We start from the raw sequence: 42222 nt of genomic DNA on the forward strand, positions 1-42222 counted from the left end.
ATTTCGGTTTATTACAAAGACGGTTTAGATAAAATCGTACAGTTGCTTCACGAACACGATGTTCAAATTTTTTCGACTGGTGGAACACAAAAATTCGTTGAAGATTTGGGCATTCCAGTAACGGCCGTTGAAGACCTTACAAGCTACCCTTCAATTTTTGGTGGACGTGTAAAAACGCTTCATCCGAAAGTATTTGGTGGAATTCTTTACCGCCGTGACAACGAAGGTGACGTACAAACTGCCGCTCAATTTGAGATTCCGTCAATCGACTTGGTGATTGTTGATTTGTATCCTTTTACAGAAACGGTTGCTTCGGGAGCAGACGAAGAAGATATTATTGAAAAAATCGACATCGGTGGTATTTCGTTGATTCGCGGGGCGGCCAAAAACTTCAATGATGTATTGATAGTTTCGTCACGTGACCAGTACGACGATGTTTTTGAGATTTTGAAAGAAAAAGGCTGTGCAACTGACCTTGCCGACCGTCGTCGTTATGCCAAAGAAGGCTTTCAGATGAGTTCGAGCTACGATACGGCTATTCATAATTACTTTGCCGACGATGTTTATAAATCAACACAAAGTTTTGATTTATTGCCGAAGAAAGTTCTTCGTTACGGCGAAAACCCGCACCAAGCCGCTACTTTCTACGGTGATTTAGATGCAATGTTTGAGCAAATTCACGGTAAAGAATTATCCTATAACAACCTCATGGACGTAGAATCGTGCGTGCGTTTGATGGATGAATTTACTGAAACATCATTCGTAATCGTGAAGCATAATAACGCTTGTGGCGTAGCAACTGCCCCAACGGCTAAAGAAGCCTACGTAAACGCTTTGGCATGCGACCCAGTTTCCGCTTTTGGCGGTGTAATCATCACAAATACAAATGTTGATTTGGCAACTGCCGAAGAACTACACAAACTTTTCTTTGAAATCCTCATCGCTCCGAGTTTTGATGCCAATGCTTTAGAAATTTTAACGAAGAAAAAAGACCGCCGATTACTTATCAGAAAGCCAGTTGAAGTTAGCAAAAAACAATTCAAAACGCTTTTGAATGGAGTTTTGGAACAAGATAAAGATAATTCGATTGAAACTGCGAAAGACTTTACGGTAGCAACTGAAAAAGCCCCAAGCGAAAGCGAAGTTAAGGCTTTAGAATTTGCTTTGAAAATTTGTAAGCACTTGAAATCTAATAATGTGGTGTTAGCAAAAGATGGCCAGATGTTGGCTTGTGGGGTTGGACAAACGTCACGTGTAGATGCCTTGAAACAAGCGATTGATAAAGCAAAAACCTTTGGTTTTGACCTCAACGGAGCAGCAATGGCTTCGGAAGCGTTCTTCCCATTTGCTGACTGTGTAGAGATTGCTCACCAAGCGGGTATCACAACGGTTGTGCAACCTGGCGGTTCAATTCGTGATAAAGATTCGATTGATTATTGCAACGCCAATGGTCTTTCGATGGTTATGACTGGCGTAAGACACTTCTTGCATTAAGAGATATTTTTTATTCACCACGGAGACACGGATTACACGAATTAACACAGAGATTAACTCAGTGAAAATCTATGAAATCTGTGCCTCCGTGGTGAATACAAAACTTCATTAGTCTAAATCAAAAAAGCGAGCTATTCCTCAGAATAACTCGCTTTTCTATATAAATATATCTCCAAAACTATCAAATAGTAACCCAAGCTTGCTTGCGGTGACTTTCGATGATTCTTTCGCAAATCAATAATTCACGCAAACCATCGGCAAAAGTTGGATACGTTGGATTTTCTGGTTGTTTTCCTGCCGCAACTGCCGCATAAACTTCCTTGAATAATTGCTTCGATGTATCTGGGAAACCTTCGTTGTGTCCACCAGGGAAACTAACAAGGCTTTGTGCTTCACGATAGAATAACGATGGGTCTTTCATCAATTGTTGGTTTGCACCATCACGTTTGCCAATCCACATTTCGTTTGGTTTTTCCGAACACCACTCAAAATTCGCTACCGAACCTGAAATCTCTAAGTTCAAACGGTTTTTACGTCCAGCCGAAACTTGGCTTACTGTTACGCTTCCTTTAGCACCGTTATCGAATCTTAGAAGTACACTTGCGTGGTCTTCGGTATTGATTGGTACTTCGGCGTAGTCTGATGGCTCAAGCATTTTGCCCGAATAAGTTTCGATGGCTTTCAATGGCTTCAAGCGAGTTTTGTGTACAGTATTGAAATCGGCCATTACTTCCGTAATTTTCATTCCTGTAATATACTCTGTTACATCCAAAAGGTGCGAACCAATATCAGCAATCGCTCTCGAATCGCCAGACTTGTCTGGTTCTAAACGCCAGTTGTAATCTGTTTGGTAGAAAAGCCAATCTTGCAAATAGCTACCCATGATTGAGTAAATTTCGCCCAAATCGCCTTTTTCACGCATGGTTTTCATCTGACGAACCAACGGATAATATCTCAAATTGAAGTGAACGGCATTTACTAAACCTGTTTCAGCGGCTAATTTTACCAATTCTTCTGCTTCTTCGATTTTGGTGGCCAATGGTTTTTCGCACACAACGTGTTTCCCTGCCAACAAAAGAGCCTTTGATTGCGAATAGTGCAAAAAGTTTGGCGTACAAACGTGTACACACTCAATTTCTGAATCTTTCAATAAATCTTCAAAGATATACGCACGTTCGATACCCAAAGAAGCAGCTTTGTCTTTCGCTAAATCAATATTTGCTTCACAAAGTCCTAAAACTTCAATATTTGGTAAACGACGGAGGGCTTCAATATGAGCTGGCCCGATAAAACCTGTGCCAACAACGGCAACTTTGATTTTTTTCATAGATTAATACCACCCCCCCGCCCCTAAAGGGGAGCTATTTTTTTGATTGAATATAAAGGCCCCCCTTTAGGAGCGGGGGGGTTATTAGTTAAAGCTGCTTATGGCAAACTTTTCTGTGTTGCAATATATGGAACTATAAAGAAAAAAACCATCAATCGAAGTTTTGTATTTTCTTAATAGATGCAAAACTGGTGATTTTGATTTAATTTTCAATAAACTGGCTGTTTCTTTATCTGCCGCTATAGCACGCACTTCTTGAGTCATGCTTTGCACATCAATTTGGTATCTGATGAGCAAAGTTCGGAAAAGAGAACCTTCAAGCAATGGTTCTTTGATAAAATTTGGTAAATTTTCGTTCGGAATATATGTTTGTTCAAACATCACTGGCGAATCTTCGACCAAACGCAATCGCTTGAAAAATATAAATTCTTCGTGTTTTTCCTCATCAATTAATGGTTTAAAGGCAGTATCTTCTAATTTCTTTAATACTGGGCCTTCTAAAACCAATGTTTTCCCGTGCCTATCGCTTGCTACTACCACTTCGGTCCAACCTTTCAGTGAAAGTAAACCTAACGATTTTCTACTTGCCGAAACTGTACTTCCTTTTCCGTGTTGGCGAGTAATGTAGCCTTCACGCACAAGTTCGTTGAGAGCTTGTCGAACGGTCATACGAGTTGCATTAAACTCAGTACAAAGGTCATTTTCGGAAGGCAATAGTCCACCTTCTTCATAAACTCCCGAAGTAATTTTTTCTTTTAAACTCGCTTGAATTTGTCGATAAAGGGGTATTTTCATAGAGTAGTCTCAGCAGGTGGCAATATCAAACACTATTTAGAAATTCTGAAAGCAAATTAATCTAATAAACTCATAAAAGGCACTAAATTTTAATAGAATATTTTCAGAGGTTTATTTATGAAAAAAGGCATTTAGGAATCCCAAATGCCTTTCCAAGACGAAAATACTTTAACCTATGATGAATAAACCCGATAAATCGGGGTACTCAAACTCTTTATGATTTCAATGAAATCGAATATATTTTTGATACAACTTGTATAGACAACAGAATATTTACTTACAAAAGAAACTAAAAATCAGTATTTAGACAAATATTTTAAATGTTTTTTTTACAATTATTAATTTTTATACAATTTTTAGTCAAAAAAGTATTACTTCTTTCAATAAAAGTGTAGTTATGACACGATTTGAAAGATTTTTTAGAACGGGTCGTTGTTGCGATACAGGAATATTGCTTTGGTTTTTCATTCTTAATATCCAATCGTCGAGGCTGTTACATTTTCTGAAGCTAAACCCAAACGTTTTTTTGCGTCTTCAATGATTGTGGCGGTGGCAGTTGCTCCGAGGCGAGTTACGCCCAACTCCATTACTTTCAATAAACCGTCGAGTGTTCGTACACCTCCTGCTGCTTTTATCTGAACTTTTTCTGACGAATTTTTTCTCATCAAAAGCAAATCATGTTCTGTTGCTCCTTTGTAATTATAGTCTCCGTTGGCTTGTTTTACGTAACCGTATCCAGTAGATGTTTTCACAAATTCTACGCCTACAATGCTACAAATCTTGCAGAGTTTTATTTTGAGTTTATCTCTTGGAAGAAAATCATTTTCAAAAATTACCTTCAAAATGGCTCCGTGTTTGTGGCTTTCTTTCAAAATAGCATTGATTTCCTTCTTCACGTATCGCCAATCTTCAGACAAAACTTTGCCGACGTTTACCACCATATCAATTTCGGTTGCTCCATCTTTGCAAGCTTGACGAGTTTCGGCCACTTTTTGCTGAATCGTACTACTTCCATGCGGAAAACCTACGACCGTACAAACTTTTACATCAGAATCTTTGAGCAACTCAGCCGCTTGCTTGACGAAGTATGGTTTTATACAGACCGTTGCGACATCATAATGTTTGGCCAGTTCACAGCCCGCTATCAAGTCTGCATCGGTCATTGTTGGATGGAGCAAAGAATGGTCAATCATTTTTGCGATTTGATGGATAGAATAATTCATTTTTTAGATTTTATGATTGCTTGATGCAAATATAAACGACACAACTTGTATAGACAAGTCAAATTTTAAAAAGTATAATTTTTCTTAAAATAAAAGCATTTCAAACAAAAGTAGGTCTTCATTCAATAAATAATTACTCAACAAAACACCATTCTTGCCATTTTTTTAATAGTTTTGGAAAGTAATCAGCAATACTAAACCTAAACTTATTAAAACACATTATGAGTAATTCACTTTTTCGGAGAAAGGATGTAAAGCAGGCAATAAAAGAAACTGAAGACCGTGAAGACGGAAATTCACTGGCTAAAGTATTGGGAGTCAGAGATTTAACCTTACTTGGTATTGCTGCAATTATCGGAGCAGGTATTTTCAGTACAATTGGCTTGGCGAGTTTCAATGGTGGGCCTGCGGTTTCTCTTCTTTTTGTATTTGTGGCAATTGCCTGTGTATTTACTGCTTTGAGTTATGCCCAATTTGCTTCAATGGTTCCTGTCAGTGGTAGTGCCTACACATACGCTTATGTATCTTTTGGCGAAATGCTCGCCTGGATTATTGGCTGGGCATTGATTCTTGAATATGCAGTGTCAAACATGGTAGTAGCGATTTCTTGGTCGAGTTATTTTACTTCGATGCTCGAAGGTTTTGGCATTCACTTCCCGACTTGGCTGGCCGTAGATTATACAACTGCCAAAGAAGCATTTGAAAGCGTGCAAGCGGGCGGAACAGAAATTAACGATGGCACTAAACGTTTGGCTCAGGCTTTTCAAGATGCACCAAGTTTGGGTTTCCTGAAAGTAATTTTTAATCTTCCTGCGGGAATGATTACGGTCTTGATTACAACACTTTGTTATATAGGAATCAAAGAATCTCGTAATGCGAGTAATTTTTTGGTTGGTTTGAAGCTTTTGGTGATACTTTTAGTAATAGTAGCAGGAGTTTTTTATGTAAAACCTGCCAATTGGTCGCCTTTTGCACCGAATGGTGTGGAAGGAGTTTTGAGTGGAGTTGCGGCTGTTTTCTTTGCGTTTATTGGTTTTGATTCAATTTCGACAACTGCCGAAGAAGCCAAAAATCCTCAACGAGATTTGCCTCGTGCGATGATTTTATGCTTGATAATTTGTACAGTTCTATACGTTTTGATTTCGTTGGTACTTACGGGAATGGTAAACTATACCGAATTGAATGTAGCCGACCCATTAGCGTATGTATTCACAAATGTAGGTTTTGATGCTGTGGCAGGAATTATTTCGGTGAGTGCCGTTATTGCCATTACGAGTGCTTTATTGGCTTATCAAATCGGGCAGCCACGTATTTGGATGACCATGAGTCGTGATGGACTTTTGGGCAAGAAATTTGGCGAGATTCACCCAAAATTCAAAACTCCAGGTTTTGCAACAATCGTCACGGGTATTTTGGTAGCAGTCCCTTCGTTATTTTTCAAAATGAGTTTCTTCGTTGACCTCACGAGTGTGGGTACATTTTTTGCTTTTATTTTGGTTTGTGCAGGGGTTTTATATCTCGATACAAAAGGCATGAGCAAAGATGCTAAATTTAAGATTCCTTATATCAATGCTAAATATTTGTGCGGAATCTTGATGCTTGGTGCGTTATATTTTACGTATTCACAAGGAGATGTGATGCAACATTTAGAAGAAAAACCATTACTTTTTGTGTTTTGGGCAGTTTGGTTGGCATTGTCGATAATGAGTTTTAAATATAACTTCTCTCTCCTACCAATCTTTGGAATTTTAACAAACCTCTATCTAATGACCGAACTCGGCTGGACCAACTGGCGAATGTTTATCATCTGGATGGCCATTGGCTTGGTCATCTATTTTGCTTATGGCTATAAAAATAGCAAACTGGCGAAGAAGTAGAAAAATAACAAATTGATTATGAATGCAATAGCGACACATTCGAGATATAAACTTGGAGCAAAAAAGGTTGAGAAGAAAATTCCTCAACCCAAACTGCTTACGTATGATGATTACGTAAAACTAACTCCGCCCGATAACGGGAACTTTGAATTGCTCAATGGTCAAATCTATTTTATGGCATCTCCTAAACCTTCGCATCAAGAAATAAGTAGCTTACTGAATACTTACTTAGGAATTTTCATCATCACTCATAAGCTTGGAAAACTCTTCGCTGCTCCCATGGACGTAGTTTTTACCGAACACGATACCTTTCAGCCAGACTTGCTTTTTATCACAAAAGAAAAACTCAATATTATAGGAGAGAATAAAATCGAAGGTTCGCCTGATTTAGTAGTAGAGATTCTTTCTCCATCGAATGATAATAGCGAGATGTCGTACAAAAAACATATCTACGAAATAACAGGAGTAAAAGAATACTGGTTAGTAAATGTAGAAAAACAAACGCTGACGCTTTATAAACAAGTAGATAATGAACTTCGTTGGCAAAGAGATGTCCAGAAAAACGAAGTTTTAACCTCAGAGATTATCAACGGTTTTGAGTTAGAATTAAACAAAATATTCGAGTAATTTATTTCCATTAACAAACCCTAACCTTCTTACTATTTTGGCAAATTTTAAAAAAGAAATCAAACTTTACGATGCCGTAATGCTCGTATCAGGGTCGATGATTGGCTCTGGTATTTTTATTGTCAGTGCCGATGTTGCTCGTCAAGTTGGCTCAACTGGCTGGCTTTTGGCATCTTGGCTTTTGGCAGGTGTACTGACAATGCTCGGTGCACTATGCTATGGTGAACTCACCGCCATGTTTCCACAAGCGGGTGGGCAGTACGTTTTTCTACAAAAGGCCTACGGAAAACTCACTGGTTTTCTTTATGGCTGGTCTTTTTTTGCAGTAATTCAGACAGGAACTATTGCGGCCGTTGCGGTGGCTTTTGCTAAGTATTCTGGTGTACTTTTTCCTGAAATTATCAGTGATAAGCACGAGATTTTTGCACTTGGCGATACTTCATTTAAGCTTACTTCTCAGCGTTTGCTGGCTATTTTGAGTATCGTTGTGCTTACTTATGCCAATACTCGTGGCGTGAAAGAAGGTAAAATCATTCAGAATATATTCAGCACAACCAAACTTGGAGCTATTGCGATGCTCATTATTTTGGGCTTTATACTTGGAGCAAATGGCGATGTAATTGCCCAAAATTTTTCAAATATTTTTGATGCGTCAAGCACTGCCAAAGTTAATGGCGAATGGATTGTAACTGGCATCACAGGCTTTGGAATTATCTTAGCAATTGGCGTAACACAAGTAGGAACTTTGTTCTCGAGCGATGCTTGGAATGGGCTTACTTTTGCGGGTGATGAAGTCGTAAATGCCGAAAAAACAATTCCAAGAGGCTTGATGATCGGAACCTTCTTAGTTACTGCTTTATACCTATTGATGAACTTTGCGTATCTCTGCATTTTGCCTCTAAAAGGCGACCCAAATGGAGCTGACGTAATGAGCCGAGGTATCCAATTTGCTTCGGAAGATAGAGTTGCTGCAGCCGCCGCACAAGTAATTGGTGGACAAGGCTTCTCGGTGATTGTGGCAATTTTGATTATGATTTCGACTTTTGGCTGTAATAATGGTTTGATTTTATCAGGTTCGAGGGTTTATTACACAATGGCTAAAGATGGTTTGTTCTTCAAGAATTTTGGCAAATTGAGCGAAGCGGGTGTTCCGCAAAATGCTCTTTGGTGGCAATGTGCTTGGGCATCTTTCCTTTGTCTAACAGGCAAATACGGTGATTTACTTGATTATCTGATGGGTGTTGTAATTCTGTTCTATGCTTTCACCATCTACGGAATCTTTATTTTACGTAAAAAAATGCCTGATGCTGAGCGTCCAATCAAAGCACCCGGTTATCCGATTTTGCCGATGCTTTATGTAATTGTGGCTTCAATTATCGTTTTGATTTTAGTAAAAGAAAAACCACAATTCACTTACCCAGGTCTTGGAATTGTGGCTCTTGGAATTCCTGTTTTTTATTGGTTTAATAGTAAGAAATAATAGATTTTGAAGAATTAGTCACCACTGAGGCACGGAAGACACGGAGTTTCACAGAGAATATGCTCTGTGTTTCTTCGTGTCCTCCGTGCCTCAGTGGTAAAAATTAAAAGATAAAAATGCGAAAAATCCTCTTTTTCGATACCGAAACTACTGGATTACCACAGTTCTATAATGCACCAATCACGCAAGTCAATAATTGGCCACGTTTGGTGCAATTAGCTTTTATTGAATATTATGAAGATGGTTCACTTGCTGCCAGACACAATTATATCATCAAGCCTGAAGGTTTCATGATTCCACGAGATGCTACGCTCATCCACCGAATATCAAACGAACAAGCTCAAACCGAAGGAAAAGATTTAATCCAAGTATTGGATATTTTTGCCGATGCCATCAATGAATCAGCGATACTGATTGCCCATAATTTTGATTTTGATAGAAATATCGTTGGGGCAGAATTTGTCAGAAAGGAATTTGATACAAACCCGCTGCTAACCAAGCGAAGTTTTTGTACGATGAAAAATAAAGATGTGGTAAATTTCTGTCGAATACCCAACAAAACTGGCTATAAATGGCCAAAACTCGAAGAACTTCACTTTAAACTATTCAATCAAAGATTTATCGACGCTCATGATGCAAGCATTGATATTGAAGCCACTGCCAAATGTTTTTGGGAATTATTGAGGCGTGGGGTGATTAGGGCATAATGAACAATTTAAAAATCGGGTTGCTGAAGCGATTATTCTACAAATATTTTTTTTTCAAAAAACAAATTTCTACTTTTGTCACACAAAATTATAAAAGCCCATGTTCCTGCTTGATATTGTTTGCTAATTGCAAACGCATTTCTACATTCTTATTTCCTTTTTGAGCTTATTTTCATAAGCCATATCTAATTACTTTATAAAACTATTACTGGTTGTTCAGCATTCACCTGAACGATAAAACTTATTGTTTTTAACAAAAATCTGACTGTACAAAGTATTGATTTTCAATCTCATATAATGTTGTTATCAAACATTGGCGGTGGATTATTATACTCTTTTTTACAATGCGAAAAATTATACAATTATTCATGCAAGCCATTCGTGGCGAAGACCAAAACTATACTGATATTAGCATCAATCGTGCGATTTTTCTGCTTTCAGTACCAATGATTTTGGAAATGATTGGCGAGTCACTTTTTGCGGTTGTTGATGCTTTTTTTGTAGCTCGATATGTAGGCACAGAGGGCGTAGCAACCGTAGGTTTGACCGAATCCGTACTAACACTAATTTACTCAGTAGCCATTGGTTTGAGTGCCGCCGCTACGGCAATCGTTGCTCGTCGAGTAGGTGAAGGCAACAAAATTGGTGGAGGTTTAGCCGTTGCTCAAGTCATCATGATTTCGTTGGTTTTAGGGGTTTCGGTTGGTATTATCGGCTTTGTTTTTGCCGAAGATATTCTCCGTTTAATGGGCGGTAGCGAACACCTGATTGAAAAAGGCTCAAGTTTTACTCGTATTATTTTTGCGAGTAGTCCTTCAATTGTTTTGCTTTATACGCTCAGTGGTGCGTTGCGTGGTGCGGGCGATGCCTCAACAGCCATGCGTTCGATTTTGCTCGCCAATTTCGTCAATATAGTCATGGATTTTATTCTGATTCCTATCATGGGTTTTGGAGTTGAAGGAGCGGCAATTGCCACAACTGTTGGCCGAACAATTGGCGTTTTGTATCAATTATATGCACTTTATGGAGGAAACGGCAATATTCAAATTCTTGCCAAACAGTTTGTGCCTGACAAAGAAGTCATCAAAAATATGCTAAGTGTGGCTGCTGGCGGAACTGGACAATTTTTAATTCAGTCAGCCAGTTGGATTTTCTTGACTCGTATTCTCTCTACTTTCGGAAGTGAAGTTGTGGCTGGTTACACGATTGCGATTCGTATCATTATTTTTACGATTTTGCCATCGTGGGGAATGTCGAATGCTGCTGCAACGTTGGTCGGACAGAATCTGGGTGCTGGCAAACCCGAACGTGCCGAAACTTCGGTTTGGCGAACGGCTTTTTATAACATGATTTTCTTACTTTTAGTCGGAATCATATTTGCATTCTTTGCCGAAAACTTCGTTGGGATTTTTACTGATGAACCAAAAGTCATCGAAATTGGTGTTTTATGCCTACAAATCATTTGTTTAGGTTATATTTTCTTTGGCTACGGTATGGTCATCGGGCAATCGTTAAACGGTGCAGGAGATACGCTTTCGCCTACAATTATGAATTTTGTTTGTTTCTGGTTAATCGAAATTCCGCTGGCTTATTTCTTGGCTAAAAGTCTTGATTGGGGGCCAAATGGCGTATTTTGGTCGATTGCCATTAGCGAATCAATTTTGGCGATTGTGGCAATTTTTGTATTCCGAAGAGGGCGTTGGAAACGAATGAAAGTTTAAATGTGTTAGAAAAAAACCTGTAAGGTTTGAAAAAAACCTTGCAGGTTTTATCCGTATTTTAACGAACTTTGCACCCCAACATTTTCTGATTTAATCAATTGAAAAATTACTTTCGATTACTTTCTTACGCCAAGCCACTTAGTGGTTTTATTGTGCCATTTGTCATTACTTCTATCTTGGCAAGTTTATTTGGTGTACTCAATTTTACACTTTTGATGCCCCTTTTAGATGTTTTATTCGATAAAATCGCATTCGAGGCAATAGAAAAACCTGACTCAATTTTTGACCTAAAAAATCAGTTTAACTACTATTTCGGTTTATTCTTGACTCAACACGGCAAATTCGGAGCATTGCAGTTTGTCTGTGGAGTGATTGCCGTTTCGGTTTTGTTGGCTAATATCTTCAAATATGTGAGCATTAGGCTTTTAGAAAAATTTAAATCCAATATGGTGGCAAATCTTCGACAAGCGGTTTTCGATAATTCCATCAATCTTCACCTCGGTTTTTTCAGTAATGAACGCAAAGGGAATCTAATTTCTCGCATCGTAACCGATGTACAAGAAGTCGAAAACTCGATTGCGAATACGTTTTCGGCTGCTACCAAAGAGGTTTTTCTGTTTATATTTTACATTGCTTCGCTTTTCTATATTTCTTGGAATCTGACTTTTTTTGCTTTGTTGGTAATTCCTGTTTCGGGAATTTTTATTTCTACGCTCGTGAAACGTATGCGACGTGATGCAGGAGAAGGGCAACAACGCCTAAGTAATCTGATTAGCCTCATGGACGAAGCCTTTGGCGGAATGCGTGTTGTAAAAGGATTTGTGGCAGAAAAATTTATTACCGAAAAATTTCGTACCGAAAACCAAGGTTACAGAAATGCCATTTTTGGATTGGCTTCTCGCCGAGAAATGTCTTCGCCTTTTTCCGAAATCATGGGTGTTTTTGTCGTAATCGGCATTTTACTTTATGGGGGCTCGTTGATTTTTGATGGAAAATCTGAATTGACCGCATCTGAATTTATTAGCTACATTGTTATTTTTTCGCAAGTGATGCGTCCAGCCAAAGATATTTCTAATGCCTTCAGTTCGGCACAAAGAGGTTTAGCTTCGGGTGAAAGAATTCTCGAATTAATTGATAATCAATCTCTTATAAAAGACAAGTCTAATGCGATCCAGATAAAAGATTTCGGACACAGCATCGAAGCACAAAACGTTGGTTTTGCTTATGAAGGTGATGTTGAGGTTTTGAAAAATATCAATTTTACCCTCCAAAAAGGAAAAACAATTGCCTTGGTTGGTTCGTCAGGCGGTGGAAAATCAACTATTGCCGACTTGATTCCGAGATTTTATGACCCTACTGTTGGCCAAATCACGATTGATGGTGTTGATATGAAAGATGTTTCGCAACACTCGCTTCGCAAACTCATGGGAATCGTTACGCAAGAAGCTGTACTTTTCAATGATACGATTTTCAATAATATTGCTTTTGGCGAAAACGTAAGTTTAGAAGATGTGATGGCTGCCGCTAAAATTGCAAATGCTCATGATTTTATCATGCAGCAACCATCTGATTATCAGACAGTTATTGGTGATAGAGGAACAAAACTTTCGGGCGGGCAACGCCAACGATTGTCGATTGCACGAGCTATTTTGCAAAACCCACCAATCTTGATTCTCGACGAAGCAACTTCGGCACTTGATACAGAATCCGAAAAGTTGGTACAAGAAGCCCTTACAAATTTGATGAAAAATCGCACAACACTCGTAATTGCCCACCGTCTAAGTACGATTCAGAGTGCCGACCAAATTTTGGTTATTCATCAAGGACAAATCATTGAGCGTGGTACTCACGACGAACTTTTGAAAATAGAAGATGGTTTCTACAAAAAACTAAGCTCGATGCAGACGCTTTCTTAATTAAAAATTGAAAATGGAGAATTGAAAATTATTTTTTTATTAAATAATAGTTTTCAATTCTCCATTTTCAATTCTCCATTTTTAATTATTTATGATAACTCGCCGAGACATACTCGTAAAAGCTGCTAATTTCTGTGCGTATCAAGAGCGAACGCACGCAGAAGTGCGTGAGCGTTTGCAAAAATGGGAAGTTTGGGGCGATGAAGCCGAAGAAATAATTGCCTATCTGATTGAGGATAATTTCTTGAATGAAGAGCGTTTTGCCAAGATTTTTGCGGGAAGTAAATTCAGAGTAAAACAATGGGGGCGACAAAAAATAAAATACGAACTTAAAGCCCGAAAACTCTCAGAATATTGCATAAAAGTAGGCATGGCCGAAATCGACGACGATGATTATATCAATACTTTACAAGAAATTCTCGAAAAGAAAAAGCACGAACTTCGCACCGAAAAACAGCCTTTGATTTTGAAACAAAAACTCGCCAGGTATGCCCTTGGCAAAGGTTTTGAAACCGATTTAGTTTGGGAAATGATTGGGAAGATTTGTAAAAAGTGAATTTATGTAAATCAAAAAATGTTATGTTTGTACAAAAAAACGTAAAACTATGAATAGACCAAATTTTCATGTAGATTTTGATTTAGCGGCCAAAATTTTTTATGATAGTCAAAATGAAAGAAATCAAAAGATAATTGATAATGCTTTAGAAAAGTTAGCGTTTTTTAAAAACCCTAACTATATTGAAGATTTTACTCCGTTAACAATTGATAACGAGAAATACTACCTGATAAAAGAAGGGAAAGTTAACATTATCTTTCAAAGTAAAAAAGATGAGTTTTTAATTAATGACATTATTAGTGGCAGTTTCTTGAATGTATGAAAGAATTAGAAGAGATAAAGCTGAATTTGGGAGCAATTGAGCGGCATCTAATAGAATTTGAAAATCTTTTAAAATCAAGCACTGAAATTGAAGAGAACATTCTATTAAAGTTCTTTCAGTCTCGCCCCCAACTCGTTTCTTTCATAGGTATTTTAACTGATTTTGGTTATTCAAATAGATATGCGTATGAATTTCCAATCGTAGGAGAATTTAAAACTGATTTTATAGTTGGTAGTGCAGAAGAACACTCTTATCTACTTATTGAGTTTGAAAGTGCTAAAAATGATAGCATTTTTAAGAAAAAGAGTCGCAGCTTAAAAGAATGGAGTCCAAGATTTGAACATGGATATAGTCAAATTGTTGATTGGTTTTGGCAAATTCAAGACATTGCTCGAACAGATATCTTAAAACGAACATTTGGTGTTGAACATATTAAGTATAATGGATTATTAGTAATCGGGCGTAATAAAGGACTTTCAGAAGCGGATTCAAGTCGTCTTATGTGGCGTCGGGATAATGTTTTAGTCAATAATCGAAAAATCAATTGTCTTACTTATGACCAGTTATTTGAACTTCTCGAACAAAAAATAAAACACTTAAAGAGTTTGCGTTCTTAAAAATATTTGCAAAAAAATAACCCATTGCAGAAGCAATGAGCTATGAGTTACATCAGCTATTTACAATTATTGTTTTTGTAAAATAATTCTGGTAGTTGTCATTGAGGCAGTTCCACTTCCATCCACAATTGTCCATGTCATTGTGCTGCCACTAAAAGAAAGCCCAAAAGTATTGGTATTTTTCCCCGTTATTACCAGCTTATCCTCATTTATTTCGTATTCAGAAACTTCACTTGAACCAGAAAAGTTATTAGCAATTGACTGGCACTCCATTGGTGTACTATATGTAACTTTGCCCTTCTTCCGAAAATTAAAAACTATTTCTTTTGCACAAGGTAAGGCATTCACTAAAGCGGGTAGTTGGTCAGCATCTGCGGCAGTGCCTTGCTTCACAAAAATATTTGTAATCTTCCAATTACCAATAATCTGTGCTGATAGAGTATCTTTAGAACAATCCGTTAGTATCACCAATAATAAAGGTAAAACCAATATTTTAATTCGATTTGAAATAAGCTTCACAAGTTTAATGAATTTAATTTTTGAATATTAAATGTACAACAACACTATCTAATAAAACGAATTTTATGCTACAAAATTGAATACTGATTTACTTAACGGTAAAATTTATTCCTGCCTCGGTGTTTTTTTCTTCCGCTTCGTTCAAAATTTCTTGATGCTTCTATAAATTAGATTCACCTTTGGGTAATATTATTAAGAATGACATTTTTCGTACGTCAGAAAGCACAAAAATCAAATGAAAAATAGTTACCTAATCATTTTAGCCTTTGTTGGCACATTTGTTTCCTGCAAAAAATCAGAAAACACCAACACTTCGCCCCAATATAAATCACTCACCGAAGCGGTGTATGCTTCGGGGAATATTTATCCAAAAAATGAATATAAACTCACAGCTAATGCGGATGGTTTTTTGATAAAACAAACCGCTTTTGAAGGCGATGCTGTGGGGAAAAATCAATTACTTTTTCAGCTTGAAAGTGCTTCACAAGAAGCTCGTTTGGAGGCGTCGAGTAATATTTTGCGTCAGTCGGAAGCTAATTTTGGCGATAATTCGCCAATTCTTGATGAACTCGAAGCTCAACTCCGAAATGCCCGCACAAAACTGGCCAATGACTCTGTAAATTTCAAACGCTATAAAGAACTTTACGACCGCAACGCCACTACTCGCATCGAATACGAGCGAGCTGAATTGGCTTTCCAAACGTCAAAAAATGATGTTTCGGCTCGCAGAAAAGCATGGTTACGTACAAAAAATCAACTTTATGTAGATTTACAAAACTCAAAGTCGAACTTCAAAGTCAATGCTCGTGAAGAAGATAACTATCGAATAAAGAGCTTTGAAGCAGGGAAACTCTATGAAATTTATAAAAAACAAGGCGAACTCGTGCGACGTGGCGAAGCAATAGCATTAGTAGGCGATGCCAACGAGGTTTACGCTCAATTGGCCATTGACGAATCTGATTTTGTGAAAGTGCAAATTGGACAAACCGTTTTGGTTAAAATTGATGTTTACAAAGACAAAATTTTCAAAGCAAAAGTGACTAAACTTTACCCAAAACTCAATAAAGCTGACCAGACATTTAGAGTCGATGCCGAATTTGTGGAGGAAAAGCCCAATGCCTACTACGGCATGACGATTGAAGCCAATATTGTGGTTTCCGAAAATCCAAGAGTGCTGACGATTCCGAAAAACTATTTAGTAGGCAGCGATTCGGTTTGGATTGAAGAAAACGGCGATAAAAAGAAAATCAAAATCACGAAAGGCGTTGAAAACCTTGATATGGTTGAGGTAAAAGCTGGCCTAACCGAGAAATCGGTTTTGGTGCTCGGAAATTGATTTATGTTATATCCTATGTACAACACCCGTAGAGACAAGGCAATGCCTTGTCTCTACCACGCCAACAAAAAACAAAAAATCAATCATGAACCTCAATATCTCACTCCAAATAGCCAAAACACACTTACTGACAAAAAAACGTCAGACCTTGATTGCGATGCTGGGCGTTACCTTCGGTATTGCGATGTTCATCGTCATGATTTCGGTCATTAAGGGTGTCAATAAATTTCTTGAAGATTCTGCTCTCGACTCATCGCCGCACATCAGAATCTATAAAGAAATCACAAGTAGCCACCCAAGTATCATAGAAGAGGCCAATTCAGCGAATTTTAATATAATTTACCATCAATTACCTAAAAATGAATTGATTAACATCAAAAACGGACTTCAAATCGCCGCTAATATCGAAAAAGAGTCAGCAGTTTTGGGAGTTTCGCCGCAGATAAGTTCACAGGTATTTTTCAATAAAGGTCCAGTACCTTTTTCGGGACAAATTGCTGGTGTAGATGTTTTGAAAGAAGACAAACTATATGACCTAAAGAAACGTATCAAATCAGGAAATATCGAATCCTTGCTCTCAACTCCTAATGGAATTCTGATGGGTAAAGTTTTAGCTCGCAACCTCAATGTAAAAGTAGGCGATAAAATTATGGTTACAACACCTACAGGAAATTTAAAACTGGTCAAAATTGTGGGCATTTTTGGTTTTGGAATTCAGACCGTCGATGGCGTGAAATGCTACGCAAATATGTCGATGGTGCAGGAAATTCTACAAAAAGATAAGAGTTTCGTAACGGATATTCATATAAAAATGAAAGATTCGCAAGCGGCACTTACTTACGCCAAAGTGCTGAAAAATCAATACGGCTATAAAACCCAAGATTGGGCCGAAGCTAACTCAGCATTTTTGGCAGGTGATAAAATCCGTAATGGAATGGTGATTATGGTTTCGATTACACTTCTGGTGGTAGCTGGCTTTGGTATTTATAACATTATGAATATGAATGTCATCAATAAGATGAAAGACATCGCTATCTTGAAAGCCACAGGTTTTGCAGGAAATGACATTGTTTCGATATTCCTCATCCAATCTATCATTATCGGTATTTTGGGGGCATTGTTAGGCATTATTATCGGTTTTTGTTTAAGTTATTTGCTTTCATCCGTTCCATTTGATGCGGGAGATTTCCTTGATATAAAAACATTCCCAATTTTATTTGAACCAAAATACTACGGACTTGGAATGATTTTCGGCATCACAACCACCATTTTAGCAGGCTATATGCCCGCTCGAAAAGCATCAAAAATCGACCCAGTGGCAATATTGAGAGGGTAAAGCCCCTGCCCCACCCATAACCCCTAAAGGAGGGTATAAGACAATAAAGGAAATGAATTTTGACAAACTAAGAAAATGAATACTAAGAATAGCAACATTAACTCCCCTTTAGGGCAGTCCGATGGGTCGGTTGGGGGTGGAGTGGGAATGGCTGTACTTTCTGCCTCCAACATCAACAAATATTTCTACGAACCCGAAAAGTTTCAAGTTTTGAAGAATATTTCTTTTGAAGCCAATCGTGGAGAGTTTCTGGCTTTGGTAGGAAAATCTGGTTGTGGGAAATCAACACTTTTGTACATTCTTTCAACAATGGATACCGATTACGAAGGTTCATTAGTAATGAATGGCGAACGCCTAACTGGACGCACCCAAGACCAATTGGCTGCTTTCAGAAACGAACATTTGGGCTTTGTTTTTCAGTTTCACTTTCTTTTGCCTGAATTTACAGTTTTGCAAAACGTTATGCTTCCTGCCCTAAAACTCGGAAAATATTCGAGTAAAGAAATAGAAGAAAGAGCCTATCAAAAGCTAAAATTGGTCGATATGCAAGACCACGCCATCAAACAATCGGCCAAACTTTCGGGCGGACAACAACAGCGTGTAGCCATTGCAAGAGCTTTAATTAACGACCCTGCAATAATCATGGGCGATGAGCCTACGGGGAATCTTGACAAAAAAAATTCGGAAGTAGTTTTCGAGATTTTTAAGCAAATTGCCCACGAAAATAACCAAACAATCATTGCCGTAACGCACGACCCCGATTTTGCCAAAGGAAGTGATAGAATCATTGAAATGTCTGACGGACAAATTATTAACTAATGATAGCCGAGAAGAAAATAGTAATATATGTAATTGCTACAATGGCAATGATAGCTACTTTTTTTAGGTGGTATATTTTTGATTTTGACCCCAAAAGTAATGCTATTTTATGTTGTATTTCTATCATAGTTTTATCAACAACCTACCTTTTTTTTAGCAAAACTTGCCTTGTTTTCGATAGATTCATGCCCTACGACAGAGGAATTGTAAAGCGATTAATACCACAAATTCTTCTTAACCTTGCATTCATTACTATTGTTTCACGAGTGGCATTTTTAATCGGACGAACAATGCTACCTTTCCATTCAATCGTTGAAAAAGAAGCCACCAATCTTGCACAACTTGCTGGCGTAGCTACTGAGGTTTTAGTTGTAACGCTACTCAATGTTATTCATTTTGCCAAATATTCCCTGAATAAATGGCGTGAAAATGCACTCAGAGCCACAAATCTTGAAAAAGAAAAATCGCAGGTGCAATTCGATAATCTAAAAAACCAGCTAAATCCACATTTTTTATTCAATAGCCTCACTTCGCTTGATTCACTCATTCACGAAAATCCAGCTTTGGCAAGTGATTTTCTTAGGCAACTGGCCAAAGTTTTCCGCTATGTGCTACAAAACAAAGAAAAGGGTTTGGTCAGTCTCGAAACAGAATTAAACTTTATCAAGAATTATGTCGCTTTGCTTCGAACTCGTTTTGGAGAATCTCTCAGCATAAATTTCAATATTTCAATAGATGTTTTAGATTTGCAAATCGCCCCAGTAACTCTTCAAATATTGATTGAAAATGCACTAAAACACAACATCGTCAACCAAGCTAATCCACTGATAATCAATATTTTTAATCAAGAGCAATATTTGTTTATAGAAAATATCATTCAATTAAAGAAACAAGTCGAAACCTCCAACGGACAAGGCTTAAACAACTTAAAATTATTGTATAGTTTTCTGAGTGACAAAGAAGTATTGATTGAACAAAACGAAGTTTTTACAGTAAAAATCCCCTTGATTTGATACAAATTTTATGAAGATATTATTAATAGAAGACGAACCATTAGTAGCTAAGAATCTCGAAAATTTGGTTAAACAACTTGAGCCAACATCAACTTTATTGGCCACAATTGGCAGTGTAAAAGAATCTTTAGACTGGTTTAAAGCTAATGCTGAACCAGAGCTTATTTTATCTGATATTCAGCTTTCTGATGGCGTAAGTTTTGATATTTTCCAAGAAATTCAACCGCAATGCCCAATCATTTTTACGACTGCTTATGACGAATACGCCATTCGGGCTTTCAAACTAAATAGCATTGATTATTTGTTGAAACCTATTGATAAAGATGAACTTCGCAGTGCTTTTGAGAAGTTTAAAAGGCTGAATCATACACCCAATCAAGACGATTTTAAAGAAAAACTCACACATTTACTGAGCGATTTAGAAAATCGCTCCACGAGTCCAAAATTTAAGACTCGATTTACTGCACATTTCCAAAGGAATATCGTAGCCGTAACAACCGAACGAATTGCCTGCTTTTATCGAGATGAAGTTATTTGGATTCAAACCACTGATAATCAGCGGCTTATTACAGACTATAATTCGCTCGATGAAATAGAAGAATTATTGAACCCCGAAGGATTTTATAGAGCAAATCGCCAGTTTATTGTCAATAAACAAACCATCGAAAGCTATCGAACACATTTTACAGGAAAAATTGAATTAAAATTAGTTGTTACAACCAAAGATGAGGTGGTCGTAAGTAAAGAAAAAGCCCACCAATTTAGAGGCTGGTTTGAATTGGGTTAAATCATCAACAAACGCCAAACGCCCGAAATTAATAAAAGCACCAAACAGAAAGGCGTTAGCACTTTCCAAGAAAGATACATGAGTTGGTCAACACGCAAGCGAGGGAGTGTCCAACGTACCCACATTTGAATCAAAATCAGGAAATAGGCTTTTGAAATCAACCAAAATGCTCCCCAAAGGTCGCTTGACCAATGTCCGATTTGCCCACTTGTCCAACTTCCAAGCGTAAATGAGCCGATATTTGGAAAAGGAGTATTCCAACTTCCGAGAAACAAAACTGTTCCTAAAATAGACACCAAAAGCATCATTCCGTATTCAGAGAGCATCACAATAGCCCAACGAAAACCTGAATATTCGGTGTGAAAACCACCAATTAACTCGGATTCTGCTTCGGGTAAATCGAACGGAGCTCGGTTAGCTTCGGCCAACGAAGCAATAAAATAAATAACAAAAACTATCAATAGAAACGGATTTCTGAGAATATTCCAAGTCAAGATTCCACCGTATTGATTAACCTCAATGCCCGTAGCTTTTATACCAAAAAGATAGTTTTTTTCGAGCGAAAGAAAGCCTTGTTGAAAACTAATCTCCTGTAAATCAAGCGTTTGTGTAATCAAAACTACGCACAAAACCGAAAGTCCGAGCGGTACTTCGTAAGAGATAATCTGAGCAACCGAACGCATCGCACCCAGTAAAGAATACTTATTATTTGATGACCAACCCGCCATCAACATACCCAAAATATCAAGCGAAACCACCGCCAAAAGCATAAAAACTCCAGTTGGAGTGGCAGAACCTCTCAAACTTGGCGACAATGGAAACAACGCAAAGCCCGCAAAAATTGCCATAAAAATCATCAATGGAGCGAATTTGAACATACGGCGGTCAGCAGCAGCAGGCACGATGTCCTCTTTCTGAATCAGCTTCAAAAGGTCGGCAATCAGCTGTAGAAGCCCCCACTTACCAACCTCCATTGGGCCAGTACGGTCTTGAATAAAAGCCGAAACCTTACGTTCGACATACACCCCAACGACCACATTGGCAAAAATCGCAGCAAGAAATATGAGTATGGTTATGAGCATTTAATAACAAGGTTTTACGGCTGGAGTTGGTTTGAAAGGTTTGATTTTATAAGGTTTTCCTCTAAATTTAAAACTAATACTTTCCAAAACCTTCATTTTTAGTCCAGCTTCTCTTCTGTAAATTTCAATTTCTGACACAAAATACAATTGTATTTTACTATAGTCACGATTAAAATAATTCTTAAAATCTTTAAGCATAAATTCTTGAAAGCAAGTTTCAAACTTAGCTTTCATATTTTCAACTTTAAAGCCATCTGAATTATTAATACCTTTCAATTCTACAATAGTAATGCCATACTTATCTGTTCCTGCACATCTCTGAATAATAAAACAGTCGGGAGAAGGTGGCGGAGTAGCAAAATTAATTGTATTATAAAAACTATCTAATTTTAAGATAACATAATCTTCTTTTGGAATGTTTTTATCAATCTCAACACAAATACCTTCATCTTCACATCTATCTTGTAGCAAGGGTTTCAGCCTTTCATCTTGCCGAATCTTCTGTAAAAGCATGCTCTTGATTAAGTTTTTCTAAAATACTCATTCGTCTTTCATACTGTTCAACCGCCACATCCGTAAAATTGTAATCTTCAATTCCCTCACTTGTTGCTTTCATATCTCCTGCATCATAGCTACCTTTTTCGCCCATCACTAAATGGTAACTTCCCACTTTATCAGCATCAATTTTTTTCTCTAAAAGCAAGTTTGTAAGCTCATTCATCATAAAATCGCTATGGGTAGTCATTACTACTTTCACGCCCGATTTAGCTAAATCGACGAAAATTTTCATCATTTCAACCTGTACTTTTGGATGAAGATGAGCTTCGGGTTCTTCAATAAACAGTACTCTGTAAAATTTATATTTTGAATGACGTTTCTTTACAGAAATAATATGTCGCATAAAAATAACTAATGGAGCTAATTCAGAAATCATTGAAGATGCTTCTAAAATATCTAACTGTATTTTTGTTCGATTATCTATAAATTTTATTTCCGATTTCTTTTTATCAAATTTTATTTTAGCTTTCAATATTTCACTCTCAATACTATTAACAATGTGTAACAAACCCTTATTTATTACTTTATCATCTACTTGACTGAGATTTTTCAAATAATCTGCAATAGGTTCACTTAACTTTGGAATTTTAAATTGGCTTTTTATTTGAAATCTAAAACGAGACAGTTCAGCTAAAATATTACCAAAATTACTAAATTGATGGTGTAGCCCTTCTCTGGAAGACGGAAGGAAGTATAAGTCAAATAAAGCATCAGGAGCTAAATTCTTAAAAAGTTGGACTCCTCTGAATCCAATTTCAAATGAAAGCTGGTCTATAATCTCCTCTTTAATTTCGTCTATGAGTTTCTTATTTTTTGTCTTTTTTTTATTGTTAGAAAAAAAATCTCTAATCAATTCAATAAAATCGTCATCTTCTTCTTTTAAATCATAGTCAAAGTGTATGTCTTTATCAATGGAAAAGTGTAATTTTTTAATTGCCTTGTCTTCAAAACAGAAGTCAAAACTAAAATAATCTGTTTTTATCTCAATTTCAGGTTTTAGTTTAGTCTGAGTATTTACAATATTTGAAAAAGTATTTTTTAAAGAAGAGTGCAAGAATTCGGTAAATATATTTAGATTTTTTTCACATAACTCAACTAAATAATTATTGAGAACTAACTTATTTATATCTTCAATTTGCATCAAATCAAAAATATTTTCTTTTACTTCATTAACATATGAAGTTTTCACATTGAATTCAAAATCATCACTCTCAATAAATCTTTCATAACTTTTTAATACTAAATAAATTAAATTTATCGCCCACGATTTTCCAATATTATTTTCGCCATAAATCACGTGCAAATCCTTCTCCAAGTCAAACTCGAAGTGCTCAATTGGTCCGAAATTTTTTATTGAAATTTTCATGAGGTTTCATTATAAAAATTTGACAACTCTGTTTAGAGTTGTCAAATTTAGAAAAAACTATCTAAAGTCTATCAAAACTCTGCACTCTTAGGCGTACGAGGGAAAGGAATCACGTCACGGATGTTGGTCATGCCCGTTACGAACAATACCAAACGCTCGAAACCAAGCCCGAAACCTGAGTGCGGAGCCGAACCAAATTTACGAGTTTCGAGATACCACCAAATGTTTTCTGGGTCGATACCTACTTCTTTCGTGCGAGCTAATAATTTCTCGTAATCATCTTCACGTTGCGAACCACCGATAATTTCTCCAATACCTGGAAATAACACGTCCATTGCTCTAACTGTCTTTCCATCAGCATCTTGCTTCATGTAGAATGCTTTGATGTCTTTCGGGTAATTGGTCAAAATCACTGGTTTTTTGAAGTGTTTTTCAACCAAATAACGCTCATGTTCTGATTGCAAATCAATTCCCCACTCAACTGGATATTGGAATTTTTTCTCTTTATGAGGTTTTGAGCGAAGCAAAATTTCGATTGCTTCGGTGTATGTCAAACGCTCAAATTTATTATCAACCACAAACTTCAATTTCTCGAGCAAACTCAATTCGCTACGCTCATTTTGTGGCTTGCTTTTCTCTTCTTCTAAAAGACGTTTCTCTAAAAATGCTAAATCTTCTGCACAATTTTCGAGAGCATATTTGATAACTGTCTGAACAAAATCTTCTGCCAAAGCCATGTTGTCTTCCAATTCGTAGAAAGCAACTTCTGGCTCAATCATCCAAAACTCCGCTAAATGACGAGTAGTATTTGAGTTTTCAGCACGGAAGGTTGGCCCGAAAGTATAAATTTTCGATAATGCCAATGCTCCTAATTCACCTTCCAATTGCCCCGAAACCGTCAAACTTGTTTGGCGACCAAAGAAATCTTGGCTATAATCAATGCTTCCATCTTCGACTCTTGGCGGTTTTTCCATGTCGAAGTTAGTCACATGAAACATTTCGCCCGCACCTTCGGCATCAGAAGCCGTGATGATTGGTGTATGAAGATAGAAAAAACCGTTATCGTTATAATATTTATGCACCGCATAAGCCAAAGCATGACGAATGCGGAAAATTGCTCCAAAAGTATTCGTACGGAAACGTAAGTGAGCTTTTTCACGCAAAAACTCCATTGAGTGTTTCTTTGGCTGCATCGGGAATGTTTCGTCAGCAGTGCCATAAACTACAATTTTCTCTGCTTTTACTTCTACTGCTTGTCCAGAACCCATCGAAGCGATAAGTTTGCCAGTTACGGCCACACACGCACCCGTCGAAACCAACTTCAATGTTTCTTCATCTATTGCTCCACCTTCGGCAACTGCCTGAATATTATGTATCGTTGAGCCATCATTAATGGCAATAAAAGTTACGGCTGCTTGCCCACGTTTGGTACGTACCCAACCTTTCACGGTCACTTCTTGTTCGCTTGGCGATTGCTTCAGTAATTCCTTGATTTGCATAATTCTCTGTTATTCTTGAATTGAACTGCAAAAATAGGAATAAAACTTTTCTTAAATAAGTATTTGTGGAGCGAACATCCTGTTCGTCGAAAAATGACCTGAAAATCAAAGAAAAACTATACTTTTTTTTATAATTTAGTCACAGAAATACAATTATTGATATGGCGATTAAAGAAAAATATTTGAAAATTCCCGAAAAATTTGTCTATGAAATTATAGATGGGAAGACAATTTATTTTAAGGGTTACAAGAAAGCTAAAAATGATGAAGAAATTTGGGGCTGTACTGGATTACAGTCAACAATCACCACTTATATTTTAGAGGCGTTGTATTCTTTTTTCAGAAAATTAGAGTATCGAATTCATTCAAACCATCCAAGTTTACAAATAGACTTCAACAATATTCTAACTTGTGACATTTTAGTTTATGATAAAACTGTTTTAACTGCCGACAAAATAACCACAAAATATTCAAACGTCCCACCAAAATATGCCATTGAAGTGGATACAAATGCCGATTTGAGTGAAAGTAATTTTATAGATTACTTAACTCGGAAAACCGAAAAACTCTTTGAATTTGGCACGGAAAAAGTATTTTGGGTAATTACTGCATCTCAAAAAGTGATTGTTGCTCAACCTAATGAAGATTGGTATATCAGAAGTTGGGATAAAGACATTGAACTTTTTGATGGAATAAATATTAATATCGGTAAATATCTTGATGAAGAAGGAATTAAAGTTTCGTAAATAAAATGCCTTGAAAATCACTTCTCAAGGCATTTTATTTGGGTCAGACCTGCGGTGCAGACCTTTCTATACTCGTTCAAAAATCGTTGCGATTCCCATTCCGCCACCAATGCAGAGCGTTACGAGTCCCGTTGATTTGTTTGAGCGTTCGAGTTCGTCGATTAAAGTACTTGATAAAATTGCTCCCGTTGCACCTAGCGGATGCCCCAAAGCAATAGCTCCACCATTGACATTTACCTTTGAGTGGTCAACGCCAAAATGCTCCATAAATAGCATCGGAACGGCCGCAAATGCTTCATTTACTTCAAATAAATCAATATCACCGATATTCATGCCTGCTTTTTTCAAAATCTTTTCGGTAGCAGGTACTGGGCCAGTGAGCATGATTGTTGGCTCCGAACCCACAATCGCAAATGCCTTAATTTTAGCACGAGGTTTTAGTCCGAGTTTGTCGCCAGTTGCTTTATTTCCAATCAACAAAGCCCCTGCTCCATCAGTCAATTGCGACGAATTTCCCGCATGATGCACATGGTTGATACTTACTAAATCGTTGTATTTCAATAAAGCCAAAGCATCAAGCCCCATGCCACCCATCATTTCGAAAGCTGGTTTTAATTTACCCAACGATTCGAGCGTTGTTTCTGGACGGATACCTTCGTCACGGTCAAGAACTGTTAAACCTATTTCATCTTTAACTGGCACAATTGATTTATAAAGGCTACCCGCTTGGGCTGCTACGGCACGTCGCACCGATTCTACGGCAAACGTATCAACATCATTGCGTGAATAACCATATTTCGTGGCAATCAAATCAGCAGAAATTCCTTGCGGAACAATTTTATGCTGAGAAATTATCTGAGGATTCATCATCAACGCTCCACCATCCGAACCCATCGGCACTCTCGACATTGACTCCACCCCACCAGCTACCAACATATCTACTTGCCCCGACATCACATAAGCTGCTGCCATATTGATAGCTTCCAAACCCGACGAGCAAAAACGATTGACTTGCACACCCGCCACGCTTTGGGCATAACCAGCCGCCAAAACTGCCGTACGAGCAATGTCTGCCCCTTGCTCACCAATTGGCGAAACGCAACCCATAATTACATCGTCGATATAACTTGTATCGAGGTCGTGGCGGTCTTTAATGGCCTTCAAAACCGTTGCGAGAAGGTCAACTGGTTGAATTTCGTGCAAAGAACCGTCCGATTTTCCACGTCCACGAGGCGTGCGAACGGCATCATAAATATATGCTTCCATTTGTAAGATTTAATATACTGGTGAATAGAAAATAGTATGCAAGCATACTTTATCTGACAAAACTAATCAATAGTTTGGTTTGATGCAAATGCTGAAAAAGCTAATTTTACAGGAAATAGTGTGAATGTTCTCAAGTCGAATAAAGAAATAATAAAGGTCAAATTTTGCATCATATTCTATATTAAAATATGCTTTCGCTTTATCGTAATGCTTTTGGTGGTTTATCTCGGCAAGTTTGGTTATTGGCATTGGTGATGCTCATTAATCGAAGTGGCGGAATGGTTGTGGCCTTTTTAACCCTCTATCTAACTCAAAAACTGGGTTTTAGCATTACTGATGCAGGTTTTGTGATGGTAATATTTGGTGTTGGTTCCATCTGCGGGACTTTTCTCGGGGGAAAACTGACCGACTTAATTGGTTATTTTCCAGTACAATTATTTAGTTTATTGTTGGGCGGAATCATGTTTTTATTGCTTTCTCAAACCCAAAACTATTATATTATTTGTACGTTGGTTTTCTTTTTGAGTGCTTTTGGTGAAGCCTATCGCCCCGCCAATACTGCTTCGATTGCTGATTTCAGTACACCTGAAACTTTCACTCGCTCGGTTTCTCTGATTCGTTTAGCCATAAATATTGGTTGGTCGATTGGGCCTGCCATTGGAGGTTTTTTGGCTTCAAGAGATTATACTTTATTGTTTTGGGCTGATGGACTAACGAATATCGGAGCGGCAACTTTAGTATTTTTCTTTTTGAGAAGTTCTCGTCAGAAAAGGGCTGATATTAAGGCAAATAAAGTAGAAATAGACCCAAAAGATTCAGCTTATCGTGACCGAAAATATTGGATTTTCTTGCTACTCACGACGATGTATGCGGTTGCATTTTTCCAACTTTTCACGATTGGACCAGTTTTCTACAAACAAGTTTGTGCGTTAACAGAAATACAAATTGGTTATATTTTAGGGCTAAATGGACTGATTGTTGCCTTGATTGAGATGATATTGATTTATAAAATTGAAGGAAAGTTCGAGAAGCTTTATTTGATAAGTTTTGGGGCAAGTCTGGTGGTTGTCAATTATATAATTTTCTTGTTTTCACATAGCTACGTTTGGCTGATTATCGGAATTTTGTTTGCTACTTTCTCCGAAATCTTCGCCATGCCATTTATGAACGCCTTTAGTATCGAACGCTCAAAACCTCATAATCGTGGGCAGTATTCGGCTTTACATTCCATGACCTGGTCGATTGCTCAAATTTCTGCTCCGTTGGTTGGTACTCAGACTATTGCACACTTTGGTTTTGATGCTCTTTGGTATATTTTGGGGTCGTTTGGGGTTATCTCGGCAGTGGGTTTTGTTTGGTTGAAGACCGTAAAGAATTAATCGTTCTGAAAAATACTTAGTTTTTCTTCTTAAAAATACCTCTTGGGTCTTCTTTTTTTGCCAAAAGTCCTTCGAGAATCTCAATGCTGGCATTGTCGGGGTCGAGTTCGTATCCTTGATGAAAACGCTCCCACGCTTCGTCAATTTCTTCGTTGAGAAGTTTTGCCAAAGACATTTGCATAAGTGCATTGGCCGATTCTGGTTGCTTCGTAAGTGCTTTTGTGAGTAGCTCAAACGCCTTTCTTAAATCTTCTTTTTCGGCATCAACCGTAAAGCATTTAATATGAACAGTAGCGAGGTCAACAATGAGTGTTACATTATCATCATCTTCAATTTCAAGCCCACGATTCATTAAATCAATGGCTTGAGCGTACTTTTCATTTTGATAGGCAATTACCCCTAAACCCCAGTAAACATCAGAATTTTCATCGTCAAGTAAATATGCTAAATTGAAGCGATACGTTGCCGTATCTTTTTCTCCTTCACCCAAATATTCCCATGCACGAGTTGCAAAAAACTCACTGGCTTCGCTACGGGTTTTGAAATTCAAATCACAAGCTTTCAAAAACTCTTCATCAACTGCTTTTTGGGCATCGGTTTTCTCGAATTCTCCAAAAAGTGGCAAAAGATGAATATTTACTCCTTTTGGAGCAAGTTTCTTTTTAACTACTTGTGTTTGGGTATCCTGTGGAGGCACAAACGACTTCGTATTTGAAGAGTTTGATTGAACTTTGCTTGGCGTTGAATAGCTATTAAGATTGGCACTCTGCGAGCGAAAAACAGCTTGTTGGGCTATTATATCGGCAGAAACGAAAATACACAAACTCGATAATAATAAAAATCTCATTAGCAATTTTTGACAGATACATCACAGATATAACGACATCTGTTGTAAATTTATTAGCTTTTCTCTTAAAATTTAACAGGATTTGAAAAGTTTTTTTGAGCGAAAATGCTTAATTCTTTTCAAATACTTTCTTACTGAATTTTATAAACGAATGATTCCTAATATTGTTTACAAAAACAATGCCCGATAAGATTTTATATATCGAGCATTTGTAATTTATCTCTTAGAACCTTTATTGCTTTTTGAGAAACCATATTTTTTACCACTCGAAGACGAACTTTTTGGAGAAGAACCTCTCCCACTTTTACCCGAACTCATGTTTTTTTTCTTAGCCGCTGCTGCTTTTGGATTCTTCTTTTCGTGGAAAGCTCCTTTAAAATTCGGATCCTCTTTTTTGCGTTGATTATCAATTTCGAGCAACATTGCTTGGTTTTCATCAAATGGTGTCGGAGCGATTTCAACATCGAGAGGAATCAACTCACGAGGAATCTCCATACGAATGATTTTCTCAATTTTCTTGATGTGATACTCTTCGGGAGGAGTCAAAAACGTAATGGCTTCACCCACATTATTTGCTCGCCCCGTACGGCCAATACGATGCACATAATCTTCGTAGATTAACGGCACATCAAAATTGATTACGTGTGTAACATGCTCAATATCAATGCCTCTTGCTGCTACATCGGTAGCCACTAAAACCTTTACGGCATCTTCTCGAAACGCATCCATTGAGTTTATACGAGTATTTTGCCCTTTGTTGGCATGTATCACTCGAATCTCTCCTTTCGGAACAACCGAGCCTTTGAGAGCCTCGAAAACTTTATCAGCAATATCTTTTGAGCGAGTAAAAATAATCGTTTTTTGTATTTCACCAGTCTTGAAAAGATACTCCAAAATATTGATTTTGGTTTGCATATTTGGTACTGTGAACATTCGTTGCTTGATGGTTTCGGCAGTTGTTGCTTGTGGCGATACCTCTACTCTGGTCGGAAATTCTAAGAATTCATACGAAAACCTTTCTACTTTTTCGGGAAAAGTAGCCGAAAACAGCAAGTTTTGCCGTTTTGTAGGAATAACCTCCAAAATACTTCGAATCTGTGGCATAAAACCCATATCCATCATTTTATCGGCTTCGTCCAGAATCATAATTTTGATGTCTTTTACTCCAATATCACCACGCAAATACAAATCCATGAATCGGCCAGGGGTCGAAACGATGATGTCAACGCCCGCTTGAATGGCTTCGATTTGAGTTTTAGGGCCAAGACCGCCATAGAGTGCGACATGACGAATATCGGTATATTTTGCAAGTTCGCCTACTGCTTTATCAATCTGAATCACCAACTCACGAGTGGGTGCGAAAATCAAGCAGCGAGGTAATTTGCCTTGTGCATATTTTACTTTCATCAAAATTGGCAAAAGATATGCAGCTGTTTTGCCTGTACCCGTTTGAGCGATTCCTAAAACATCATGCCCTTGTAACGTTAAGGGGATAGTTTTCTGCTGAATCGGTGTAGGTATGGTATAACCAGCGTCTGCTACTGCATTCAATAACTGACGATTAAGCTCAAATTGCTCAAATGTATTTTCTATTTCTTCCATAAACCCCATCCAACCCTCCTCATGAGAGGGCCTATTTACAATTTAATTGGTAATTTTTAATTCTTTAAATGTCCCTTCTATACTTTCATCAAAGCCAGAAGTATATTTTGCCCAAAATCGAATTTTTGTAACTCTCTGATTATCAACACGTTTATTTAAGAAAAAGTTACAGGCTTCGGCTTGTGTGGTTACTTTTTGATTGATAAATACACCTCCACGCAAGATTTTATCTATTACTCGGAAATTTTCTTGGCGACCGTTTTCGTAAGTGACCAAACAATATAAATAAGGCGGTTGGAAAAATAACCTCGCCAGTTTTCCTTTTATACTATAATTGATTTTTGCAGAAAAACGAATCGGATTCGCTGATTTTGGTAACTGAATATCTTCGCTTAGTTTAAATTTAATAGTTGATAAGTCGTTATATGTCAGACCTTTAAGTACCTTATTTCTCTGGAATAGATAAAACGTATCTTGCTGAATTATGGTTGTATCGGTCAGTGTGTAATTTCTTAAAAGAGCTTCGCTTAAATCGGTTTCTACCCAAAATGGATTTTGCTCTCGAAATGCTTCGGTGCGAAACAACACAAATTCAGGAGCTGTTGCTGAAAGATATTTCTCGCCATTTTTTTTCATCAACCAATCACTATTAGCTTGATAAGATTGTATGATTGGTCGTGGATTATAATTTAGTTGATTGAAATAAATGTGTGAAATCTGGTGCGGAACAATATCAATACTGGCATCTTCTACTTTAGCCAATAAGTCTTTTGGTAACTTAACTGGAGAGTTTTTAAAATTATCATTGTATTCGTAAGTAACCAATCTTTTTAGGTAATTCACAGGATTTTTCTGTTCCAAAATTTCAAATAAATCTTTTCCTGAAAAACCTTTCTCTGAAATTTTCTTGGAAATACTCGTTGGCGGATAAGTCAGCAAATAACCTTTGAGTGTCTTTTCTCCAATATAAAAACGAATCAACTGAGTAGCTAATAATTGTAGGCACAAAACAGCTAAGAACATTCGCCCAGCCCCAATTTTATACGAATTTTCGGTAAATAAATAAATCAAAGCGGCCAACGGAGGCATCAATAAGAAAAAACCGAAAATATTATAAGCACCAACGGCCGTATGGGCTTGTTTGAAACCCAAAAACCAAGCAAGGGCAATGAGCAAATATAAGTAAACACCCTCGAAATTTTTCTGAAAAATAGACCGAAATGACTTGAAGATAAAAGCTAAAACCACCAACACAATCAATGCTTCGAAAAACAGTAAAGAAAGCAATTCTTTGGTACTCAGAAGCATGGCAGCCATTGCGTCTTGGTAAGCATCAATAATTTTTAGACTGGCTTCAAGATACGCTGGAATATCTACGTGCAAAATAAACGAAAGTGCATAAGTCAATACAATTTGGGCAACCCAACAAACAATGACTGTACGGAATGTAAAAGCTTTAATCAACCAAAAATATAGCAACGAAGCCGCAAAAAGACCATAAACGATAATACTTAGATTGACTTTTATGTAGAAAATGAGTACTGAAATTAGAACTACTAACAATAAAGCAACCGAATTACGAGTGCGAAGTGCATAAAGCAACCAAAACAAAAAGAAATAGAAAAAAGTAAATGAAGTATCAGAAATAAAGCCCCATGGCATTAAAATCAACAACGATGCAACTGCCACAATCCACCAATTTTTACCTGCCTTCTGAAAACAATATTTAATGATAATAATGTAATTGAGTAGCGTAAAAACTTCGGCTGCAACCAACACCCAGATCGGGACACTTTTGGGTAGAAGTCCAGTATTGAGATAACCCAATGGGCCGTAATTAAATATAAAATCACGCCCAAAAACAAAGCCTTTATCAATCGCCATCACGAGCGACTCGTGCCATGAAGCATCAATATTGAACCCCGCATAACCCGCTGGCAACGATAATGAGAAATAAATAATACAAAATAAAAGTAGAAATAAAGTCTGCCGATTAAAGAAGTTTGTCGGTACTGATTGCATTGATTATAATAAATAAGACGTGAGACAATAGACACGAGATATGAGAAAAGGCATTCTTCTTTTGTCTATTGTCTAATATCTTTTGTCTAAATATCTGCAAAAATAGCTTAAATAACCGCCAAAAACTGGCTTTTGAAGATAAATATTTCTAATTCAGCCGTGGGTCGGTTGGGTAATTTGATAAAACTTTGTATTGTCCACCCATGCGTTTCAGTACTTCACGCCAAAAACTTTTGCTTGGTGTTTCAAAAATCAAACTGGCATCGGTATCTGATACTATCCAAGAATTTTGTTTTAGTTCACCTTCTAATTGCCCACCCGACCAGCCCGAATAGCCAATAAAAAGTCGAATATCATTTTCAGCGATTTTGCCAATATTCACCAAAGTCTTTACTTGGTCGAAGTCACCCGACCAAAAAATACCATTACCGATATCAATCGCTCCTTCAATTTCATTGCCTAATCGATGAATAAAATGTAAAGTATTCTGCTCAACTGGACCGCCCAAATAAAGGGGCAGATCGCCATAAACATTTTCCATTACATCATCCAATTTTAGATTTGTCAACTGATTAAGTACCAAACCAAAAGCTCCTTGCTCATTATATTCGCAGAGCAACACTACACTTCGCTCGAAGTTTTTATCGCCCAAGAATGGTTCTGCTATTAATATTTTTCCTTTCGACAATTCCATAGAAACGCTAAATTTTTGAGCAAAATAGTGGATAATTATCAAATATTCTACAAAAAACAAAGGTTGCTCACAAAAATTGTAAGCAACCTTTTGATATTTTAGTAGGATGGTATTCGGTATGAATATTACTTCTTCAAAATCATTTTTTGAGTCAATGGCTTATTACCCACTCTTTGTACACGTACTGCTAATTCAGTAGCTGGAAGATTTTCTGGTAGTTGATACGCTCTGCGTAAATCTTTTACTAAACCTTCTTTATGCATGATTGTTGAGCCATCTTGATTTGTTACATCTACGGTGATTTGCTCATTTTCGTTCATTCCACCTAATTTCAAGAAATATTCTCCCTCAGTTGGGTTAGGATAAACACCAATCTCAGCTTTAATATTACGGCTTCTTGCAAGTGTAAATAAAGTACCACTTGACAAATCAGTTGAGGCTGAAAGCTTTGAATCTTCCAAAACATCCCAAGTACCTCTTTTCAAATAAGCTACATCTTCTAAGCCAAATTGACTATTTACAGAAACTTGTGCCGAAGCTTTCACTGATTCTGATTTCAAAGTCCAGTATTCATTTTCATTAATTGTCTCAACATTTTCTGAAACTTGACCAGAAATATTCAATGGGCTTTTGTATAAATATGTTGCAGAAAGTGTTTGATTTTCTGAACTGCGAGCAACTTTAAAAGAACGGAAGTTAGTACCATCGCCCAACGGGAATTCAAAAGCTTCACTACCTTCTTTTTTTACTACACCTCTTACGTGTGAGAAATCAGAAGCACCATTATGTTTTGCATCTACTGAAAATACTAATGGGTTTATTGATGAAGATTCAATTACGCCACGACGAAATGAAATAGTTTCATTTATACGAAGTGGAGTTTCGAGTTTCACATCATTATCCAACATTAGTTGGCCGAATGAAAGCTCGTTTTTACTTTTAATAAGTTGAGTTCCGTTACCATCAAAAACGGCTACACCTGTTGATTGAACCGAGCTAAGGTTTTCTAAGTTTTTTTGGAAATGGACTCTACCGTTATTAGTAATTTTGCCTTCATTTACTACATCGGTATTGAAGCTCACAACTGCACCCTCGCTTACGTAGAAGTCTGTGCTATTGACAAACTGTGCATTAACATGGCCAGCCAATAAGCAGACGCCAAGTAAGTAGATGATTTTTTTCATATATTAATACGTTTATCTTGTTTTCCTGATATAAAGGTAAATACTTGTTTTAATAAGAAAAAACTTTCTTATTAAATTTTATTTAATGGTCAACAACGTCTTAATGAGTGGTTGTTGGGGATTTTATTAAGAATTTTCCGATGCTTTCTATAATAAAACTAAGCAATTATCATTCCATACACAGGCATTTGGCTATAATTCTGTTGAATAATAGCCTTTATAAACAATATTTTTTATTTAACGGTAAATAAAAAATTGGCATGTGATTGTTAGGAAGATTGAGCGGTTTTTGAAAACGCTTAATACAATTTTACTCGATTTACCAAAAACGCCCAAACAAGAGCTAAAATTGCCACTATTGAAAATGCAAAAGGAAGACTTACGCTTTTTGAGATAAATCCAATCAAAACTGGACCCGCCAAAAAACCTCCCATGCTGAAAGTATTCATGGTGGCTAAACCTGCACCTTTGGCCATCCCTGGCACACGAGCCGCACTACCATATAATATAGGAGCTCCGCAAGATACACCCGCACCTACGAGCGTAAAACCCAAAATGGCCGTGATGGTGTAAGGAAAGATAACGGCCAACGTAATTCCCAAAGCGGCGATGATTCCACCTGTGCGAAGAACAGCATTACCTCCAAAACGAGGAATGAGAGCATCGCCCACGAAACGCCCCAACGACATAAACATTGAATAACCAGCCAAACCCCAACCAATGAAATAATCATCGGTCTGAACGATATCTCGCATATAAACAGCAGTCCAGTCAGCCATTGTGCCTTCGGTTACATTAGTGCATAGGCTTATCAGAATCATTAATAGTAAAGCTCCTTTTGGGAGAATAAATTTTGCTTGACCACTTTCTTCTTCAGTAATTTTTTCTTCGTGAATACCTAAAATTGTTGGTCGGAGTAACAGAACCAAAGCCGTAATCACGCCAGCGATGACCGCCATCTGCAAAACTGGCTCGATTTTCATTCCAAGCAAAATACTGGCGGCAATTGAACCAAACATCAGCCCAGCACTGAACATTCCGTGGCAAGTTGACATAATATTGATGCCATATTGATGCTCAAGGCTCGTTACGCAAGTGTTCATGGCCACATTTGTAACCGAAAGACACATTCCTACAATTATAAGACTAAAAGAAGTAAGAGGCAACCAACTTGCACCAACTGGACAAACGAATGTCGTAGCCAGTAAAATCAGCCCAATAATAGTTGTATTGAGCATTCCGAAGCGATTGATGAAGAAAGTCGAAAACGGGTTCATGGCCGTTGCTCCGATAGGAAAACTTAGCAGTAGTAAACCAAGTTGGGCATCGTTTAAGTCAAATTTTTGTTTGATATAGGGAATTAAAGTTGCCCAATTCCCAAATAAAAAACCCACCGAAATAAAGACCATACCAATGGCCAAACCCTGTCGATGGGTAAAAAAAGTACGTAAGTGAGTAAGCATTATAAACAATATAGTAGCACAAGTTTCTAACTTGTCAGTTGAAGCGATTATATTAATGGAGTTCTTTTTGGCTGTTAAAATATGGCACGCTGATGAAACCGATATTTCATAACGCTGATTTCCACAGATTTTTGTTTAATCTGCGGAAATCATAAACAAACAATCTATAAAATCTATCCTATGATTTCTTTGATTTTCTGATAGGTAAGTCCTTCGTAGTTAGTGATGTAATCATCGCAAACTGGCAATTCTTCCTTTTTATATGTCGAAAGTACTCCCACAACTTTTGCACCTGCGGCTTTTCCTGCGGTTACTCCTGAGAATGAATCTTCAAAAACTACGCACCTTTCGGGCGAAATATCTAAGTTTGAGGCCGATTTTAGGTAAACTTCTGGATTTGGTTTGTGTGTACTTACGTCTTCGCTGGCGAGTAATGACTGCATTTTATCTCGTAAAGGCAATTTACTCAGAATCATTTCCATATTTAAGTAAGGAGCAGAAGTTGCGATGCCCGTTTTAACGCCATTGGCTTTTAGGTCTTCGATAAACTCAATTAAACCAGCAATTGGCTTTACATGAGCTTCGTAGATTTCACGAAAAAGAGCTTCTTTCTCAAACTCCATACGGTCGAATTCTTCGCCAACGATTTCTCTTTTAAAAAAATGTTTCAGAATATAGCTATTGCTTTTGCCATACATGTGAGCAATAAATTCCTCTTCACTTGATGCGATTCCGTGTTTATCAAGATATGCTTTCCAAGCAAGTGAGTGATAAGGGTTTGTGTCGCAGATGACACCGTCCATATCAAAAATAACTGCGAAAGATGTTTCCAATTTTCTTTGGGGAGGTTTAAGTTTTATTTTGCAAAAATACGGTATTTCGGAGCGTATTTTTATCTTTTGATTTGCTAAAAATAGTACTGGATTGATAAATGTTGATTGAAAGTCCTTATTTTTGCTTTAAATTGCCATCATTCACATTCCGATAAACAACCTTCCGATGCCCCTTACATTCAACAAAAAGCTACTTCTTGTCTTGCTTTTTACAATAATCTGTTTTGATATTTTGGCTCAAATAAGTGTTAGCTTTCCTACTAATAGAATTGTTTTTCAGCGAAACAACGACAATATAGGTTTTGTGAATATTATTGGTAATTATTCGGAAGATATTGATAAAATCGAGGCAAAGCTTACTCCAATCGTAGCAGGGCAAGGTGTAGAGACTGACTGGACATTAGTACAGGATAAACCAAAAGCAGGGTATTTTGCAGGAAAAATACAAGGACAAGGCGGTTGGTATAGACTTGATATTAGGGCTATTAAAAACAATAACACAATCAAAACAATAAGTATTGAAAAAGTAGGAATTGGCGAGGTTTTTATCGCTCTGGGGCAATCAAACGCCCAAGGAATACCCAATTATGGAGCAAAAGGAGCAACAGATGATAGAGTAAATGCCATTAATTTTCAGAATAGTAATGTTTTAGATCCACTGCCAGAAAATCTTAATTTTGTACAATTGAGCGATAACGTAAATGTAGCTCCTCAGGGCGATGGACCTTGGTGTTATGGTGAATTGGGCGATAGGCTCGTACGGAGACTAAATGTGCCAGTGGCGTTTTTTAATGAAGGACTTTTGCTGGTTTCGGTCATTAATTGGAGAGAAAGTGCCGAAGGGAAACCAACTTTCAATTTTGTTTTGGATGTTGGCGGCCGTTTTCAGTTACCGAACGGCTTGCCTTATGTCAACCTCAAAAATACACTACAGTATTATGGTGCTTTAATGGGCGTTAGGTCGCTGCTTTGGATTCAAGGCGAAACCGATAATTCGCCAAATAGGCTTTCGGCTGATGCTTATTCTACTAATCTTCAACGTGTGATTGATATTTCAAGAAATGATTTCGACGAAAACCTTACCTGGATGGTAGCTCGAACTTCGGTTACATACTTAGCTCCATCGAACCCTGAAGTCATTGGCGGACAAAATCGAGTAATCAATACAGCGGGGAATAATGTTTTTGCGGGGCCATTCACTGATAATCTGCAAATTCCACGCATTGATAATGTGCATTTTCAGAATGTTCCTGGTAATATGGGAATTTCGCTTTTAGCCGAAAACTGGGATAAATCACTGGACGATAATTTTTTCAGAAATTCCCGACCAATTTTGGCAAAATCAATCATCGAACCCGAAATCAACTGCGATGCAAACAATCGAGTAAGCATCAAACTACCTGAAGGATTAAGAAGCTACGAATGGTCGAATAATGCCAAAACAAATCAAATTACGGTCGATAAAGGCACTTTTTCGGTAGCGGTAAAAGACCTTAGAGGCAATAAATTACTCGTTCCGAGTATCAATACCAACTTGATTTATCCTTCACAAAAACCAGTAATTACGGCCGATAAAAGTCTGGAATTTTGCACTGATGGCTCCAACAAAGTTGAACTAACAGCTAATATTTCGGGGGCAAAGTCATACATTTGGAGTTCGGGAGAAAGTACACAGAAAATATCAGTCGGTAATACTGGTGAGTTTACAGTAAGGACAAAAAATGATTTTGGTTGCGTTTCGGAGGTTTCAGACAAAGTATCTGTGAAAGCAAATCCGCTTCCTTTACAACCTAAAATCACGGTCTCGCCAGCCAGTAGCGTTTGTGAAGGTGAAAGTATTACACTTTCAACAGATATAACTCAAAATATCTTTTGGAGCGATAATAGCACTTCACCAAATATAAAGTTAAGCCGTATTGGAGTTTATGAATTATCAGCAAAAACAAAGAGCGATGCAGGATGCTTCTCAACCGTTTCTGATAAAGTTTTAGTTGAGATAAAACCGACTCCCGCTGCTCCAAAGGTTAATATTTTACCTGCAAATAATATATGCAGAGGCGATACCATCAAACTTTCGGTCGATAATAATAAAATACTTTGGAGTAATAATGATACTACCAAACTATTGAAATTAACAGAAATAGGTACTTACCAACTTTCTGTAAAGATAAATGATAATTTTGGTTGTGTTTCTCCATCAACAGTACTGCCAACTTTGAGTATAAACCCATCTCCCCAACAACCAACAATTGCCCAAACAGGTCTTTTTAACTTAACCACTTCGAGTTCAGATTTGACTACAAACGATCAGTTTGAATGGAAAAAAGATAAGGTAATTTTCTCAAGAACAACAACTCAGAATCTGAAAGTTTCTCAAGATGGAAATTATCAAGTTTCAACAATCAGAACTTATCAAGCACCTAATAATCAAACCATTAACTGTTCTTCTATTGCATCAAATGTGCTTGTTTTTAAAGCAGCAAATAGCCTTATTTCGGTATATCCTAACCCTGCCAGTGACCTAATATATATTGATACGAAAGAAAATATCAAGAACGTAGAAGTGAGTATCTATAATCTTTTAGGAAAACAAGTTTTAAAATTTAGAGCTAATGATACCTCCGAGCGAATAGAAACCGACTTAAAGAGCTTAGAAAAAGGTTCTTACATTATCAGAATCAAAGGTGATGGCATCGAAGATTCATCACGCTTAATTATCCAAAAATAACGAAACTATATTACCCCAAAATTGGTTAAATTAGTTCGAGCTATTCTTTAAAAACTGAATGAATAATACCCAAAATACACATCATACCGACGTCGAATCTCTTGACCCAAAGCAGTACATCATCATCAAGGGAGCAAAAGTAAATAATCTCAAAAATATTGATGTGGCAATTCCCCGCAACAAACTCGTAGTAGTCACGGGGCTTTCGGGAAGTGGCAAATCTTCTTTGGCATTCGATACACTCTTTGCCGAGGGGCAGCGTATGTATGTTGAAAGTTTGAGTTCGTATGCTCGTCAGTTTTTGGGTCGAATGGAAAAACCCGAAGTCGATTATATCAAGGGCGTCTCGCCAGCGATTGCCATCGAACAAAAAGTTGCTACTAAAAACCCTCGCTCAACGGTTGGTACAACTACCGAAATTTATGATTACTTAAAACTTCTCTTTGCCCGTGCGGGTATTACCTACTCGCCTGTTTCGGGGCAAGAAGTGCGAAAAGACACTGTAACCGATGTTGTAAATTTTATTCTTTCGCACGAAGAAGGCACACGAGTAATGGTTCTAACGCCTCTGAAAGTAAAAGAAGGCCGAAAAATAGAGAAAGAATTAGAGCTTTTACTTCAAAAAGGCTACACTCGTATTGTAGTGGATGGCGAAATAAAGCAAATCGAAGAATTACAAGAAGCCAAAACTAAGCTTTCGCCCGAACAAGATTTAGAAATTCTGATTGACCGAAACGTAGTAAAACACGATGATGAAGATACGCAATTTCGCTTCTCAGATTCGGTTCAAACTTCATTTTTTGAGGGAGAAGGCGAGTGTATTGTTGATATTATTACGACAAACGCCGAAACTGGCGAACGCCACACTATTCGCAGCAAATTTTCTGATAAATTTGAACTCGACGGAATAGCATTTGAGGAGCCAAGCGTAAATCTTTTTACTTTCAATAATCCTTACGGTGCTTGTAAACGCTGCGAAGGTTTTGGAAAAGTGTTGGGAATTGACCCAGAATTAGTCATTCCAGACAAAAATCTATCCGTTTTTGAAGGAGCTATTGCTCCGTGGCGAAGCGAACGCATGAGCGAATGGCTTGCTCCTTTGCTCAGAAATGGCATTCGTTTCGACTTTCCGATTCATCGCTCATACAAAGACTTAACTCCCGAACAACAACAATTACTTTGGACGGGTAACGAATATTTTCAAGGGCTTGATGCTTTCTTTGCTGACATCGAAAGCCAAGTACATAAAGTGCAATACCGTGTGATGCTTTCTCGCTACCGTGGCCGAACAGATTGTCCCGATTGCCGAGGTTCACGCCTACGCAAAGATGCTGGTTACGTAAAAATCGGTGGTGCATCAATCGTTGATTTGGTTTTGATGCCGATTTCGGATTTGGCAGTTTTCTTCAAAAATTTAGAATTGCCTGATTATCAGAAAGCCATTTCTAAAAGAATCTTGATAGAAATAAACAGCCGACTGGAATTTATGGAGCGAGTTGGGTTGGGATACTTAACCCTCAATCGTCTTGCTTCAAGTCTTTCGGGCGGAGAATTTCAGCGTATCAAATTGGCTACTTCCCTCGGGAGTTCGTTGGTTGGTTCGATGTACATTCTTGACGAACCAAGTATTGGCTTACACCCACGAGATACACAGCGTTTAGTAAGCGTTCTGGAATCCTTGCGAGATATGGGGAATACAGTGGTTGTGGTCGAACACGAAGAAGAAGTGATGCGTGCCGCCGACCAAATCATTGATATCGGCCCAAATGCTGGAAGACTGGGCGGTGAGTTGATTTTTCAAGGAAGTTGGGAGTCAATTATCAATTATCAATTATCAGTTATCAATTCAACCGTTTCCCACACCATCAATTTTCTTACAGGAATCGACCAAATTCCTGTACCTATTCAACGCCGAAAACCATCTGATTTTATTGAACTGAAAGGTGCAAGAGAAAACAACCTCAAAGAAGTAGATGTAAAATTTCCGTTAGGTGTCTTAACGGTTGTTACGGGCGTGAGTGGTTCGGGAAAATCGACTTTAGTTCGTAAAATTCTATTCCCAGCTATCGCTCGTTTGAAAGGTGAATACAGCGAAGAAGCTGGCAAATACGCTGGTTTGGTTGGCTCACTCGACCGCATCACACAGGTTGAAATGATTGACCAAAATCCGATTGGAAAATCATCTCGCTCAAACCCCGTTACCTATATCAAGGCTTATGATTATATTCGCCAAATGATGGCCGAACAACAACTTTCAAAAGCACGAGATTACAAACCAGCTTTCTTCTCATTCAACGTTGACGGTGGGCGTTGTGAAGCCTGTCAAGGTGAAGGTGAGCAAACCATCGAAATGCAATTTATGGCCGATGTACGTCTAAAATGCGAAAGTTGTGGCGGAAAACGCTTTAAACAGGAGATTTTGGAAGTAAAATATAATGAAAAAGATATTGCCGATATTTTGGCAATGACCGTTGACGAAGC

At 37.6% G+C, this 42222-nt stretch carries 36 protein-coding genes; 19 read left to right on the forward strand and 17 right to left on the reverse strand.

Annotated features, from left to right (window positions below):
* Positions 1–1494, forward strand: a 1494-nt coding sequence (gene purH / locus A6M55_RS09505) for a bifunctional phosphoribosylaminoimidazolecarboxamide formyltransferase/IMP cyclohydrolase (protein WP_064197383.1), incomplete at its 5' end; no start/stop codon positions are given.
* Positions 1495–1675: 181 nt separating this feature from the next.
* On the opposite strand, the gene A6M55_RS09510 is transcribed toward purH, so the two are convergent.
* From A6M55_RS09510 to deoC, 3 genes are all read right to left on the reverse strand, one after another.
* Positions 1676–2821 (reverse strand): Gfo/Idh/MocA family protein, encoded by a 1146-nt coding sequence (locus tag A6M55_RS09510; RefSeq protein WP_064197384.1) that lies wholly within the window; start codon positions 2819–2821, stop codon positions 1676–1678.
* Positions 2822–2905: 84 nt separating this feature from the next.
* A complete protein-coding gene (locus A6M55_RS09515; protein WP_064197385.1) occupies positions 2906–3616 on the reverse strand; it encodes a GntR family transcriptional regulator in 711 nt (236 codons plus the stop codon).
* Between the two features lie 470 nt (positions 3617–4086).
* Positions 4087–4839: a deoxyribose-phosphate aldolase gene (gene deoC, locus A6M55_RS09520; RefSeq protein ID WP_064197386.1), complete on the reverse strand. Its 753-nt coding sequence runs from the start codon at positions 4837–4839 to the stop codon at positions 4087–4089.
* 221 nt (positions 4840–5060) lie between these two features.
* On the opposite strand from deoC, the gene A6M55_RS09525 reads away from it, so the two are divergent.
* From A6M55_RS09525 to A6M55_RS09565, 9 genes are all read left to right on the forward strand, one after another.
* A complete protein-coding gene (locus A6M55_RS09525; protein WP_064197387.1) occupies positions 5061–6716 on the forward strand; it encodes an amino acid permease in 1656 nt (551 codons plus the stop codon).
* Between the two features lie 18 nt (positions 6717–6734).
* Positions 6735–7343: a Uma2 family endonuclease gene (locus A6M55_RS09530; protein WP_082892974.1), complete on the forward strand. Its 609-nt coding sequence runs from the start codon at positions 6735–6737 to the stop codon at positions 7341–7343.
* A 37-nt stretch (positions 7344–7380) separates the two neighbouring features.
* Positions 7381–8823 carry an APC family permease gene (locus A6M55_RS09535; protein WP_064197388.1) on the forward strand — a complete coding sequence of 481 codons (1443 nt, stop codon included), beginning with the start codon at positions 7381–7383 and terminating at the stop codon, positions 8821–8823.
* A 116-nt stretch (positions 8824–8939) separates the two neighbouring features.
* The gene (locus tag A6M55_RS09540; protein WP_064197389.1) at positions 8940–9530 is read left to right on the forward strand and encodes a 3'-5' exonuclease; all 591 of its coding nucleotides are present in this window, start codon (positions 8940–8942) and stop codon (positions 9528–9530) included.
* 344 nt (positions 9531–9874) lie between these two features.
* Complete coding sequence (locus A6M55_RS09545) at positions 9875–11251, forward strand: MATE family efflux transporter (protein WP_064197390.1); 1377 nt, start codon at positions 9875–9877, stop codon at positions 11249–11251.
* Positions 11252–11349: 98 nt separating this feature from the next.
* A complete protein-coding gene (locus tag A6M55_RS09550; protein ID WP_064197391.1) occupies positions 11350–13167 on the forward strand; it encodes an ABC transporter ATP-binding protein in 1818 nt (605 codons plus the stop codon).
* 91 nt (positions 13168–13258) lie between these two features.
* Positions 13259–13723, forward strand: coding sequence for a regulatory protein RecX (locus tag A6M55_RS09555; protein ID WP_064197392.1), 465 nt, complete (start codon positions 13259–13261; stop codon positions 13721–13723).
* 49 nt (positions 13724–13772) lie between these two features.
* The gene (locus A6M55_RS09560; protein WP_064197393.1) at positions 13773–14045 is read left to right on the forward strand and encodes a hypothetical protein; all 273 of its coding nucleotides are present in this window, start codon (positions 13773–13775) and stop codon (positions 14043–14045) included.
* Positions 14042–14662 carry a Shedu immune nuclease family protein gene (locus A6M55_RS09565; RefSeq protein WP_064197394.1) on the forward strand — a complete coding sequence of 207 codons (621 nt, stop codon included), beginning with the start codon at positions 14042–14044 and terminating at the stop codon, positions 14660–14662. Before A6M55_RS09560 ends, A6M55_RS09565 begins: the two co-directional genes overlap by 4 nt.
* Positions 14663–14728: 66 nt before the next feature.
* Here A6M55_RS09565 and A6M55_RS09570 read toward each other — a convergent pair whose 3' ends face one another.
* The gene (locus tag A6M55_RS09570; protein WP_064197395.1) at positions 14729–15181 is read right to left on the reverse strand and encodes a lipocalin family protein; all 453 of its coding nucleotides are present in this window, start codon (positions 15179–15181) and stop codon (positions 14729–14731) included.
* 235 nt (positions 15182–15416) lie between these two features.
* Between A6M55_RS09570 and A6M55_RS09575 the strand changes: the two genes are divergently transcribed.
* The 3 genes from A6M55_RS09575 (at position 15417) to A6M55_RS09585 (ending at position 18672) form a co-directional block, all read left to right on the forward strand.
* Positions 15417–16517 (forward strand): efflux RND transporter periplasmic adaptor subunit, encoded by a 1101-nt coding sequence (locus A6M55_RS09575; protein WP_064197396.1) that lies wholly within the window; start codon positions 15417–15419, stop codon positions 16515–16517.
* A gap of 85 nt (positions 16518–16602) precedes the next feature.
* A complete protein-coding gene (locus A6M55_RS09580) occupies positions 16603–17853 on the forward strand; it encodes an ABC transporter permease (RefSeq protein ID WP_064197397.1) in 1251 nt (416 codons plus the stop codon).
* 147 nt (positions 17854–18000) lie between these two features.
* Positions 18001–18672, forward strand: a complete 672-nt coding sequence (locus A6M55_RS09585) for an ABC transporter ATP-binding protein (RefSeq protein ID WP_064197414.1) — start codon at positions 18001–18003, stop codon at positions 18670–18672.
* On the opposite strand, the gene A6M55_RS17635 is transcribed toward A6M55_RS09585, so the two are convergent.
* A complete protein-coding gene (locus A6M55_RS17635; RefSeq protein ID WP_255364419.1) occupies positions 18665–18799 on the reverse strand; it encodes a hypothetical protein in 135 nt (44 codons plus the stop codon). The genes A6M55_RS09585 and A6M55_RS17635 overlap by 8 nt on opposite strands.
* Positions 18800–18857: 58 nt before the next feature.
* Here A6M55_RS17635 and A6M55_RS09590 point away from each other — a divergent pair, with 58 nt between their 5' ends.
* Both A6M55_RS09590 and A6M55_RS09595 read left to right on the forward strand, forming a co-directional pair.
* Positions 18858–19685 (forward strand): sensor histidine kinase, encoded by an 828-nt coding sequence (locus A6M55_RS09590; protein ID WP_197491688.1) that lies wholly within the window; start codon positions 18858–18860, stop codon positions 19683–19685.
* Positions 19686–19695: 10 nt separating this feature from the next.
* Positions 19696–20472, forward strand: a complete 777-nt coding sequence (locus tag A6M55_RS09595; protein ID WP_064197399.1) for a LytTR family DNA-binding domain-containing protein — start codon at positions 19696–19698, stop codon at positions 20470–20472.
* Here A6M55_RS09595 and A6M55_RS09600 read toward each other — a convergent pair.
* From A6M55_RS09600 to asnS, 4 genes are all read right to left on the reverse strand, one after another.
* Positions 20469–21554: a complex I subunit 1 family protein gene (locus tag A6M55_RS09600; protein WP_064197400.1), complete on the reverse strand. Its 1086-nt coding sequence runs from the start codon at positions 21552–21554 to the stop codon at positions 20469–20471. The genes A6M55_RS09595 and A6M55_RS09600 overlap by 4 nt on opposite strands.
* Positions 21555–22067: a hypothetical protein gene (locus tag A6M55_RS09605; protein ID WP_064197401.1), complete on the reverse strand. Its 513-nt coding sequence runs from the start codon at positions 22065–22067 to the stop codon at positions 21555–21557.
* Positions 22039–23478 carry an AAA family ATPase gene (locus A6M55_RS09610; protein ID WP_064197402.1) on the reverse strand — a complete coding sequence of 480 codons (1440 nt, stop codon included), beginning with the start codon at positions 23476–23478 and terminating at the stop codon, positions 22039–22041. Before A6M55_RS09610 ends, A6M55_RS09605 begins: the two co-directional genes overlap by 29 nt.
* A gap of 71 nt (positions 23479–23549) precedes the next feature.
* Positions 23550–24977: an asparagine--tRNA ligase gene (gene asnS / locus A6M55_RS09615; RefSeq protein WP_064197403.1), complete on the reverse strand. Its 1428-nt coding sequence runs from the start codon at positions 24975–24977 to the stop codon at positions 23550–23552.
* A 161-nt stretch (positions 24978–25138) separates the two neighbouring features.
* Here asnS and A6M55_RS09620 point away from each other — a divergent pair, with 161 nt between their 5' ends.
* A complete protein-coding gene (locus A6M55_RS09620; RefSeq protein WP_064197404.1) occupies positions 25139–25723 on the forward strand; it encodes a hypothetical protein in 585 nt (194 codons plus the stop codon).
* 66 nt (positions 25724–25789) lie between these two features.
* Here the strand turns inward: A6M55_RS09620 and A6M55_RS09625 are convergent, their stop codons facing one another.
* Positions 25790–26989 carry an acetyl-CoA C-acetyltransferase gene (locus A6M55_RS09625; protein ID WP_064197405.1) on the reverse strand — a complete coding sequence of 400 codons (1200 nt, stop codon included), beginning with the start codon at positions 26987–26989 and terminating at the stop codon, positions 25790–25792.
* Positions 26990–27177: 188 nt separating this feature from the next.
* On the opposite strand from A6M55_RS09625, the gene A6M55_RS09630 reads away from it, so the two are divergent.
* Positions 27178–28368 (forward strand): MFS transporter, encoded by a 1191-nt coding sequence (locus tag A6M55_RS09630; protein WP_064197406.1) that lies wholly within the window; start codon positions 27178–27180, stop codon positions 28366–28368.
* Between the two features lie 16 nt (positions 28369–28384).
* Here A6M55_RS09630 and A6M55_RS09635 read toward each other — a convergent pair whose 3' ends face one another.
* The 7 genes from A6M55_RS09635 to A6M55_RS09665 all read right to left on the reverse strand — a co-directional run bounded on the left by A6M55_RS09635 (position 28385) and on the right by A6M55_RS09665 (position 37013).
* Complete coding sequence (locus tag A6M55_RS09635) at positions 28385–29215, reverse strand: hypothetical protein (RefSeq protein WP_156511018.1); 831 nt, start codon at positions 29213–29215, stop codon at positions 28385–28387.
* 216 nt (positions 29216–29431) lie between these two features.
* Entirely contained in the window at positions 29432–30817 is a 1386-nt protein-coding gene (locus tag A6M55_RS09640) for a DEAD/DEAH box helicase (RefSeq protein WP_064197416.1), read from the reverse strand.
* 42 nt (positions 30818–30859) lie between these two features.
* Positions 30860–32839 carry a hypothetical protein gene (locus tag A6M55_RS09645; protein ID WP_156511019.1) on the reverse strand — a complete coding sequence of 660 codons (1980 nt, stop codon included), beginning with the start codon at positions 32837–32839 and terminating at the stop codon, positions 30860–30862.
* A 148-nt stretch (positions 32840–32987) separates the two neighbouring features.
* Complete coding sequence (locus A6M55_RS09650; protein ID WP_064197408.1) at positions 32988–33533, reverse strand: YqgE/AlgH family protein; 546 nt, start codon at positions 33531–33533, stop codon at positions 32988–32990.
* A gap of 125 nt (positions 33534–33658) precedes the next feature.
* Positions 33659–34717, reverse strand: a complete 1059-nt coding sequence (locus A6M55_RS09655; protein WP_064197409.1) for a hypothetical protein — start codon at positions 34715–34717, stop codon at positions 33659–33661.
* 299 nt (positions 34718–35016) lie between these two features.
* The gene (locus A6M55_RS09660) at positions 35017–36180 is read right to left on the reverse strand and encodes an MFS transporter (RefSeq protein ID WP_064197410.1); all 1164 of its coding nucleotides are present in this window, start codon (positions 36178–36180) and stop codon (positions 35017–35019) included.
* Between the two features lie 173 nt (positions 36181–36353).
* Positions 36354–37013 (reverse strand): HAD family phosphatase, encoded by a 660-nt coding sequence (locus tag A6M55_RS09665; protein WP_082892975.1) that lies wholly within the window; start codon positions 37011–37013, stop codon positions 36354–36356.
* Positions 37014–37215: 202 nt separating this feature from the next.
* Between A6M55_RS09665 and A6M55_RS09670 the strand changes: the two genes are divergently transcribed.
* Complete coding sequence (locus A6M55_RS09670) at positions 37216–39741, forward strand: T9SS type A sorting domain-containing protein (RefSeq protein WP_197491689.1); 2526 nt, start codon at positions 37216–37218, stop codon at positions 39739–39741.
* A gap of 58 nt (positions 39742–39799) precedes the next feature.
* Positions 39800–42222 (forward strand): excinuclease ABC subunit UvrA (gene uvrA / locus A6M55_RS09675; RefSeq protein WP_064197412.1); only part of this gene is annotated, 2423 nt, incomplete at its 3' end.

The organism is Emticicia sp. MM (genome assembly GCF_001649495.1).

Bases quoted from the DNA above. Each gene is read 5' to 3' on its own strand.
- A6M55_RS09510 (WP_064197384.1), bottom strand. From the start codon at position 2,821: ATGAAAAAAATCAAAGTTGCCGTTGTTGGCACAGGTTTTATCGGGCCA.
- A6M55_RS09515 (WP_064197385.1), bottom strand. From the start codon at position 3,616: ATGAAAATACCCCTTTATCGACAAATTCAAGCGAGTTTAAAAGAAAAA.
- deoC (WP_064197386.1), bottom strand. From the start codon at position 4,839: ATGAATTATTCTATCCATCAAATCGCAAAAATGATTGACCATTCTTTG.
- A6M55_RS09525 (WP_064197387.1), top strand. From the start codon at position 5,061: ATGAGTAATTCACTTTTTCGGAGAAAGGATGTAAAGCAGGCAATAAAA.
- A6M55_RS09530 (WP_082892974.1), top strand. From the start codon at position 6,735: ATGAATGCAATAGCGACACATTCGAGATATAAACTTGGAGCAAAAAAG.
- A6M55_RS09540 (WP_064197389.1), top strand. From the start codon at position 8,940: ATGCGAAAAATCCTCTTTTTCGATACCGAAACTACTGGATTACCACAG.
- A6M55_RS09545 (WP_064197390.1), top strand. From the start codon at position 9,875: ATGCGAAAAATTATACAATTATTCATGCAAGCCATTCGTGGCGAAGAC.
- A6M55_RS09555 (WP_064197392.1), top strand. From the start codon at position 13,259: ATGATAACTCGCCGAGACATACTCGTAAAAGCTGCTAATTTCTGTGCG.
- A6M55_RS09560 (WP_064197393.1), top strand. From the start codon at position 13,773: ATGAATAGACCAAATTTTCATGTAGATTTTGATTTAGCGGCCAAAATT.
- A6M55_RS09565 (WP_064197394.1), top strand. From the start codon at position 14,042: ATGAAAGAATTAGAAGAGATAAAGCTGAATTTGGGAGCAATTGAGCGG.
- A6M55_RS09575 (WP_064197396.1), top strand. From the start codon at position 15,417: ATGAAAAATAGTTACCTAATCATTTTAGCCTTTGTTGGCACATTTGTT.
- A6M55_RS09580 (WP_064197397.1), top strand. From the start codon at position 16,603: ATGAACCTCAATATCTCACTCCAAATAGCCAAAACACACTTACTGACA.
- A6M55_RS09585 (WP_064197414.1), top strand. From the start codon at position 18,001: ATGGCTGTACTTTCTGCCTCCAACATCAACAAATATTTCTACGAACCC.
- A6M55_RS17635 (WP_255364419.1), bottom strand. From the start codon at position 18,799: ATGATAGAAATACAACATAAAATAGCATTACTTTTGGGGTCAAAATCA.
- A6M55_RS09590 (WP_197491688.1), top strand. From the start codon at position 18,858: ATGCCCTACGACAGAGGAATTGTAAAGCGATTAATACCACAAATTCTT.
- A6M55_RS09595 (WP_064197399.1), top strand. From the start codon at position 19,696: ATGAAGATATTATTAATAGAAGACGAACCATTAGTAGCTAAGAATCTC.
- A6M55_RS09600 (WP_064197400.1), bottom strand. From the start codon at position 21,554: ATGCTCATAACCATACTCATATTTCTTGCTGCGATTTTTGCCAATGTG.
- A6M55_RS09605 (WP_064197401.1), bottom strand. From the start codon at position 22,067: ATGCTTTTACAGAAGATTCGGCAAGATGAAAGGCTGAAACCCTTGCTA.
- A6M55_RS09610 (WP_064197402.1), bottom strand. From the start codon at position 23,478: ATGAAAATTTCAATAAAAAATTTCGGACCAATTGAGCACTTCGAGTTT.
- asnS (WP_064197403.1), bottom strand. From the start codon at position 24,977: ATGCAAATCAAGGAATTACTGAAGCAATCGCCAAGCGAACAAGAAGTG.
- A6M55_RS09620 (WP_064197404.1), top strand. From the start codon at position 25,139: ATGGCGATTAAAGAAAAATATTTGAAAATTCCCGAAAAATTTGTCTAT.
- A6M55_RS09625 (WP_064197405.1), bottom strand. From the start codon at position 26,989: ATGGAAGCATATATTTATGATGCCGTTCGCACGCCTCGTGGACGTGGA.
- A6M55_RS09630 (WP_064197406.1), top strand. From the start codon at position 27,178: ATGCTTTCGCTTTATCGTAATGCTTTTGGTGGTTTATCTCGGCAAGTT.
- A6M55_RS09635 (WP_156511018.1), bottom strand. From the start codon at position 29,215: ATGAGATTTTTATTATTATCGAGTTTGTGTATTTTCGTTTCTGCCGAT.
- A6M55_RS09640 (WP_064197416.1), bottom strand. From the start codon at position 30,817: ATGGAAGAAATAGAAAATACATTTGAGCAATTTGAGCTTAATCGTCAG.
- A6M55_RS09645 (WP_156511019.1), bottom strand. From the start codon at position 32,839: ATGCAATCAGTACCGACAAACTTCTTTAATCGGCAGACTTTATTTCTA.
- A6M55_RS09650 (WP_064197408.1), bottom strand. From the start codon at position 33,533: ATGGAATTGTCGAAAGGAAAAATATTAATAGCAGAACCATTCTTGGGC.
- A6M55_RS09655 (WP_064197409.1), bottom strand. From the start codon at position 34,717: ATGAAAAAAATCATCTACTTACTTGGCGTCTGCTTATTGGCTGGCCAT.
- A6M55_RS09660 (WP_064197410.1), bottom strand. From the start codon at position 36,180: ATGCTTACTCACTTACGTACTTTTTTTACCCATCGACAGGGTTTGGCC.